Consider the following 56,246-nt stretch of genomic DNA (forward strand, 5'->3'; position numbering starts at 1 on the left):
GATCTGTATCGATCTGCAATTCTTTGAAAAAATTAACAAGGTTGGGGTAGTTTTTCGTATTATATACGATGAAACCAGTGTCGATATTATGTCCATCGGCAGAGACAGTGTTGCTATGACCCCCCAGGCGATCGTCTTTTTCCAACAGCGTCACATCATGTTTTTTTGCTAAAAGCCACGCAGCGGACAACCCTGAAATCCCGCTCCCTATCACTGCAATTTTTTTCATGCCGATGCTCTCATAAAGTTATTCTATCCTCCTTCTACGGGTTTCTATACACTTTAGATCACAATTTTAATTGCTCTGCTGATCCAGTTCTAATTCGCCTGCGTATACAGATTAATTAGAAGCGGTAAGGAAGAGCTGGTGGGACAACCTAATCGAACAGTATCGATTGACGACATGAAGCGAGGGACAATGGCAAATAACGCCACGCCAAACGATCTGAACGAAGATCTGACGGCAATCGCTCATTTTCAGGATCAAAAGGCCTATCACCGTCTTTTCCATTCCATCGCTCCTCGGCTCAAGTCTTTCTTGTTGTCGCAGGGCGTCATGGAAAATAATGCAGAAGAAATTCTGCAGGAGACAATGTTGAAGGTTTGGCAGAAAGCCCGACTTTTCGACAGTAGCAAAGCCTCCGCTTCTACATGGATTTATACGATTGCCCGGAATGTGAAGATCGATCGGATACGCAAGGATTTAAGACCTGAACCAGATCCCCATGATCCAAGTTACATTCCTGACAGCCCCGAAACAGGGGAACAATCGATAAGCCGCAAACAAGAGGGCAACGTTATTCGGAAGGCCGTTGCGAAACTGCCTCCGGAACAGATAAGGATCATTACTATGTCTTTTTACGAAGACAAATCCCACGCGGAAATCGCAGAGGCCTTGAATTTGCCTCTTGGGACAGTCAAATCGCGCATTCGACTGGCTTTTGGTAAAATACGGAACGAATTAGACGGTGTTTCATGAATACGATTAAACATCATATCGGCGATGATACGCTCATGGCCTATGTAAATGGCACATTGACAGAAACGATTTCTGTTGTTGTGGCCACTCATCTTGCGCTTTGCCCGGAATGCAGAAAAAATGTTCAGCTAATGGAAGATATTGCGGCGTTATATCTGGTGGATTCCGAACCGGGTGGCGTGATGAGCACTCCGCCCTCCGTGGATATGCTGGAACAGGATGACCCATCGGCAGATCTTTCGTTCACAACTGAATATGTGGATAAAGGGGTTCCTGCACCGCTGGCAAGTCAGTTGCCAATGCATCTGGAAGACATTCCGTGGAAAAAACTCATTCCCGGCGTGAGCCATTATCCCCTGTCTGTATCAAATGGCAGCCGCAAAAAAGGAGTTCTCAGGCTTCTGAAAATCTCACCGGGTACCCCAATACCGGAGCATAGCCATACAGGTCAGGAAATCACCATGATCCTGAAAGGGTCTTATATTGACGAACTTGGACGGTTTCAGTCCGGTGATATTGCGGATCTTGACAGTACGATAACCCATCAGCCGGTTGCAGACACAGACAAAGATTGTATCTGCCTGATTGCGACGGATGCACCGTTGAAATTCTCTGGTTTTTTCAGCAAGCTTCTACAACCGCTGGTCGGAATATAGACCACACTGACAATCAGAAAACCGTCTTTAGCCTGAACACGACCCAAAAAAATCACGCTCTGATCCAATTCTCTTGAATTCTGGTCATTGTCTGATTATATGTCGAAAAAAGGTTTATTGAGGTTTTCTGGGTTGGCTTTCACAAAGTTGAAAAAAAGCACGTTTAAAAAGGCAATGGCTTTGCTGTTGGCGACGCTGTTTGTGTTCGACTTATCAATGTCCGACGGTTTTGCATCAATGGATCACCATACAGATCCTGCCTCTGCGACACTCTCCCAGCAACAAGAAGATCCTTCTTCCCATCATGGATCAAAGGCACATTTTGATAATTGCGGGATGGTTGTTTGTACCAGTGTCCTGCTGCCCGTATCCTTGCAGATGACCTCCGTTCTTTCAACAAACCACACATTCTTCATCGTCGAGAGTAAACTCAGCTCTCGCGAGACAGGGCCGCTGCCCTACCCTCCACGATCATAAAACAGAATTGACTCTATCGGATTGAGCCCGCGCGTTTCCGCGCACGGTCTTCCATCCGTTCCATTTCTAATTTTTATATCGATAAACATATCTGAAACTGAGAGACAGAGTTGTCTGCTCAACTAAAGATATGTGTTTGAGGGATACCCTTATGAAAATCAAACACACATATTTGAACACCCTTTCAACAGCGACTCTTTTGGCCATGCTTACTTTTGGAAGCGGTCTGGCGGTGGCGTCCGGAACCCATGACGATGACCATCATGATGGCGGCAAGGCACCGAAAATCGGCAAGGCGGGATCTGCTGCGGATGTGACCCGCGAAATAACCGTGATCATGCGGGATAATTATTACGAGCCTGAAGAGATCAACATCAAAAAGGGGGAGACCGTTCGTTTTAAAGTCGTGAATACCGGTGACTTCGTTCATGAATTTAATATCGGAACGGCCGCAATGCATTCAAAGCATCAGAAAGAAATGATGACGATGATGGAACATGGTGCGTTGGAAGCGGACAAAATAAACCATGACATGATGAAAATGGACATGGGCAATGGCAAAACGATGGATCATAACGATCCAAACAGTGTGCTGCTGGAGCCTGGGAAATCTGATGAGGTTATCTGGACCTTTTCGGAAAAGACCAACCTTGAATTTGCGTGCAATATACCCGGTCACTACGAGTCCGGAATGCTTGGAAAAATGCAGATCAAATAAGGCCGTAGGCACTCCTCCTAACCGGGGAGTGCCCTCTTTTCCATAGTGAGGAAGTCCAATGAAATTTCATTTCGATAAAAGTGTGGCTCTGGCCGCGACGGCCCTGCTCTCTGCTGTTTTGGCAAGCCCGGCAGCCGCCGAAACCTATAACCTGAGCGTCGACCGGGTCACCATTGATACCGGCGAGTTTGTAAAAGAAGGCATTGGTTATAATGGGGCCTCTCCCGGTCCGGTTTTAACCTTCAAAGAAGGGGAAGACGTCACCATCAATGTGACAAATAATCTGACGGAAAAAACCTCCATTCACTGGCATGGTTTGATTTTGCCCTACCAGATGGATGGGGTTCCGGAAATCAGTTATCCGGGTATCGCCCCCGGGGAAACCTTCACCTATAAATTCCCGATCGTCCAATCCGGGACCTACTGGTTTCACAGTCATTCCGGTTTTCAGGAGCCCGATGGCGCCTATGGGGCAATTGTGATCACCCCCAAAGATCGGGAACCTTTCCGCTATGATCGGGATTATGTTGTTCAATTCACGGACAAACATCCCCATTCAGGCGATCGGATCATGCGCAATCTTAAAATGATGCCCGATTACTATAACCGCAAGCAACAGACCGTTGGGGATTTCTTCAAGGATGCCACAGAAAACGGTCTTGAAAATACACTTAAGGACCGCATGGCGTGGGGAAGCATGCGCATGATGCCAACAGATATTGAAGACCTGCAGGGCTTTACGCCGTTGATCAATGGAAAAGGGCCCGATCAGAACTGGACGGGATTGTTTAAACCAAAAGACAGGATCCGTCTGCGGTTGATCAATTCATCTGCCATGACCTATTTTGACGTGCGTATTCCAGGGCTCACCATGACAGTGGTCGCCGCCGATGGAAACCCTGTGCAACCTGTTAAAGTTGACGAACTTCGGATCGGTGTCGCGGAAACATATGACGTCATCGTCCGCCCGATGGACGACAAGGCCTATACCCTGTTTGCGGAAAGTATGGGGCGTACAGCCTATGCACGGGGCACCCTTGCCCCTCGGCCAGGCATGACCGCGCCAATTCCAGAAATGCGAGAAGATCCCTTGCTAACCATGGCCGATATGGGCATGGATCACAGCAATATGGCTGGCATGGATCATTCCAACATGAAGTCCATGGATCACAGCAATATGGCTGGCATGGACCATTCCAACATGAAACCTATGGATCACAGCAATATGGCTGGCATGGACCATTCCAACATGAAACCTATGGATCACAACAATATGGCTGGCATGGATCATTCCAACATGAAACCTATGGATCACAGCAATATGGCTGGCATGGATCATTCCAACATGAAGTCCAAGCCTGATAAGGAGGACCCGTTTTACGCGTCTGGCAGTGGATTGATGCCAAAAGCGGCAAATGGCGGGAAGTTCCTGTCATATGCGGACCTTAAAGCGCAAAAACCACTTTATGAGGATCGAGAAGCCACGCGTGAAATTGAACTCAGGTTAACCGGAAATATGGAGCGGTATATCTGGTCGATAAATGGCGTGAAATATGACGATGCTGAACCAATCCGCCTGCAATATGGCGAACGGGTGCGGTTTAAATTTGTCAATGAAACCATGATGACCCACCCAATGCACTTGCATGGGATGTGGAGCATATTGGATGTAGGCGCCGGTAAGTGGGATCCGGTCAAGCACACGATTAGTGTGGCACCCGGAACAACAGTTTATTCTGAAACTGAAGTCGATGCGGAAGGTCAGTGGGCATTTCACTGTCATCTTTCCTATCACGCAGCCAGTGGCATGTTTCGAAAAATTGAGGTGATCGGCGGTCCGGACAATGCAATGTCCTCCCCTTCCGATAAGGAGGCCGTTCAATGATCCGCTTTCTTTTAACCCCGGCGATAAGTGCTTTCTTCGTCTCACTATTCATTATCGGCTTGGCCCGCGCGGAAGAGCCCTATTATGGAATTCAATTGGAAATGCTTGAATTTCGGGCATCCGACAACGGCGATACTCTTCTGGTTTGGGATGGCGATGCCTTTTATGGGAACGATAGCCTGAAAATTCGATTGGAAAGTAATGGTGAATATGACCTTGAGAAAGACATTCTGGAGGCTGCGACCAACCAGGTAACGCTGCAAACACCCATTGCGGATTTCTGGGACCTGAAAGGCGGCGTTCGCCTTGACAGTCCTCAAGGCCCGGATCGCCTGTACGGCGTGATCGGCGTTGTCGGGCTTGCCCCGCAGTGGTTTGAGATTGATGCAGACCTGTATCTTAGTGAAAAAGGCGATGTTTCAATGAGTCTGGACATCGAGTATGAGCTGTTGCTGACCAACTCTCTGATCCTGACCCCGTCCGCCGAACTTTCAGGCGCATTTTCCAGTGACCGTGAAATAAATTCCGGATCTGGATTCAATCGCGCCGAACTGGGTCTTAGATTAAGTTACGACATCTGGGATCGCGCCCTCTCTCCTTATGTGGGTGTAGTTTACGAGCGAACCTTTGGCCAGACAGCAAACTGGGCCAAAGAAGAAGGGGAAAAAGCAGGAGCATGGCAATTTGTTCTTGGAACCAAGTTTATGTTCTAAGCCCCCGGCCAATAGCAGTTGAGGCAAGCAATAAGCCTCAACTGCCAAATCAAGTGGTACCCTTTCAGGCGATAATAACGCAAGTCAGGTATTTCATTTCGTGATACCAAAATCACGATTAGACATTATTCTTTTTGGTCAAACTTCAGTAGTCTCTGGTTGGATTTACTTCTGAACCAGCGAAATTTCAGAAGTTACTGGCCGCATTTCCCATAAAATTACAACCGGAAAATGCCCAGCAAATTAAATGGGAGAGATCAAACATGAAACAAACAGCAAAAAGAGCGTATGGCGTTGTCCTTGCCTCAGCCCTCGCTTTAGGAAGCCTTACCGCAGCGACAACAGCGACGGCAAAAGAATTTCGGTTGGGCCTGATCACGCCGCCCCCGCATACTTGGACAAAGGCGGCAAAAGCCTTCGGTGATGAGCTGAAAGAAGCGAGTGGCGGTAAGCATTCCGTCGCCGTTTTCCCATCACGGCAGCTCGGCAATGAAGCACAGATGATCCAGATGCTGCAATCTGGAAGCCTTGATATGGCGTTCCTGACGATTGCAGAAGTCTCCAACAGAGTGCCTGATTTCGGCGCTTTTTACGCCCCCTATCTTGCCAAAGACATTCAGAGCGCCGCCCGGATATTGCGCAGCGATGCCGCGAAAGATCTGTTGAAAACCCTGCCTAAAAAAGTGGGGGTTGTTGGCGTCGGTTACGGAATGGCGGGCCTTCGTCAAATCGTTTCGCGGGATGAAGTTTCCTCCGCTGATGACCTGAAAGGCAAAAAGCTGCGGATCACCCCGTTTGAGCCAATCAAGGATTTCTACAATGCTGTTGGGGTTGCCCCAACACCAATGCCATTACCCGCCGTGTATGATGCGCTTGCCAATGGTCAGGTCGATGCAATCGATATGGACGTAGAACTGATCATCAAGCTAAAATATTACGACCATGCCAAAACCATTGTGGAATCAAATCATATGATGTTCCCCATGGTGGGTCTGGTGTCAGCCAAAGTATGGAAAAACCTGTCAAAAGAAGAACGCGCCCAGATATCTGATCTGATGGGCAAACATCTGGATGGCGTGATCAATACATATACAGAACTGGAAGGTCCTTGGCTGGCCAAAATGAACGCACTGGATGTCAAGGTAATCAAAGCGGGTCCGGCATTTTTCACCAGTGCAATTGCAGACTGGGAAAAAATCTGGGGCGATAAGGCACCAGCGCTTAAAAAATTGAGGGAAGCGGCGCAATAAGCAGCATATTCTTCAAACTGTAACTGTGTTTATACTGGGAGAACTCGCTTCTCCCAGTTTGTTTTTGAGGGTCCGTTTATGTTCATCAGCCGCATGTCAGACAGTTTGCTTAAACTGGAAAGCGCTGCCCTGAAATTGTTGATGGCCGGTTTACTGGGCCTGATCCTTTTAAATGTTGTTACCCGATCCTTTTCCTATGCCCTTTACTGGGTCGATGAATCCGCGATCTATTGCATGATCTGGGTTGTTTTTACCGGCGCCTCGGTTGCCATTCGAAAACGGCATCGCATTGCCGTAACCCTGATCTTTGATACGGTCTCGCCCAAGACACGACATTTTCTAAACATTGTCATCGATGGCATCATCCTGTGTTTTTCGGCCTTTATGCTGTGGCTTATCTGGCGCTGGTATGATCCCATTGGATTGATGAATTCTGGCTTTGACTTCGAGGCTTTCTCGGCGGATAGCTTCAACTTCATATATGATGAACCAACCAATACAATCGGCCTTAAAAAATTCTGGATCTGGCTGATCCTGCCGCTCTCCTTCACCACAATTTTTATCCATGCCCTTGCCAACCTGACAGACTCGCTGGCCAACCGCGAAACAATGCCGGACCGCACGACAATAGGGGGAATTGACTAAATGATTTTAGCGCTCTTTATAATTCTTCTTCTGATCGGTCTGCCTATCGCCATTGTCGTCATGACAACGGCCATCGGGTATATCCTCAATTCCGGAAATTTCGGCCTGTTCGACTCATTACCCCAGCAACTGTTTGGCGGTATCGAAAGCTATGGCTTGCTGGCCATTCCGCTGTTCATGCTGGCTGGCGAATTCATGAACGAAGGGGGATTGACCAAACGGCTTGTCGCTATGGCATCCGTCTTTGTCAGTGGGTTCAAGGGCGGCCTTGCCTATGTAAATCTGATTGCCAATATGATGATGGCGTCCATCATGGGGTCAGCTGTTGCACAAATCGCCGTTATGTCCAACGTCATGGTCCCTGAAATGGAGAAAAAAGGCTATGACCGGGCCTATGCAGGAGCTTTGACCGCCGCAGGTGGCCTGATGTCCCCGATTATTCCACCTTCAATGCTGTTTGTAATTTATGGCGTTCTGGCCCAAATCCCAATCGGCGATATGTTTATTGCCGGTGTTGTGCCGGGCCTTATGATGGGTACCGGCTTCATCCTTGTGGTCGCCCTGCTCGGCCTTAAATATAACTATCCAAAATCCGCAAAGATTACGTTAAGCGAAGCCCGTTCAGACCTGTTAATGGGTTTGCCTTCTTTGATTATTCCGGTTGTCATTATCGGCGGCATTCTACTGGGCATCGCCACACCAACAGAGTCCGCCTCGATTGCCGTGGTGGCTGCCCTTGTGATCGGCAAATATGTCTATAAAGAGTTGCAGTTCAAAAATTTTGGATCGCTGCTGTTCAATACTGCTCTTAATTCGTCGGCGGTCATTTTCATGGTGGCCGGAGCAAACCTGCTGGGATGGGCGCTGATATTTGAACAGCTACCGCAAACAGTTGCCGCCTGGCTTGCCGCGCTAAGCGACGATCCGCTGGTCTTTCTTTTGTTGGTCAATCTGGCCCTGCTGCTGGTCGGTATGGTCATTGACGGTATCGCCGCGCTGGTCATGGTTGTCCCGATTTTGCTGCCCATTGCCGTCAATGTTTATGGGATCGACCCTTATCATTTTGGTGTGATTGTCTGTCTTAATCTGGTGCTCGGCCTGCTTACTCCACCGGTGGGAAGTGGCCTGTTTGTCGCGGCCTCCATGTCGCGGGTACCACCAACCGCGATTTTCAAAGCCCTGCTTCCCTTCCTCGCCATGTCCATGTTCATTCTATTGCTGTTGATCTGGCAACCCTGGCTGGTTACCGGGCTGCAAAAAGCGCTGTAAATGGCGCTGTAATTGGCAGGCGTCCGAACATTTTTGCTTGGCCCCTATTGTCCGCCATTAAAAAAGGCCATTCCGGAACCGGCAATGGCCTTTTTCTTATAGGATCAACGATCAAAGATCAGGTTGTAACCCACCCTTCCGGCGGGCTTCCCTTACCCGGATGAAGCGCCCCGCAATGAGGGCATGTTCTGGCGTCTATATCCTTGTGAAATGCGTCATAGATATCCGGTAGCTGCTCGACAATACCCGTCGGTGACGTCAAGGTTGCTTCAATCCGGTGAACAAGCCCCTCACATTCAAAGCAATACCACTGGAACGCTTCCTTCATGCCAAACATGCGCGGGCTTTCCACCACAATCCCGATTGAACCCGGTTCTGGCCGCTGCGGTGCATGAACCACATGGGACGGCAAAAAGAACACTTCCCCTTCGCGGATCGGCACATCATAGATTTTGCCGTTATCAGCAATTTTCAGCACCATATTGCCGCGATACTGGTAAAACCATTCTTCAACAGGATCATCATGAAAATCGACCCGTGTGTTTGGCCCTCCGACGACCATGACAATCATACCTGTGTCAGTGTGCAGCATTTTATTGGCAACAGGGGGTTTCAACAGATGTTCATTTTCTTCAACCCATTTTGCAAAGTTGAAGGCTTTTAAAGAAGGGTGGTCCACTTCTATCTCCCGGTTTCTTTGTCTGCCCTGCTCTTTTTCAATGATCAGGGACCAATTCCAGTAAAATTTAAAGCAGCGGGTGACCCCTCGGCAAGTGAATTAACTTGAACTGGATATTCCATTTTTATATAACAGGCCATGATGAAAACTGGCCGGCATTTTAATATCGTCGAACGCATTGCAACGCGTCTCAAACTCAAACAATTGCGGTTATTGGTCGCGATTGCCGAGAATGCGAGCATTTTACACGCGGCAACGTCCCTGAATATTTCCCAACCGGCCGCGACCAAGCTGCTGAAAGATCTTGAAGAAGATTTTGGGGTTAAATTATTCGAACGATCGAACCGCGGGGCTATTCCCACCAAATATGGGGAAGCCCTGACCCGGCATGGAAAGCTTATTTTATCGCAGATTTCCCAAGCCGCACAGGAATTGGATGACCTTGCAGAGGGAACTGGTGGCCGGGTTGTAGTGGGTACCCTGCTGGCGGCATCCGCCCATTTGCTTCCCGCCGCCGTTGAAATGTTACGCAAAGAGCGCCCCAATGTTTCCATCGTTATCAAAGAGGGCACAAACGATCTGCTTATTCCGGCGCTGTTGACCGGCGATATCGATATTGTGGTCGGCAGACTGCCGGAAATCAGATTTCGTAAAGATGTCCTGCAGGAACCACTGTTTGAAGAACAAGTGTCAATCATTGCACGAAAAGAACATCCACTGACCCAAATGCACAAGATCCGGCATGCAGATTTGCTGGATTGGGACTGGATCCTGCCCCCACGAGAGACAACCATGCGCCGCCAGCTGGAAGAAGAGTTTCTGAAAATGGAACTGTCGCCGCCTGTGGATGGCGTTGAGTCTGTCTCTTTGCTTACCAACAAACGGATCATCAGCCGGACGGATATGCTCACTGTGCTGCCGTATCATGTTATTGCAGAAGACGTGGAACGGGGCACCCTTGTCTCGCTGCCGTTCAAATTCAAGACCGTTCGCGGTCCTGTCGGGATTTCCTATCGGCGCAATGCAACCCTATCACCTGCGGCGGCGGCCTTTGCAGATAAACTGCGCGAGATCGCGCTGCTTATTCAGCAGGAAACCATCTGATTTACCCAATCTGGACAGGCGCTTCACGCTGTTCAATAAAGCGGACCACACTCATTGCCGTCAAGGCTGATGACTTGTCATTTTTTGGCAGTGGCTCTCCTTCAATGGAAAAGGTGAAGCGGCCAAATGCCCCTTCAGCCTCAACCTGATGGCAGTTTTTCTGGATCCCCGGATCTGCGATCAGTTTAACCTCCGTCTGATCAAGACCGATCCCCGCCAGTGCGATTGTCGCTGCCACATTTGCATTTTTTGGATATCGAAGCGCCGCTTCCCGAGCGGATCCTTCAAAATGAACGGCAGCTTCCGTTAAACTCTCCAGCGCGACAACGTCTTCGGCTGCTGTTCCGCGCCACCCCGCTGCGGGTTTGCGCCCAGTATAAACCACCCGCGTCAATCCCCCGGCAGACGCCGCCGCCAGCGCATCCATACCACCAACGGCCCCTGACAACAGATGAAGTTTCGAGCCCCCTCGCCGGGCGGAGGCTTCAAGCCGGTCTTTCATGGGCTGTTCTGCCAGAAGACCGTTGGAGACCGTGACCAAATCCAGACCGCGGGACAGAATATCAGGTCCAAACTGCCGGAGGGCACCATGCCCTGCGCAATCCACAACAAATGAAAGATCGTCTGATAACGCCTGAACATCCGTCACCGGGATTACCGTTGTTCCCAGCGCTTGACGGGCCGCGTCCTCCCGGCCTGACCGGCAAAGAACCTGCGAAATCTGAACCTCTGACCGATCCCGCAATTGATCCGCCACATATCCAGCGATTGTCCCGTAGCCAATGAGGGCAATTTTAAGCATGCGGTCTGTCCCCTTTTCCTGTTGTCATTTGGTCTTTGTTATAAGCAGCGACCCGGCCGGTTTTAGTATATAATTTTGTTATACCTAATTACACTATTTTGAATTGTTTTGATATCAAAGCCGTGTATTTTTTAACAGATACCGGTCCTTTATGATCGTGAATTATGATGTCAATACAACCCATTACTGTTTCGAGCCCCTTATGATCTTGCGCCAGCCTTCTCATGCCAACTCTACGCAAATAGAGCCCCAGAGAGTGTCTATCGGACAACCCGTCAAGCGGATCGAAGATGCACGGCTGGTGCGCGGGGAAGGCTGTTATGCCGATGATGTGACCCCTGAAAACTGCCTGCATGTTAAATTTCTGCGCAGTTCCTATCCCAGCGGCCGGATTACAGACCTTCAGATCGACGGCGCTTTAGCCGCCCCCGGTGTCAAAGCCGTTCTTACAGCCGATGATACCCGGCATATTGCTGGATTGTCGGTCAATCCGATCATCAAAAATGCCAAACAGACACACTATCCCCTGCTCGCGGACAAGCGGGTCATGGCGGTTGGCCAGCCGATTGTCGCGGTGATCGCACAAACTGCTATGCAGGCAACCGATGCCCTTGAACTGATCTATCTTGAAATCGAAGAAGAAGACACGGTTCTTGGTCACTCCGACGCAGAAAAAAGCCGACCTCTATTTTCAGAATTTACCGACAATATTGCCTTTGAAGAAAATTGGCGATCAGACAATTTGACTACGGTTGCCGTCCCGACCCGTCAATCTGTCAGCCTTGATATCCAGCATCCCAGAGTGGCCCCTTCTGCCTTGGAGCCCAGAAGCATCACGGTCAAATGGGAGACAGCATCTGACACTCTATCGGTGTGGATTGCGTCCCAAACGCCGCATCGCGCGCGAGCCGATCTTTCTGAAATTCTGGACCATGATCTGGACCGGATCCACGTGATATCACGGGATGTGGGCGGCGCGTTCGGGATGAAGGCGTCCCTGTATCCTGAAGAAGTCCTCACTGTTTGGGCCGCAAAAAAACTTGGGCAATCCACCAAATGGACATCAACCCGCGGCGAAGATCTTCAGTCTGCCAGCCATGGCAGGGGTATTCGGACACGCGCAACACTGGGCCTGCATTCTGACGGGACATTCGTGAGTTTAGAAGCCGAAGCCCTTGCCCCGCTAGGACATTGGCTGACTTACAGCGCAGCAGTACCCGCGTGGAATGCGGTACGGATATTACCTGGCCCCTATAACATTGGTCAGTTAAACCTAACGACAAAAGGAGCCCTATCCAACACGGCGCCCGTTGGGATTTACCGCGGGGCAGGCCGACCGGAAGCCGCAATGATCATGGAACGCCTGATCGATGAAGCGGCCTATAAACTGGGACGCGATCCGTTAGACTTGCGGCTTCAAAATCTGCTCGCGTCTGAAGACCTGCCCCATGTTTCGGCCAGCGGACGCAGGCTGGATACGGGGGATTACCCGGCCGCTCTCACCCATCTGTCAGAATTTGCAGACTATCCTGCCTTACGGGAACGGCAGAAAAAACGACGGGCAGAAGGCCGAATTTTTGGCATTGGTCTTGCCTGTTATGTGGAACCTTCCGGTGTTGGTTGGGAAACTGCCCATATCAAATTGACCAAAGACGGTCATTTGGTAGCGGCCACCGGGACCAGCAGTCAGGGTCATGGCCGCGAAACCGCTTTCAGTCAGATTGTCAGTGATGTTTTTGCTGCCCCGCTGGACAAAATTATCCTCGAACATGGTGACAGCCGCACCTGCCCGTCTGGCGTAGGCGCATTGGCCAGCCGCTCCACCGGTATCGGTGGCAGTGCGCTTCTGGGATGCGCCAAAAAACTGCTGGCGCAGCTTAAAGCCCTTCTTGCCCGATCCCTGCAAATGGACGATTGCAGTATTTTACTGGATGATTACGGTCACTTCGTCGCGGAAGGCACTGGTCAAAACTGGACGCTGGCGCAACTTGCCAATCTGGCAGAAGACCCTGCGCAACTGGAAGCCGATTACAGATTTGAATCCGACGGAGAAGCCTGGGGATACGGAAGTTACCTTGCAACCGTTGAGATTGTTGCCGAAACCGGCGAGATGACCATTGAAGATATTTTTTGTGTCGATGACGCGGGCAGGCTGGTTAATCCCATGCTGGTGCACGGACAAATCGTTGGCGGTATTGCCCAAGGGATTGGCGAAGCAACCCTTGAAGAAATCGTTTATGACGAAGATGGCCAGCTTCTGACCGGCTCCTTGATGGACTACGGGTTACCCCGTGCCGATCTCATGCCCAACATCCATATTTCAAACACCCAAACCCTGTCCACCTGCAATAGCCTGGGCGCAAAAGGGGTTGGAGAGGCTGGAACCATTGGTGCACCTGCCGCGATTATGAATGCCGCTTTGGATGCCTTGCGTCCGTTTGGTGTTACCGATCTGACAATGCCCCTGACCAGCGAAAAAATCTGGCGCGCCCTTACAAGCGCACAACACGGAGAAAAAATCCCATGAAATATACCAAAGCAGACGCGAAAGCCTATGCCCGCCAGAACATGAAGGGCATCTGGGCGGCGGCCCTGACCCCCTTTAAAGCCGATGGCAGCATCGACGAAGACGCTTTCCAGAACAATATTCGCCATTGGGTGGATGATCTGGGCATCGAAGGGTTGTTTATTGCGGGCAAGCAGGGTGAATTTTTCTCGATGACCCTGGAAGAAAGAAAGCGCACGTTTGATCTGGCTGTGGCCGCAACCAACGGACGGGCAGGAACCATCATGTCCTGCTCAGACCAGAATATGGATGTCGTGCTGGATTTGGCCCTTCATGCACAGGAAAATGGCGCGGACTATATTGTGGTTCATGCGCCGATCCTGCATTTCGTCAAGGATCAGGACGAAATCGTCTATAACTATTACAAATATATCAGCGACCGGGTCGATATTGGTATTGCCATGTGGAGTCACCCTGACAGTGGGTATCTGATGAGCCCGGAACTCTGCAACCGCATTGCTGATCTTCCTAATATCATTGCCATTAAATACAGTGTTCCGCGGGATATGTATGTTGAACTCAGCAAGCTTGCGGGCGATAAAATCCTTGTCAGCACGGCATCAGAAGAAGAATGGCTCGACAATATTATCGAATTGGGCTGGCAACTCTATCTTTGTTCCTCGCCGCCTTACCTTCTTCAGACGAAGAACGATCGCCGGATGCATGACTACACGCAGTTGGCTTTTGCCGGAAAGCATGAGGAAGCCCGCAAAGTCCGCGACAGTCTGAATCCGGTACGAGATGCGCTTAAAAATACCCGCCCCGGCGGTAAACCGCAGTCCCATCAGAAATACTGGCAGGATCTTCTGGGTCAGACAGGCGGCTTTGTTCGCCGGCCGATGATCGAACTGACTGAAGAAGAAAAAACAGCGACCCGAACCGCTTTCGAGCAGTGTGGATTAAAACGTTAAGGACCTTTTTCCAATGGAAATGTCAGAAGAATATCTGCTGCCAGCCCCTCGTGAACAGGTCTGGCAGGCGCTAAATGACGCGGAAATTCTTAAATCCTGTATACCCGGTTGTCAGGAACTTGAGAAACTTTCAGACACGGAATTCACCGCCGTTGTAACCGCCAAAATCGGCCCGGTAAAAGCAAAATTCAAGGGCGCCGTTGAACTTTGCGATCTACGCCCCCCAGAATCCTATCGGATCACCGGTCAGGGAAGTGGCGGGATAGCCGGATTTGCCAAAGGGGATGCAACGGTCACCCTCACCGACACCGAGAATGGAAAAACCCTTCTCAAATATCAGGTAAATGCGGCCATTGGCGGAAAGCTTGCGCAGCTGGGCCAGCGGCTTGTGGCCTCCACCTCCAAGAAAATGGCCGCCCAGTTTTTCAACAGCTTTGAAGAACAGTTTCACCAAGAGACTGCCTTGGAAAACGCCGATGGATGAGGATCCATCAAGCCCGATTTCCATGACCGTCAATACGGTAAGGGTCGAGGCAGAGATCAGCGATCGAATGCTTTTGTCGGACTTCATCCGTCAATATTTGAATCTCACCGGAACCCATGTGGGATGTGATACGTCGCAGTGCGGTGCCTGCGTTGTTCACTTGAACGGTCATGCAGTAAAATCCTGTTCCCTTTTAGCCCAGCAAGCCAATGGCGCAACACTCACCACCATCGAAGGCATTGGCTCAGAGGCAAACCCGCACCCCATGCAAAAAGCCTTTCAGGAAAAGCATGGACTTCAATGCGGGTTTTGTACCCCGGGCATGATCATGACGGCACTGGATATCTGCAACCGGCATCCCGGCCCGCTGGAAGAGGACATTATCAAAGAAGAACTGGAGGGGAATATCTGCAGATGCACCGGTTACCTTCCGATTATCGAAGCAATTAAATGCGGCGCGGATCAACAAGAAAACACAGATCGCGAAACCTGAAATGTATGCAACACATTACCATCGCCCCGCGACCTTAAACGACGCGGAAACATTGTTGGCACATCGGGATGATCCACAAATTCTGGCGGGCGGTCAGACCCTTATCCCAACGTTAAAACAACGGCTGGCCGCACCAACTGACCTTATTGATCTTCGGCATATCCCTGACCTTTCCTTTATTCGGGACATGAGCGATAGGATCGAAATTGGCGCCATGACGCTTCATCGGGAGGTTGCGGCTTCATCGATCGTTCGTCAATTTTTACCCGGCCTTGCCTTTCTGGCTGGTAAAATCGGGGACCCGCTCATCCGCAATATGGGAACCCTTGGCGGGTCAATCGCGAACAATGATCCTGCCGCGGATTACCCGGCGGGCCTGTTAGGGTTAGGTGCTACGGTTCACACCAATAAACGTGCCCTTCATGCAGACGACTTTTTTAAAGATCTGTTTGAAACGGCCCTGCAGGATACTGAAATTGTCACCTCTGTCAGTTTTCCAAAACCAGCCTTTTGCGGCTACCGAAAATTTGCCAACCCCATATCCCGATACGCTCTGGTCGGGGTTTTTCTTGCGAAATTTGGCGACGCCGGGGTCCGAATAGCTGTAACCGGGGCTGGTAGCAACGGTGTTTTCAGGCTTATCGAAGCGGAAGAAAGATTAACCGGAACCTTCAGCATTAAAGCGCTGGAAGATTTCGCACCCAGCCCGGATAATCTGATGAGCGACCTACACGGACAGGCCGATTACCGGGCACATCTGATTAAATCGCTCACACAGAAGCTTGTTTGCGCCGCCAGATAACAAAACCGCTATAAATGATACCGCATTGGTCATCCCGCGAAGGAGGCCGCCTTGATTGAAGCTTCAAAGGCCAGACTTCCAATGGTTTCCCATTCTTTGCGCAGCAATAATTCTTTTGGCGCAATCCAGGTTCCGCCAATCGCCATCACATTTGGCAATGTCAGATATTGTTCCATATTGTCATACCGGATGCCCCCTGTCGGGCAAAAGGACACATCCTGAACAGGCCCGCCCACGGATTTGAGAAATGATGTACCGCCAACCACTTCGGCAGGAAACAGCTTTTGTTCCGTAAATCCAGCGTCGCGCAAGGCCATCACCTCACTGGCCGTAGCGGCACCGGGCAGAAACGGCAGATCTGACTGCTTCAGACAGTCCAGCAATTCGTGGGTCATCCCAGGGGATACACCAAAAACAGCTCCTGCTTTTCGGGCCGCTGCCAGATCATCCGCACCGAGGATCGTTCCCGCACCAACAATGGCGCCTTCGACCTCATTACAGATCCGTTCTATCGCACCGAGCGCAGCCTGCGTGCGCAAGGTAATCTCCAAAACCGGCAACCCGTTCTCTACAAGACAGTGAGCAAGAGGCACAGCCGTATCCAGATCATCGATCACCAACACCGGTATGACTTTTGCGGCACCGATCAGTTTAGAAACTTGAATACGCATCCTTCTAGTCCATTTCTTTTTTCGTTGAAACCGGCGAGGCCTTCAGCCCGCCTGTTGCCGTCTAGTCCCTCATACCGAATTCTGACGGAAGACCCGCCAGAACGCTACCCTTTTTCTGACTACAGAAATATGGTCATCAGTGTAATGATCAGGACAAGAAAAAACCCGGCAAATTGCCGGGTTCATCTTCATCCTTGCGGGTCCGGCTATCCGGCTCGGACCTGCTTGAGGAAACGGTCGACTTCTTCCTGAAGGTTTCCTGCCTCCTGGGCCAATTTCTGGGCGACACCCTGAACTTCCGTCGCAGAGCTTCCCGTTTTACTGGCTGTCTCGTTCACCGTGTTGATATTTTCAGACACTTCATTCGCGCTATCCGCTGCTTTTTGAACACTGCGGCTGATTTCGTTGGTTGCCGCCCCTTGCTCTTCCACAGCAGCTGAAATTGTGGTGTTGATTTCACTGATCCGGCTGATCGTTGAGCTGATCCCGCCAATTGCCAGAACAGCGTTCCCAGTTTCCTGCTGAACGGATTTGATCTGACTGGTGATTTCTTCCGTTGCCTTTGCGGTCTGGGTTGCCAGATTTTTCACTTCACTCGCAACCACGGCAAAGCCTTTACCCGCATCTCCTGCGCGGGCCGCTTCGATCGTCGCGTTCAATGCCAGAAGGTTGGTTTGCTCGGCAATATCACTGATCAATTCGACAACATCCCCAATTTTGGCAGCCGCTTCATTCAGGCTTGTAATCATGACGTTGGAGCGCTCTGCTTCGGTTACCGCGTCCCCGGCAATTGACGCTGCCTGCCCAACCTGCTGACTGATTTCCGAAATCGACGAGGTCAATTCCTCGGCAGCCGAGGCAACAGCATTAATACTGCTGCTGGAAATCTGTGACGCAGACGCGACCGTCTGTGTCAGGGAGGACGTCTGTTCAGCGGACCCACTCATGGAACCGGAGATCGTGTTCATATCGGTTGTTGCGGCAGAGAAGCTTTCCACCAGATGTTTAACACTGCCTTCAAATTCGTCCGCCAATCGATTGAGCTCTTCAACCTTCTTGGCTTCCGCTTCTTCTGTCAGGCGTTCTTTTTCTTCGTTCAGGCGCCGATCATTTTCGATCTGCTCCTGACGTTGCTGTTCTTTCTCAGCCTCACGGCGCACGCGCTCCTGTTCTTCCTGAAGGCGGGCAGCTTTCGCTTCCCTCGCAGAATCCCGGAAGCCCACAATGGCAAAGCCAAGGCGCGCAATCTCGTCATTGCCCTCACGGTAGATACTGGATTCCAGATCCCCCTCGGACAACTTACGGGCTGAATCAACCATCATCAGAAGACGCTTCACAATATTGCGGGCGATATAGAACCAAGCAATGGCGATCGCGACCAAAACAGAGACAAGCGCGGCCACCGCCAACGAAACCTTGGTGTTTTCTGCAAGAACGTGATTTTGCTCGTTGACCTGTTGAATATCACTTTCAATGGACGCAACAAATGCATTTACATTCTTTGTCAACGTTTCAGCGAGAGCCCGGCTTTTCGCCAGAATTTCTTCCGCATTTTTTGCAGCACCCAATTCACTGGTCCGAATGGTAAAGATCACTTCCTGATCAGACCCACGGGAACCAATCGTCAAAAGATTTTCAAAAAGTTCATCAAACTTCGCGACAAATTTCTTGTTCTTCTCGGTACCAATTTTTGACAGCGGGGTTGCCATGCTGGAAATAGACGACAGGAATTGCGTCATCAGTTTCTCAACCGTTTCAGGATTTTCAGCCAAGGCTCCTTCTGCCAGCAAGCTGATCAGCAGATAACCGGATGACTGAACGCGGAAAACGGCTTCCTGACCGGTCATGGCTTCCGTGGCCGCCTGTTTTAAGGGCTCGGTATCATATTCGGGCTGTTTGCCGGTCAATGCCATTTCAATGGATTCTTCAAGCAACTCTTCCCATCCGTCGGCCGCATTGAATAATTTCATACGGGTTGGGAACAGCAGGGACCCAATACCTTTGTCCAGAATACTGCGAAATTCTTCCAGTTGCTTCAGTTTTTCTTTTCGAAGCTCTGCAAAGTAGAGGCGCCCTTTAACACTGCCATCCAGATTTTCCAGTAGCGGTTCCAATTGCAACAGATTTTGAGAAATGGCTTGCAGGGATTCGTTTTCTTCAATGAAACCGTTCAATTCCCCCAGCCGCGAATTTGCCTGCGCAATGGCGGCATTCAGCGTCACAACAACCTGTTGACGTTCCTGGTCCGTTGAAACCGAACCCAGTCGGGGTGCAATGGCAGAAATTTCTGTGGCGTCATTTGCCAGCTTCAAAGCCAGCGCTATCGACGGAATATCGTGTTTGGCAGTTTTATCTTGCGCGCTTGTCAGAACATCAAGGCTAAACCAGCCAAAAACACTAATCAGCACGGTTAGAAGCGTTACTGCAGAAAAGGCAGAGACCAACCGATATCCAATGCCAAATTTCGTATAAACCGGCTTACCAGCGGATGCCTGTTTCTTTTTCATTTTTGAATTTTGAAACAAGTTTTTTAATTTCGTAAGCATATTCGTTACCCATTTCCCCCACAGTCGTCACGACCGACTCTTATAATGATTTCGTGATATTAATGGGGGAGGGTTAAATTTCTCTAAAATTGTAGAAAGAGAGATTTTCGACTATTCTAGCGGCCAGTTCTCCGGCTATTTCAACTGATCCAGATAGTATCGAACGCAATCCTGAACGCGCCGAAAACGATCGCCGCCCAGCTTAACCCCACCGTACCAACGCGTGACTATGATCAGGTGATCCTTCAAGGCAGCCCCTTCCAGCATTTGCAGAATAATCCGGCCCGCGCCGCCTTCCCCATCATCATTTTTAACAGGACCCCCGTCAGACAGAAGAACGGCCCAGCTATTATGGGTTGCCTTGGCAAATTTTTTGTCTTTCTTTAAAGACTTTAACATCTGCTGAGCTTCTTTTCGGCTTTTTACAGCCGCACCAGAGACGGCGTATTTAGAGCCTCTATCGGAAATGACATTGTTAAAGATGTTCATATACTCTGCCTGGTAAAATGAGTGTCAGTTCATTTTTTAACGGAAAAGCCCTTAGGAAAGAACCTCTCACGGGTTTATTTTCGCCTTCCTGTGCGCTCCGCTTCTGTCTCAGGCATTGAAATTTATGCCGGTTACGGCTAAGGATCAGTCTAAAGGCCCCGCTTGAAGGCCAACATTGATACCACTATTACCAACTGGATACAGAATGACCATTTACCTCCACCACGGTGACTTACCGGCGAATATTGATCTTGGAAACGAGATTGCGGTTGATTCAGAGACCATGGGCCTTCTGCCGCATCGCGACCGCCTCTGTCTGGTACAGCTCTCGGCCGGAGATGGAGATGCTCATCTGGTCAAATTTGATGGCAAGACCTATGACGCGCCCAATCTTGCCAAACAACTGGCAGATCCGGAACGGACCAAACTCTTTCATTTTGGCCGTTTTGATATTGCGGTTATTCAAAAGTATCTGGGGGTTACCTGTCGCCCGGTTTACTGCACTAAGATCGCATCACGTCTGGTCCGGACCTATACTGACCGCCATGGCCTTAAAAATCTGTGCCAGGAACTGATCAATGTTGATATTTCCAAGCAGCAGCAAAGTTCTGACTGGGGTGCAGCAGAACTGACTCAAGCACAGCAGGAATATGCCGCATCAGACGTTTTATACCTTCATCAGTTGCGCGATCAATTAAACATCATGCTGGAACGTGAAGGCCGGACAGAATTGGCTCAGAAATGCTTTGACTTTTTGCCGGTGCGGGCCGAACTGGATCTGGTGGGCTGGGATGAGACAGATATCTTCGCCCATTCATGAACCCAGCCGGTTCATGTAACCGCCATTCGGAAATAGGAGCCTGAAAATATTGAATTATTTGCGGGCGTCCCCGCCTCTTGTTAAGGACAGGAAACTCTCCTATATTCGGAGGGAATGACCGTCATGGCGCCAGCTCATTGATAGTTTGATATTCCAAAATGGATTGAAGATCAGTATGACACTTCCAGAGGATACAAAAACGGCACGTCTGGATGACCAACGAGATCTGGTCTCTGCCCGGCGGGTTCTGCAAATTGAAGCCGATGCCATCCTGCAAATGCAGCAGGCGCTGGACGGTGAGTTTATCAAGGCCCTTGATATCATTGCCAATGCCACAGGCCGTGTAATCATTTCCGGCATGGGAAAAAGCGGTCACATCGGTAAAAAAATTGCTGCCACGTTTGCGTCTACTGGAACTCCCTCACAGTTTGTCCATCCTGGCGAAGCCAGCCATGGCGATCTGGGGATGATTACCCGCGAAGACGTTGTTTTATGCCTGTCCAATTCCGGCGGCACAAAAGAACTGGGCGATATTATTGCCTATACAAGACGGTTTAATATCCCGCTGATTGCCATTGTTGGCAAAGCGGACAGCACACTGGGCCGACGAAGCGATGTTGCCTTGCTGCTGCCCGATGCCCCCGAAGCCTGTTCTATTGGTCTGGCCCCCACTACATCAACAACACTCACGCTTGCCATGGGCGATGCTTTAGCGATCGCCCTGCTGGAACGCAAAGGTTTCTCTCCGGATGAGTTTCATGTTTTCCATCCGGGCGGCAAACTGGGCAGTTCTCTCATCAAGGTTGGAGATCTTATGCATCGCGGCGATGAAATGCCGTTAATTGATCAAGACACGCTCATGGATCAGGCCTTGCTGCAAATGTCTGCCAAAGGGTTTGGTTGTGTCGGTATTCTTGATCCGCAAGGGGCGCTTGCCGGTATCATTACAGACGGCGATTTACGCCGCCATATGGGAGCGGGCTTACTCACCAAGAAAGCCCGTGAGGTCATGACCACCCAGCCACAAACAACGAAACCCGGTGCCTTGGCGGCCGAAGCTTTGGCGCAAATGAACCAGACCGGTTTTAACGGGATCACCTGCCTGTTTGTGCTCGAAGGGGCGGTCCCGGTCGGTGTCCTGAGTGTCCATGACTGCCTGCGCAACGGCGTTATGTAAAAATGGAAAAAATGTCTTCCCTAAATAATCAATCCGGCGGAGGCCTTGCCCCCGAGACGGTTACACCGGTCGTTATGGAGGACATACCGGAACTTGCAAAATCTCTTCAGCATCAGGCAAAGCGATATACAAGTTTTGTGTCTGTGATGAAATTTGCGCTGCCCGCACTGGCTCTTATCCTTATTGCGGTGGTGTTTCTATTGCCCAGCCTTGAAAAGGAAGAAGATGCCATCACCCTTGAATATAAAAAAGTGACCACAAGCCCGACCGAGACCCGGATGTCAAACCCTCGGTTTTTGTCCAGCGATGATGGAAACCAGCAATATGTTGTCACCGCAGACAGTGCGATACAGCCGGATATTAATTCAAAAGAGGTCGATCTGACCAATCTTCAGGCAGATATTACGCTGAAGACCGGGCAATGGTTGTCCATGACTGCGCCAAGCGGGCGACTAAACCCGGATACCGGCTATCTGGATTTACACGGTGGTATCGAGATTTTCTCTGACAACGGGAACCAGATCTATGCTGAAAGCGCCCATGTTAAGCTGCGCGAGCGGGTCATTGAAAGCAAGGAAGGCATGAAAGGGCATGGCCCTTTAGGCGAATTTGAAGCTGACAGGCTTGTGGCCAAGCAATTAAATGGTACCATTCGCTTCGAAGGCAATGTAAAAATGATTTTGTATCCGTAAGAACTGGCAACGCCGGACGAATAGATGAAACTTATGATCAGTAGAACCCTTGTAGCTTTTTTCCTGCTTTTTAATCTGGCAGGCATCCAGAACGTCTCAGCCCAATCAGCATTGGGCGGCGGGTTTGATACCGATCAACCAATTGAAATTCTTGCAGATTCTTTGGAAGTTCAACAGGAAAAGCAGATCGCAACCTTTGAAGGGAATGTTCAGGTCATTCAAGGGGATATCCGCTTAAAAGCTGCAAAATTACTGGTATATTATTCACAGAACGGCAAAAAAAGCTCTGCTTCTGATACAGAAAACCCACCCAACATTCGTAAAATCGATGCGCTTGGCGATGTGTTTTTATCCAGCCCCCGTGAAACGGCAAAGGGCGATAAAGGCTTTTATGATGTTGTTGAAAAGAAAATTCAATTGACCGGCAATGTCGTTCTCACTCAGGGGCAAAGCGTCCTGCGCGGTCAAAAAATGACACTGGATCTTGTTTCGGGGAAAAGCCGAATTGATGGAACTGGCGGTCGTGTGCGCGGTATTTTTGTACCGCAAAAGAAACAATAACAGACCACCGGATGACATATGACCGATAACATATACATAAATCCAGAAGAAAGCGGTCCTCGTCTCGTCGCAGAAAATAGTGGGCTAACAGCCCAGAATATTGGAAAATCTTTCAAGAAACGGCCTGTTCTGCGCGGCGTAGACATCACTGTAAGGCGCGGCGAAGCCGTAGGCCTTCTGGGGCCAAACGGGGCCGGTAAAACAACCTGCTTTTATATCATTTCTGGTCTTATGAGTGCCGACTACGGCACCGTCACGCTGGACGGGATTGATGTAACCCACATGCCCATGTACCGTCGTTCACGGCTGGGGATCGGTTATCTGCCGCAGGAAGCCTCCATTTTTCGCGGCATGACTGTCGAGCAGAATATCCGCTCAGTTCTGGAATTGATCGAACCCATCCGGGCCAAACGGGAAAATATGCTGGAAGAACTGTTAGCAGAATTTTCCATCTCCCACTTGCGCCGGACGCCCGCGATTGCCCTTTCAGGCGGGGAACGGCGGCGGGTCGAAATTGCCCGGGCACTTGCCGGCAAACCAAACTACGTCATGCTCGATGAGCCCTTTGCCGGCATTGATCCCATTGCTGTTGGCGATATCCGAGATTTGATTTCTCATTTGAAAGATCGGGGCATTGGTGTTCTTATTACAGAGCATAATGTGCGAGAAACGCTTGAAATCATTGATCGAGCATACATTCTTAACGATGGTCATGTCATAAAGGAAGGCAACCCGTCGGAAATTGTCGCCGACGAAAGTGTAAGACGCGTATATTTAGGGGATCGCTTCAATCTCTGATCAATACACCAATGATCAGAAAATTGGAGATCGGGAGAAAAAATGGCCTTAACGCCAAGACTGGATATTCGGCAGGGTCAACAGCTTGTGATGACTCCGCAATTGCAACAAGCGATCAAGCTTTTGCAGTTGTCCAACTTGGACCTTGCCAATTTCATCGAACAGGAACTTGAAAAAAACCCGCTGCTAGAGCGCGGGGATGCGGATCTAGATGTCAACCAACCCGCAGAAGTCGTCTCAGACAATGATGCGGGATTTGGTGAAGAAGGGGCCGACAGTGCTGCACTGACCGATTTATCCCTCGGCGACGCAACGGCGCTACCCGAAACATCTGACAGCCCCCTGGATACTGATTACGATAACCTGTACAACAATGACAGCGCGTCGGATGGTGCAAATGAAAGTCCTGCAGCAAACGCGACCGATTCCGGATATCTGGCAGCCACAACAAGCAGTAGCGGCTATTCCGGGTCAGAATTCAGTCTGGAAAATACACTGGCCGAAGACCTGTCTTTACAGGATCATCTGACAGGCCAGCTGAGCCTGCTGCCCTTACCCGCACCGACGAAATTCATAGCAACCTACCTTATTGATCTGGTTTCAGACGCCGGGTATTTCACCGGGGATACGAGCGAAATATCAGAAACCCTTGGCTGCACGGAACAGCTGGTTGTGGAAACACTGGACATTCTCAAAGGGTTCGAGCCTTCCGGGGTTTTCGCTCAGGATCTTGCCGAATGCCTTGCCTTACAGTTAAAAGATAAAAATCGATATGATCCGGCGATGGCTGCCCTGCTTGATAATCTGGAACTTCTAGCGCGCGGAGACTTGAAAACTCTGATGTCCCTTTGTGGGGTAGATCGCGAAGATATCACAGAAATGGTCAGTGAAATCCGCGAACTGGATCCGAAACCCGGGTTAAAGTTTGGACATGATGTTTCAAACACAGTTATTCCGGATGTTTTTGTCTCCCGAAACCCGGATGGAAGCTGGCATATTGAACTAAATACAGAAACCCTGCCGAAAGTTCTTGTAAACAATCGATATCATGCACAAATCAGTAATAAGCCCCTGAAAAAACAGGAAAAGGAGTTTATTTCGGAATGTATGAATACAGCGAACTGGCTTGTAAAATCCTTGGATCAACGGGCAAACACAATCCTCAAAGTCGCGACTGAACTGGTCGCCCAACAGGAAATGTTTTTCACGCAGGGAATTGAATATCTGAAACCCATGAACCTCAAGGCAATCGCCGATGCCATTCAAATGCATGAAAGCACGGTGAGTCGCGTTACAGCGAATAAATATCTTGCGACGGCACGTGGCGTGTTCGAACTTAAGTATTTCTTTACCTCTGCCATCAATTCTACATCAGGAGGAGGAATATCTCATTCAGCAGAATCTGTTAAATACAAACTCAAGCAGCTTGTGGACGATGAAAAGCCCAACGCTATCCTCTCTGACGACAAGATTGTTGAGCTTATGAAACGCGAAGGGATTGATATTGCACGGCGCACCGTGGCAAAATACAGGGACGCCTTGAATATCCCGTCGTCTGTTGAACGCAGACGACAGAAAAAGCTTCTCACCACCTAAAAACGGGAGCTAGAAAAATGGAACCACCTGTACAAATATAATACTGAAATCAATAACTTAAGTAACCTATCCAGATACTAATTTTTGATCTGTGATAGATAAGAGATTTACTAGAAGAATTGGATCAGCACATGCATGTGATTGTTAAAGGTAAGCAAGTCGACGTTGGAGATTCCTTAAGAGAATACATTGATTCCACCCTAAACGAGCGGGTCTCAAAATATTTTAACAACGCGATAGATGCCCAGGTTACCCTTAGCCGAAAAAACCATAATTTCCATATTGAGTGCAGTGTCCATATAGGGTCCGGGATAGATATTACCGCATCCTCAGACCACACAGATGCCCATTCTTGTTTTGATCTGGCAGCCGAACGCATTGACAAACAACTCAGAAGATATAAAAGACGCCTCAAAGATCACCACGGCAAGGAACGTGCGAAGGCCAAAAGAGCAATGGCCGCGCAATCCTATGTGATCGCCCCTGAAACAGAAGAACCAGAGGTCGAGGTCGAAGTTAGCGACGAGTGGCAACCGATTATCATCGCCGAACAAAGCGAGGATATTCCGGATTGTTCAGTCGGAGAGGCTGTAATGAGGATGGATTTAGCCAACCTGCCTGCCATGATGTTCCAAAATTCCGGGACAAAAGGCCTGAACGTCGTGTATCGGCGTCCGGATGGCAATATTGGCTGGATTGATCCTAAAATGGAAAAGGCTGGCTGAAACAGTAAAGACGCTGTATCCAGTCAGCAAATTTAGTAACAAGACAAGAGACCATGGAAATAGCTGATCTTATCAGCCCGGAAACAGTTTTCGCCGATATCAAGGCAAGCAGTAAAAAACAAACACTGCAGGAACTGTCTCGCAGGGCCGCAGCCGTCACAGGGTGCGACGAAAGAGAGATATTGAACGTATTGATCGAGAGAGAGCGGCTAGGCACAACTGGTGTCGGTCAGGGTATTGCCATTCCGCATGGCAAACTCTCCTCGATTGATCGCATTCAAGGTTTCTTTGCACGCCTGGTATCGGGCGTGGATTTTGACGCCATGGACGACATGCCTGTCGACCTGGTCTTTGTCTTGCTCGCACCTGAAGAGGGTGGCGCAGACCATCTGAAGGCACTCGCCAGAGTGTCCCGGACTCTGCGCGACTCCGGCCGGTGCGAGAAATTGAGGGGTACGGAAAGTGCGGATGCCCTTTTTGCCGTTCTGACAGACGATAGTATTGCTGCCTGAAAAAACTGAGGATAATTGTGCGGCATCGCACAGAAATTTCACACAGGCCTGATACTGTCCCGTCCATGGATCTGCCCTTAAACCCGCAGACAGACAGGGAATAATAATGCGCTTTGTGTCGATACCGGCCGTCCTGCCAATTCTTCTGATTTTGCCCCTCACGGTTCTGGCGCAACAAAAATCTCCTCCTCCTGAACTCGGCCTTCCTGTGAAGTGTAGCTTGGGCGAAGATTGTTTCGTGCAGCATTATATTGACACTGACCCGACCAAAAACGCCGCAGATTATCAATGTGGATCGCTCACCTATGATAATCACCGGGGCACAGATATCCGCATCCGCACACTGGCCGACATGGCAAAGGGTGTACCTGTTATTGCCTCTGCCGATGGGGTTGTTACAGGGTTACGGGATAATATTCGAGATCAGTATTTTAGCGATTACTCAAAACCACAACGAAGAAGCGTCTTTGAAAAAGGATTGGGCAACGTTGTTGTTCTGGGTCACGGGAACGGCTGGACAACATTTTACGCCCATTTGAAAAAGAACTCGATCACCGTAAAGAAAAATCAGCGTGTTAAAAAAGGAACTGTGATTGGCTATGTGGGAATGTCCGGGGTCACGGATTTTCCGCATGTTCATTTTGAACTTCGCCATAACAACAAACGCATTGATCCGTTTACCGGGAACGCCATCAAATCCGGATGCGGTCCTTCTGAACAAAATTATTGGGATGACCTGACACGGGTTTCCCTGGCCTATCAACAAACCGGGTTTTTATATACCGGTCTTTCAGAAACTCGGCCGAACGGGCGAAAGGATCTGGAAAAAGGTGTGCGAAAACAAGAGAGCCTGAACAGCGCTGCCCCCACTTTATTTTTCTGGAGTTATTATTTCGGCAGCCGCAAAGATGATATTGTTACGTTGGTTCTGAAAGGGCCGGATGGCCAGATACTGGCGAACTACAGATCGGATCCAATGCCGAAAAATCAAATCAGCCGAAATTTTTACATTGGAAAGAAAAAACCCGCGGGCGGATGGCCAGCGGGTCTGTATCAGGGTGAAATTTCCATCACCAGAAATGGTAAGCATCTCACGGATCGAGCCGTCATTTCTGTTAAATGAGGGTCATATCGTAAAGCGGTTTTTAACTGACCATATAGGCGTCGAAATCATTTTGGCGTGCAATTACCAACGCCACATCTTCACTTTGTTCTTCACCGAGTTTCTGGCCGTCCGCGGAAAAAATGCCATATACCACGTTGCCGTCTTCTTCAATTTTGCGAATATAAGCCATTTCCATGGAACCCAACACTGCGAGGGCAGCAGGACTCAACTGACGAAGGGTCGCTTCTTGATACTGCATTACACTACTCCTGTTTCACCAATTTCAGACAGATCCGAGTGGATCTAAGAGGCGTCAATTGTTTTAAGATCCTTGCGAGACCCTTTGGTATTGATTTTGATCTGCGTCACATCTCGTTTTTGCTCTGGAAGAAGCAGGTTGATATGCAGCAAACCATTATCCATTTCAGCACCGGTAATCTCTATTCCTTCCGCAAGGACGAATTTCTTTTGAAATTGTCTGGCGGCGATTCCGCGATGCAAATAAATGCGACCGTTATCCTCTTTTTGTTTACCATGGATGATAAGCTGGTTTTGTTCCAGTGTTATCTGTAAATCTTCTTCAAAAAAACCGGCAACAGCGAGTGATATTTTGATGTGGTAATCGGAAATTTGCTCAATATTATAGGGCGGATAACCTTCTCCGCCGGACTTGGCAAGTTGTTCAAGCATATGCTCGAAGTGATCAAAGCCCAATAATAATGGGCTATTAAACATGGATACACGCGACACGGTACTGTCTCCTCTGTTGAGCGAGTGTGACCTAAGGTCCAAATTTGGCACCTTTGGAACAGCCCGGTATGGCGCTGCCCTCACATTTAATGTAGGTTGCCCGGGCGTCGTCATCAAGATGCAGTTTTAAAATTGCAGATTTTGAATTTCAAATTTTATCCATGCGGTTAAAACCCAAAGAAAAGCAAAAATAGAACGGGAGTCGTTTTAATGAGTATCGATCCAAATAAAAATGGTCTGACAGTCGGCATCATTGGTGCTGGTGCCATGGGGCGCGGTATCGCACAGGTTTCAGCAACAGGCGGCATGAACGCCATAATCTTTGATACTGCCGACGGCGCCGCTCAGGCTGCAAAAGACTTTATTTCCGGCATGATCCAGCGATCTGTGGATAAAGGGCGAATGTCAGCAGAAGACGGCGCCTCAGCCGCAGACCGTGTAAAGGTTGCCAGCGCTTTGACCGACCTGAAGGACTGTGACCTTGTGGTCGAAGCCATTGTTGAAAACCTCGAAATCAAGCAGAGTGTTTTTAAACAGCTGGAAGAGGTTGTCAGTGACGCCTGCATTATCGCGTCTAACACCTCCAGCATTCGGATTTCCAGTATTGCCTCTGCCTGCCGACTTAAAGGCCGGATTGCAGGCCTGCATTTCTTCAACCCGGTTCCTTTGATGAAACTGGTAGAAGTGATTAACGGGACCGATACAGCGGCCGAGACCACCAGCGCCCTGGAAGTCATCGGAAAACGCATGGGACGGGTTCCTGTTGTGGTGAAGGATGCTCCCGGATTCCTGGTCAATCTTGGCGGCCGCGCCTATACGACCGAGGCATTGCGGATCGTATCAGAAGGCGTAGCCAAACCTCATGAAGTTGACGCGATCATGCGCGATTGCTGCGGTTTCAGAATGGGACCGTTCGAATTGATGGATTTGACCGGGATCGATGTCAACTTTCCGGTCAGCCAAATCATTTATCACGGATATTTTCAGGATAAACGCCTGTCGACCGCGCCCTTGCACGAAAGTATGATGGAAGCGGGCCGTTTGGGCCGGAAAACAAAAGCCGGTTTCTACGACTATGAGGCAGACGGCACCCTTATTCAGCCAGAGAACACTCAGCAGGTAACAGCCGCACCGGCAGGCCGTGTCGTTCTTGCAGAACCCTCCCCGTCCTTGGAGCCTTTACTTCGCGATCTGGGGATCAGTGTTTTGAAAGAAGATGACGGTGTCAGCCCGATATTGGCGGCCCCTGTCGGCGAAGACTGTACCTCGCTGGCGGTCCGTTTGCGGTTGGACGCGAAAAGGCTGGTTGCCATTGATACCCTGACCGGTACCCACGCCCATACAACAGTGATGGCCGCGCCGGGTGCCGACGACGAGATTGTCGATAGTGTGATCTCAGCTTTATATCGTCACACAAGTACCGTTACCCGCATCAAGGATTGCCCCGGCTTCATTGCCCAGCGCATCCGGGCAATGGTTGCCAATCTAGGGTGTGAAATGGCGCAAATCGGCATTGCAAGCCCCGAAGATATTGATAAGGGCATGAAGCTCGGTCTGAATTATCCATTGGGATCTGTTGAAATGGCAGACTATATGGGCAGCCGAAACACCCTGAAAATTCTGGAGAAACTTCAGTCCATCACCGGTGAAGAACGATATCGCCCCAGTCAATGGCTGCGGCGCCGGGCTTTGTTGGGTCTGCCAATTCATACACCAGACTGAAAAACAAAAGGCGCCCGATGGGCGCCTTTTTATTAGTTTGCGTTTTGAGCCTCGCGCTCAGCTGACTCGGCGGCCATTCTTGCCATTTCCTGCAAGGCGCCGGCGACTTGGGCGCTGCCACCAAGGCTGGTTTCCATCGCCTGCATCAAGGTTGCAACAACGCCCGCATTGAAAAACTCGCGTTCCAGTCCTTCTTCCAGACATTTCTGCAAGGCGCCATCCAGACTCTCCGTAATAATCTGTGCCGCTTTATCCAGTTTTTCTTTGGTTTCCATATCCGGCATACCGAACGAAGGGGTGTCCTGCACAATAAATTCCTACTCTTGTCTATTCCTGTTGCCCAACACTTAATCCCAATCTACCAAAATCGCAAATTATATGCGCTCCGGATCCAAAGTGATGGGCTTACCGTGATCCGTATGAGCGTTAGCCTGCCGCCATTCCTCTTTGCGAACCGATAACTGATCCAGACTGACCAGTTTCTTCTGATCGACAAGGATTTCCAGCGCCGCAAGCCAACACAGATAGTAATTTTCATTCCCGCAGCCGCGTCCCTGCTGTGTCGCTTCGGCAATTTGGGCGCCAAAAATATCCGCCCATTCTGACCAGCTGAACAACCCTTTCTCATGCAGCCCAACCGTCATTGCAAACGCCTGTGCCTGCCAGGGTTCATCAAAGACCGGTCCGTCTTCATTTCGCGGGATATCCATATCTTTCAGAACCGGCTCCAGATCACTCATGTTGCCGCCTCCAGATGGTCGTCCCAAAGATCGACATACACATAATCGCCCGGCGTTCCATCTGCCCCCCATAGCGCTTCCGACGAAAAACGAACACTGTATAAATGCTGCGGATCTTCGTTCCCATGGGCACTGCTATCCGCAAAAACATGAAGTCCGTAATCTGTCACGATTTCCCCTGTATGGCCTCGGGCATATCGGGGAAGGCGGGTGTGGCCCGCAGGGTGAATATTGCGGGCACGAACAACATCTTTCACCTTAAAACGCGCGGGCTTGCCTGTTTTTCGGATATAATTCGCCCCCTTCTCCATCATCGCAGGAATGTCTTCACCGGAAATAGCCGGTTTATGGGGGGTCGTAACCGGCTTTGGCGCCACAGCACCGGACAGCTCATCTTCGCTGATCAGCCCTTTTTCAGACAAAATTCGAATTAATCCGTCCAGCCAGATTTCATAATAACTGCTGGTTAAATATTTACCGGGATCCATCCGTTCGCGGGCATGACGGGATTCATCGATATTTCGAACGCCAAGGGCACTAACGGCATTGTTCAGGGCAAACATCCGTTTTTCCCAGTCTCCATGAAATACCGGCTCATTCTCTTCCGGATCGATGGGGCCCATCCCGTGCATACCGCCCATATCATGTACACCATCCATCAGGCAGCCTCCCCAATAGAAGGCGGATCCGCCTTTTTCACACCGATCATGCTATCCCGGCTGACCAACGCCGCCAGTTGCGTTTCAGTAAGCCCTTCAGTTCCGTCGGGCCGCTTTGGAATAACCAGATACCGTGTTTCAGCCGTGCTGTCCCACACCCGCACTTGGGTTTCTGCCGGTAAAACGGTTCCAAATTCTTCCAGAACTTTTCGCGGCTCGCGCACCACGCGGGATCGGTAAGGCGCTGATTTATACCAGACCGGCGGTAAGCCCAGAACCGGCCACGGATAACAGGAGCACAGGGTGCAAACGACCACATTATGAACATCGTCCGTATTTTCTACGGCGATGATCTCTTCCCCCTGAGCGCCGGTATAGCCTAATTCGGCAATCGCCTCCGAGGCGTTTTGCATCAATCGTTTCTTGTATTCTGGATCGCACCAGGCTTTTGCAACAACAGCCGCGCCGTTTTTTGGGCCAACCTGATGTTCATACCGCTCGACCAATGCATCAAGAGCAGATGTTTGGACCAATCCTTTTTCTACAAGCAACGATTCCAGGCTTTTTACCCGAAGCACGGTTTCTGGTAATGGCGCACTATGTTTGTGATTGTGTCCCATGGCATCCTCTTTGAACGGAAATTGCGGTACAGGATATCATGAAACAAAATGGGTCAGAAAGACAATAACCTTTGTTTGAAGAGGAACCGCGCGTTCAAGAAAAAAGGCCCGGACTTTACAATCCGGGCCTTTCTTGAATTCTGGTGGAGCCAGACGGGATCGAACCGACGACCTCTACAATGCCATTGTAGCGCTCTCCCAACTGAGCTATGGCCCCAAAAACGATGTTTCCATCGCAAGCGCAACGGAACCTATTCCGAAGCGCAGAGCATTTCAAGTCAAAAAATAAAGGATAACCAGAAAAGCGATCTTTTCTGGTATTTTTCCTAAATCAGAGATCTTCTTCCTTGGCAGGTGCACTTACGACACCCGACAGATCATCATCATCTTCGTCATCAGGAAGATCAATATCCTCATCGCCATCAAGAATTGCATCATCATCCAGCAAAACACTTCCCTCTTCATCTGAAGAAGGTTTTTCTGGTGCCTTTACTGGTTTTGCAGGTTCAGCCGTTTTCCTTGATTTTAGAAGTTTCTCAGGCACGTGCTTTGCACCACATGCCGGGCAGATAATTGGATCCTTCTGCATATCGTAAAACGGTTTACTACAGGATGTACAACGATGCTTTTCGCCCCATTCCGGTTTTGCCATTTCATACCCTCAGCTGTTTCACAGACGGTTACTAGAATCAGTTTGCGCTCAAGTGCCAGAATATGGTGGTTCTGTCAAAAGTTTCTTTTACCCTACACACAGGAATATGTGACAAACGTTAAAAAGACTGATAGAAATATCGCATTGTTTCAAACCCTTTGATCCTGTCAGCGTTAATTGGACAGGGATCCATTTGATCATATGACCACAAAAAATAGCACTCAAAGACCAGTGACATCCAGTCGCTGCGGGCCTTTGCGCGGTGAAATCACTGTGCCAGGCGATAAATCAATGTCTCATCGTTCCTTGATTCTGGGAGGGCTGGCGGTTGGCAAAACCACTGTCTCGGGCCTTCTGGAAGGCGAAGATGTTCTGTGCACAGCAGAAGCCATGCGCAAACTGGGAGCATCCATCGAACGGTGTGAGGATGGCACATGGGAAATTCACGGTGTCGGCGTTGGCGGCCTGCAAGAGCCCGATACCGTTCTGGATATGGGAAATTCCGGTACGGCCGCCCGCCTGTTGATGGGCGTTGTCGCAAGCGCCCCCTTCACCACGTTTTTTTCCGGGGATGCGTCCCTTCATAAACGGCCCATGCGCAGGGTTGCTGTCCCCTTGGAAGAAATGGGCGCGCAGATTACATCGCGAAGCAACGCCCGTTTCCCCTTGGCGATTACCGGTCAGGACCTGATACCAATTGATTATCATCCGCCCGTCGCATCGGCACAGGTGAAATCCTGCGTTATGCTGGCTGCCTTGGACACGCCGGGTATAACCACCGTGACCGAAAGCAAACCAACCCGTGATCACACAGAAAATATGCTCAGTCATTTTGGCGTCACTGTTGATGTGACCCAGAACGAGGATGGAAGCAGGGTAATTGCGGTTGCCGGTCAACAGGAAATGCAAGGGGCCGACATTCTAGTGCCCGGCGATCCCTCGTCCGCCGCTTTTCCTGTCGTTGCCGCCGCCATCCATGATGGATCAGATGTAACGCTAACCAATGTTGGACTTAATCCACTTCGCGATGGTATTTTTGAAACCCTGTCCGACATGGGCGCCGATATTCAAATCAGCAATGTACGCCTGCAGGCAGGCGAACAGGTAGGCGATATTCGGATCCGGGGCGGCATGCTGAAAGGCGTGACCGTTCCGCCTGAGCGGGCTGTCTCCATGATCGATGAATATCCCGTATTATTTGTTGCCGCGGCCTTTGCCCATGGCACAACCACCATGCGGGGGCTTGAAGAACTCAGGGTCAAGGAAAGTGATCGCATTTCCGTAATGGCCGAAGGTCTGAAAGCCTGTGGTGTCTCCCTTGAAGAAGTGGAAGACGGCCTTATTATTCATGGCCGGGCGGTTCCGCCAAAAGGCGGCGCGACTGTTAACACAGAACTGGATCACCGGATTGCCATGTCCTTTCTTGTTTTGGGCAGCGGCTCGGAAGAGCCTGTAACCGTGGATGACGGGGCTGTTATGGAAACAAGTTTCCCCGGCTTTACAACATTGATGAACAGTTTGGGCGCTAAAATCGGACCCAAGGCCGCATCATGATTATTGCCGTAGACGGACCGGTTGCCGCCGGAAAAGGAACATTAGCAAAACGAATCGCTGCTAAATATGGCTATAAATATCTGGATACCGGGGCGTTATATCGCGCTGTTGGCCTGTTCATGCTTCGCCATGAACAGGATCCATCCGATCACGCCCTGGCGGCGGCGGCGGCGCGAAATGTTCACGAAATATCGTTGGATGATCCGGATCTTCGCAAAGAAGAAACCGGTAACGCAGCCTCTGTTGTGGCCGTCAACAACGATGTCCGCGCAGCCTTGCTGGACTATCAAAGATCCGTTGCGAAACATAGGGATGGTGCGGTTTTGGATGGTCGAGACATTGGAACTGTGGTCTGCCCGGATGCCGATGTTAAACTGTTCGTCACCGCCAGCAGCGAAGAGCGCGCACACCGCCGACTTGCCGAGCTGGTGGCCAAAGGAGAAACAACCTCATATGAGGCCGTTCTAAAAGATCTGGAAGAACGGGATGCCCGTGACCGATCTCGAACTTCTGCTCCCTTGGCAAAAGCTGACGATGCACACTTGCTTGATACAACAAAATTGGATATAGAGGCAGCACTTGAAGCGGCTTGCCGGATTATTGATGCCTCTAAAGGGTAACAATTTTGACAACCAACTCAATAAATCGTTCCGCCACGTAGGAACAAATGAATAGCGTTTTCCATACGTGCGACAGAAAACTGGAAAACAAGTGGCCGTGGATCCACCGGAAAACCGGTATGGCCTGATAGGGATCCCAAGGATATCAAAATATGTCTAATACTACTTTAGCTGAAGGTCGTGCAGTAGAAGATTTTGCTGCCATGCTCGACGCGTCCTATGGGACAAGTGAGAGCCTTGAAGGTACTGTTATCAAAGGAACGGTTGTCAGCATCGAAAAAGATCTGGCCATCATCGACGTTGGACTTAAGTCTGAAGGTCGTATTCCTCTTAAAGAATTTGCAGCTCCTGGTCAGGACGCTGATTTAAAGCCGGGTGACACTGTAGAAGTGTTCCTGGAACGCATTGAAAATTCCGCTGGTGAAGCTGTCCTGTCTCGTGACAAAGCGCGCCGTGAAGAAGCTTGGGGCAAACTCGAAGTTGCTTTCGCTGCTAATGAACGGGTTGACGGTGTCATTTTCGGTCGTGTTAAAGGTGGCTTCACTGTTGACCTTTCAGGCGCCGTTGCCTTCCTTCCAGGATCACAGGTAGACGTTCGTCCGGTTCGCGACATTGCGCCACTCCGTGGTATTCCACAACCATTCCAGATCCTGAAAATGGATCGTCGTCGCGGAAATATTGTTGTTTCCCGTCGTGCAGTTCTGGAAGAGAGCCGTGCGGAAGCCCGTGCAGAGCTTATCGGAACACTGGAAGAAGGTCAGACACTTGAGGGTGTTGTTAAAAATATCACCGATTACGGCGCGTTCGTTGATCTGGGTGGTGTTGACGGCCTGCTGCACGTTACTGACGTTGCATGGCGCCGTGTTAATCACCCATCTGAAGCCCTCACCATCGGTGAAACTGTTAAAGTACAGGTTATCCGCCTGAACAAAGAAACTCAGCGCATCAGCCTGGGCATGAAACAGCTTCAGACAGATCCTTGGGATAGCCTCGAAGCGAAATATCCGCTGAACGCTAAATTCACAGGTCGCGTCACCAATATCACTGATTATGGTGCATTCGTTGAGCTGGAACCAGGTGTTGAAGGTCTTGTCCACGTTTCAGAAATGAGCTGGACCAAGAAAAACGTTCATCCAGGTAAAATCGTTTCTACCTCTCAGGAAGTAGAAGTGATGGTTCTGGAAGTTGACGAATCCCGTCGCCGTATCAGCCTTGGTCTGAAACAGTGCCTGGACAACCCTTGGGAACAGTTTGCTGAAACAATTCCTGTCGGAACAACCATTAAAGGTGAAGTCAAGAACATCACTGAATTTGGTTTGTTCATCGGTCTCGAAAACGACGTAGACGGCATGGTCCACATGTCAGATATCGACTGGAACGAGCCTGGTGAAAAAGCGATCCAGGAATACAAAAAAGGCGACGAAGTTACAGCCAAGGTTCTTGATATCGACATCGAGAAAGAACGGATCAGCCTCGGCATCAAGCAGATGAGTGAAGATCCATTTGCCGGTGCAACTGAACTGAAAAAAGGCTCGGTTGTTACTTGTACTGTTACTGCAATCCAGGAAGCTGGCGTTGAAGTAGAAGTCTCCGAAGGTGTTGTCGGCTTCATCCGTAAGGGTGATCTGAGCCGTGATCGTGCCGAACAGCGTCCTGACCGCTTTGCAGTTGGCGACAAAATCGATGCGAAAATCACTTCTATCGACAACAAAACCCGCAAAGTTACTCTTTCCATCAAGGCGAAAGAAGTTGCTGAAGAAAAAGAAGCCGTTGCACAGTATGGTTCATCCGATGCTGGCGCGTCTCTTGGCGACATCTTGGGTGCAGCAATGCGCAAAGCCAACGAAGGCGACGAAGAGTAAGGATCAGGTATTTAATGGCCATGTTTAACTTGAACGAGGGACAGCATGTCCATTGATACTGATGCAATTATTGACAGGCGCCGTTTAAAGCGGCGCCTGTTTTTTTGGCGCGCAGCCACGGTTATCGTTGTGCTGGCCGCCCTTATCACATTTACCGTTAATATCACCCAATCTGACAGTGGACCCTATGTGGCCAAACTGGATGTTTTCGGGGTCATTATTGAAGATGAGCTTCGTCAGGAAGCCATTGAACAAATTCTTTCCGATGATGACGCGACCGCCCTTGTGGTCTATATCAACAGCCCCGGCGGCTCCACCTATGGCAGCGAACGATTGTATAAATCACTGCGCCGGGTTGCCGAGAAAAAGCCTGTTGTCACGGTTATCGGAACCATTGGTGCCTCTGGCGGCTATATGACAGCCCTTGCCGGAGACCATATTTTTGCAGGCGAAAGCTCCATCACCGGATCGATCGGTGTGATCGTCCAGACAACCGAGTTTTCCGCGTTGATGGATAAACTTGGGGTAACTGCCAATTCCATCACCTCTGGTAAATTAAAAGGGGAACCCTCTCCATTTAAACCTATGAGCGAAGAGGGCCGGAAGAACTTGCAGGAAATGGTCAATCAGACCCACAACTGGTTCGTTGATATGGTAGCGGCACGGCGGCCAATGGATCGGGCCCAGGCCGAAAAACTTGCGGATGGCGGGATCCAAATCGGCCTCTCAGCTGTCAAATCGGGGCTGATCGACTCGCTTGGCGATGTTCGTGAGGCGCGTCGCTGGCTGGAATCAGAGCGGGATATTTCTTTGGACTTGCCCCTTGTTACAGTCGATTATAGTGCGCCGAAAGGGGCTTTAGAGCACCTTTTGGAAGGGATGTTAGGGAAAAGCGTTATATCTGAAAGACTTACACTTGACGGACTGATCTCCCTTTGGCACCCTAATTAGGAACAATTTGATCTAAAAAATTTAGACAACAAAAAGCAAGGGCGTCTCAGAATGATAAAATCGGAGCTTATTGCAATTCTTGCAGAGAAAAACCCGCACCTCTATCTGCGGGATGTAGAACGCATCGTAACGACAATATTTAGTGAAATTTCAGAAGCAATGGCCCGGGGGGATCGGGTCGAGCTTCGCGGATTTGGGGCATTTTCTACAAAAGAACGTTCTGCAAGGATCGGTCGCAACCCACGAACAGGGGATGCTGTTCAGGTTGAAAAGAAATATGTACCTTATTTTAAATGCGGTAAAGAATTGCGTGAAAGATTGAACGACAGTAAAGCTTAACTGTTCTCATCTTTGCGAAGGCCATTCTATGAAACTGATTTCCTGGATCTTTTTGATCTTTCTTGGCATTTTTGTCATAACGCTGAGTATTGGGAATAGAGAATCCGTTAGTTTCTCTTTATTCCCACTGCCCTTTGTCATGGACGTGCCTCTTTTCATGTTAATCCTGGCGGGTGGATTTCTGGGAGTACTGCTGGGCGCCTTCAGAACGTGGATTTCTGACGGAAAACTTCGGCGGGAAAACCGACAGCTGAAACAGGAAGTTGGCAAACTGAAGGGTGACCTCTCTCGATTAGCCGCAGAAAAAACACCCGAGTCCGATAAAACAACTCAGCAGGCGCTGGCCAGCCCGGATAAGTGATCCGCAAAACGGACCCAACATCCAATCCTTCAAAACCGATGAGCGGGGATCAGGCTTTTGTCCTCCGCTCATGGTTTCCTTCCCTCACTTCAAATGCTTAAATCTCAGGATGCGAGTTGCTGGTCAATAGCATGCCTGTATAACGCTTCATCCCCGCCTCCACGTAACGATTGAGGCCAGAACTCGCCCTTCATCCGCTTCACATAAGCCACCAGATTGTCATGCTTTTTAAGCGCATCCGTTACGGCGTTATTGACCGGTGAGTAATACAGATTGGCGAGCAACCCATAAGCACTTGCATCTGTAAGAGTTGGGGCATTCCCATGGAAATAGAGGTTATCGTTCAATAATGCACTGAGCGCCCGTAGATCCATATCCGCCTTTTTATATATTTCTTCCATCGTGTGACGGGCGATCCCTTGTGCCACAAGGTTGGCTTGAACTTTTTTGCGGACCTTTTTTGAAATAAAGCCTCTGAGAAAAGCAGGCGCGGGCGCAAAGAAAATCTCCTTAAACCCGGGCCAGTTTTTTTCATCCGACCAGCGCGAATAAACCATAATGAAATAAAGATGTTCTTCAATCAGCCGACGGATCATGACCCCTCTGGCTTTTTCGACATCCGACATCAGAAAAGCCGGGGGCACGGGAACTGAAAACTGATCGGTAATATAATCAATAATGCATTCAGAATCGCCCAGAACATGCCCGTTGACCGTTGCATACGGAACTTTTCCCTTGGGTCCCATTTCCTGCGCGGTCCAATGCACATCATAGTCCAGACCCATCATTTTCAACCAGGTTTCCAGTTTTAATCCGAAAGGGCTGAGTTGTAGGCCCGGTGTTGCCGGAAATTCGTGAACAGTAATGGATAATGACATCTTTCTTTCCTTCTTCGATATGCAGATATCACTTGATAGCAGGCCCCTACTGACAGCATATTGTCAGGAGTGTGTCAGCAGGAAGGAAAAGTCAGCAGATGAGAAGAGCCGATCGACTGTTTCAGGTGATCCAGATCCTGCAAAGCACCGGAAATGTCATTACGGCAGCCATGATCGCCGATGAACTGGAAGTGTCCACACGGACCATATACCGGGACATTCAGGACCTGATGGCCAATCGGGTCCCCATACGCGGTGAGGCGGGAACCGGTTATATTCTGGACAAGGGATATGACCTGCCGCCCCTGATGTTTAATGAAGAAGAAATTGATGCGGTTATGTTGGGGGTGCATTGGGTCCTTTCCAATGGGGATCCGGATATTCAGCGGGCTGCCCGGGATGTGCTTGGGAAAATTCGCTCTGTACTGCCAAAAGACCGACAGGAATTGATGCAGTCTGCCCGGCAGGTTGTTCCCCAGCCGCCCCAACAGGCCCCCATCCAGATTTCTATGCCCATGATCCGCCGTTCAATTCGCGAACGACGAAAATTGGAGGTTGTCTATCGGTCCTTGTCTGGCGACATATCCCAGCGGGTGATTTGCCCGATGATTGTTGTTTTTTTTCAAAATATCCAACTTCTGGTGGGCTGGTGTGAACTCAGACGGGATTACCGTAATTTTCGGATGGATTGTTTTCAACAGGCTGTGCCGCTGGACCGATTTTTCTCCCGTTCTGACTTTGAAAGTTTGGACAGTTATCTCAAACGCTCAAAAGAAAGCCAGCAGTCTGAAAAATCCGGATAATCTGGCTTCTATCCCTTTTCTTCTGAACAAAATCGGCTATTATCGCTTGATTTTCGCGATATACACTCCTTTTCATCATAAAAGGTTCAAATGAGAAAACTTCCCTCAAATCCGGTTTTTACCGCGATTGACAAATATGACCTTCTAGAGGCCAAAAAGGTCGGCCAAGAGGTGGCCAGCATTACCGGTGGCATCAAGCTGGGAAAAGAATTTTTCACGGCCAATGGTCCGCAAGGCATTCTGGAAGTTGTCGGCACGGATATCCCTCTTTTTCTCGATCTGAAATTTCATGATATCCCGAATACGGTTGCTGGCGCGGTCCGATCCGCCGCCAAAGCCTTTCAGCCAAACATGCTGACCATTCATGCTGGCGGTGGGCCCGCGATGATCCGCGCGGCAGCAGACGCATCGGCCGAATTTGCCGAAGCCCGGCCATGGATACTGGCAGTCACCGTCCTGACCAGCATGGATCAGGATGATCTGGCGGCGACCGGTGTCGCGGGCCAAACAACGGATCAGGTGATACGACTGGCGCATCTGGCGCAGCAAAATGGCGCCGATGGGGTTATTTGCAGTCCACTGGAGATTTCGGCGTTACGTGCGGAATGCGGCCCGGACTTTAAATTGGTCGTTCCGGGTATTCGACCGGCTGGCAGTGATCATGGCGATCAGAAACGGGTGAAAACACCGGTGGAAGCCCTTCGGGAAGGCGCCGACTATCTGGTCATTGGCCGGCCGATTTCAAATGCCGCGGATCCTGCTGCAGCTGTTACAAAAATTGTTCAGGAACTGGCGTAAGATGACACGGGTAAAAGCGAAAATATGTGGCTTGAACGACCCCCAAGCCGTCGACGCTGCCGTCACCGGTGGGGCATCCCATATTGGTTTGGTATTTTACCCGCCCAGCCCCAGAAATGTGAGCATTGAACAGGCTGCGGATCTTGTGGGCCCGGTTCCAAAAGAGATTACGATTGTCGGATTGTTTGTTGATCCGGACGACGCGTTCCTCGAACAGGTCCTCAAAGCCGTTCCTCTTGATCTGTTGCAACTGCATGGATCGGAAACCCCGGCCCGTGTCGGTGACATTCGCGCCCGCTTTTCACTTCCGGTAATGAAGGCCCTGAAAATTGCAGATAAAGAAGATCTGGCCTCTGCAAATCAGTATAAAGATGTCGCTGATATGCTTTTATTTGATGCAAAGGCACCAAAAGACATGAAAAATGCCCTGCCGGGTGGAAATGGGCTTGTGTTTGACTGGCGAATGCTGACAAATACTCCCCTTTCCCTGCCATGGATGCTGGCCGGTGGATTAAACAAAGAGAATGTTGCTCAGGCTGTTACAATCAGCGGAGCAGATTTCGTTGATACCTCTTCAGGAGTGGAAGAAAAGCCCGGGAAAAAAGACCCCGCGGCAATCCATGAGTTCCTGAAAGTCGTATACGAAATACGGAATTAAAAAACAGGTAAGTCATGACGCAATTAAATACATACCGGGCAGGCCCGGACGAGACTGGTCATTTTGGACAATTCGGTGGTCGTTTCGTAGCCGAAACTTTAATGCCCCTCATTCTCGAGCTGGATGACGCATATGAAGCCTCCAAAAAGGATCCTGAATTTGCCAAGCAGCTGGCAGGCCTTTTAAAGCATTATGTGGGGCGCGAAAGCCCGTTGTATTTTGCCGAAAGACTGACCGACCATTTTGGCGGCGCGAAAATCTATTTGAAGCGCGAAGATCTCAATCATACGGGCGCGCATAAAATCAACAACTGCATGGGTCAGATCCTACTGGCCCTGCGGATGGGCAAAAAGCGGATTATTGCCGAAACCGGCGCCGGTCAGCACGGGGTTGCAACGGCAACAGTTGCTGCCCGCTTTGGTTTGCCCTGCGCCATTTATATGGGTGAGACCGATATCGAACGGCAGAAACCCAATGTGTTCCGCATGAAATTGATGGGCGCGGAAGTTGTACCGGTGAAATCCGGCTCCCGTACGCTGAAAGATGCGATGAACGAAGCCCTTCGGGACTGGGTCACCAACGTGTCGGATACCTTCTACATTATCGGAACCGTTGCAGGACCGCATCCGTATCCTGCCTTGGTCCGCGATTTCCAGAACGTCATTGGTGAGGAAGTACGCCGCCAGATAATGGAAGCAGAAGGCCGCTTGCCTGATACCCTGTTGGCTTGCATCGGTGGTGGCTCTAATGCCATGGGTCTTTTCCATCCCTTCCTCGACGATGAAGGCATTGAAATCATTGGCGTCGAAGCCGCTGGACATGGGATCGAAACCGGACAGCATGCGGCCTCGTTGAAAGGCGGACGTCCAGGTGTCCTGCATGGAAACCGCACCTATCTGTTGCAGGATGACGACGGACAGATTATCGAAGCCCATTCAATCTCGGCGGGCCTGGATTATCCCGGCATTGGGCCTGAACATAGCTGGTTGAACGATATGGGCCGTGTAAATTATGTCAATGCGACCGATGACGAGGCGATGGAAGCCTTTCAGCTTTGCTGCAAGCTTGAAGGGATTATCCCGGCGCTTGAAACCAGCCACGCCTTGGCGCATTTGAAAAAAATTGCACCAGACCTACCAAAAGATCATGTGATTGTTGTCAACCTCTCCGGTCGCGGGGACAAAGATATCTTCACTGTTGCCGACGCACTAGGAGTTGAACTGTGATTGAGACCCGTATTGACCGCCGCTTTGCTGCCCTGAAGGAACAAGGCCGTTCGGCTTTTGTGACTTTCGTTATGGCCGGTGATCCGGACCTGGAAACTTCTCTGGAAATTATCAGGGGATTACCTAAAGCCGGTGCGGATATCATTGAAATCGGAATGCCGTTCACCGATCCCATGGCAGATGGCGTCGCCATTCAGCAAGCCGGCCTCCGGGCGCTGGCATCGGGGACAACCCTGAAAGCCACACTGGACCTTATTCGGGCGTTTCGAAAAGATGATAACGACACACCAATTGTTTTGATGGGCTATTACAACCCAATTTTCTCCTATGGGGTTGATGCATTCCTCAAAGACGGCAAAGAAGCAGGGATCGACGGTCTTATCATTGTTGATCTTCCGTCAGAAGAAGACGAAGAACTTTGCGTCCCTGCATTGGATGCCGGGCTAAACTTCATTCGTTTGACGACACCAACCACAGATGATGTTAGATTGCCAACCGTGTTGAAAAATACATCTGGTTTTTTATATTACGTTTCTATTGCAGGAACGACCGGCGCTGCGGCACCAGAACCGGCTGATGTTGCAAAATCACTTGAACGGATCCGCAAGGCAACCGATATGCCCATTGCAGTAGGGTTTGGCATCAGAGCACCAGAGCAGGCCGCGGCAATTGCCGAAATCGCAGAGGGTGTCGTTGTTGGCTCTGCACTCGTTGAATGTGTTGCTAATGCAGCGACAAAACAGGATGCCGTCAAAGCGACCTTGGCTCTTGCATCGGACCTCTCTACCGGCATTCGTGCCGTGAAAAAGAATTGACAGGAACACCTAGATGAACTGGTTGACCAATAAAGTCCTCCCGAAAATCCGTCAGCTTACAACAACGAAGGATACCCCGGACAATCTGTGGGTGAAATGTTCTTCCTGTGGTCAAATGCTGTATCACGCCGATCTGATGGCAGACATGAACGTTTGTAGCCATTGTGATCATCATATGCGCATCGGACCAAAAGACCGTTTCAAGATGCTGTTTGACGACGATTCCTACGATGTCATCGAATTGCCGGAAGTGCAGGTTGATCCGCTGAAATTCAGGGATTCTCGCAAATATACAGACCGCCTGCGGGATGCGCGCAACAAAACATCTGACAAAGATGCGATGATTGTTGCCCATGGCAAACTTGGCGGAAATAAAGCCGTCATCGGGGTTCAGAATTTTAACTTCATGGGCGGCTCTCTTGGTATGGCTGTTGGTGAAGCCATCGTGGCGGCGTCCAAACTGGCCATCTTGCAAAAAGCACCGCTTATTCTGTTCACATCAGCCGGTGGTGCACGCATGCAGGAAGGCATTTTGTCTTTGATGCAGATGCCGCGGACAACGGTTGCTGTCCAGCGCCTGAAAGAAGCCCGCCTCCCGTTTATTGTTGTGCTGACTGATCCGACAACTGGCGGCGTTACAGCGTCTTACGCCATGCTGGGCGATATCCAGATTGCAGAGCCCGGTGCGCTGATCTGTTTTGCAGGCCCCCGTGTTATCGAGGAAACCATTCGCGAAAAATTGCCCGAAGGCTTTCAGCGCTCTGAATTCCTATTGGAAAAAGGCATGCTGGACATGGTTATTCATCGGAAAGAGATGAAAAGCACTCTGGCCTCTATCATTGACCTGATCGCCAACCAGAAACAAAGCATGTTACCGGCTGAGGATGTGGTTGACGAAAGCCCGGAAGTCATCGAAGAGGCTGTTACCGAGGAAGTTGAAGGGTCTGAGCTCCCCAAGTAAGATAAAAGGCTACATAATGCCGGATCAACATAGCGACACCATCCTGTCGCGCCTGATGGCCCTTCACCCCAAGATTATTGATCTTAATCTGGACAGAATGGCCTATATCCTGGAAAAACTGAACCATCCCGAGCGGCATTTGCCGCCGGTGGTTCATGTTGCCGGAACCAATGGCAAGGGATCGTTGATTGCCACCTTACGGTCTATTCTGGAGGCGGCGGGCTACTCAGTCCATGTTTATACATCCCCTCATCTCGTCCGATTTGCTGAAAGGATCGTCCTGAACGGTGATATTATTCCGGAGCCGGAACTAACCGATCTTCTGTTGAAATGTGAAGAAGCCAATGGCACGGATCCCATTACCTATTTCGAGATCACAACCGCAGCTGCCTTCAAGGCCTTTGCAGAAAATCCTGCCGATATTCTTTTGCTTGAAACCGGATTGGGAGGTCGACTGGATGCCACCAATATGGTGGATAAACCAGCCCTGACCGCCATTACACCCGTTTCCCATGATCATGAACAGTTTTTAGGGTCGGATCTTGCCGGTATTGCCCGTGAAAAAGCCGGGATTATGAAAAACGGCGTTCCAGTGGTCATTGGCCCGCAAGACGCGCTGGTAAAAGACACCCTGCAGGAACATGCGGCCGATGTGGGTGCCCCGGTCGTGCCTCATGAAGATAGCTGGTCGTTTGAAATACAGGCGGATCACTGGATCTACAAGGGGGGCGATCTGTCGGGTGCCTGGCCCAACCCAGCTCTGAAAGGTGCCCATCAAGTGGCAAATGCGGCAACTGCCCTTGCCTGTCTTGAGCAGCTTAAAGGTTTTCATATTTCGCCGGACGCCGTAAAAACCGGACTTGAAACTATTGTGTGGCCCGCGCGGCTTCAGCCGCTAACCAAAGGCGTCCTTCCCAGTCAGGTACCGGATGGGGTCGAGATTTGGCTGGATGGCGGCCATAATGAAGCCGCAGGTGCCCGCATTGCAGAGAGTTTTAAGGAATGGAACGGAGCGGAACCTGTCCCCGTTTACCTGATCTCAGGAATGCTGAACACCAAAGACCAAATTTCATTTTTCAGAAAATTGCAGCCGATTGTTGAAAAAGCCGTTGCGGTGCCCATCGATGGGGAAACGGCGGCGACACCGGCGGCTGAACTGGCAACGCTGGGACAGGCGGCAGGTCTGGATATGACAACAGCCCCCTCGGTTGAAGAGGCTGTCGATATTCTTATTCCTCATCTGGCCAAGCGGCCCTGCCGTCTATTGATCTGTGGAAGCCTGTATCTAGCGGGCCGGATCCTGAGAGAAAACAGCTAAGCTATGGGGCCAGACGGTATCCACCGGTTTCTGTAATCAGGATCGAAGCCGACGACGGATCTGTTTCGATTTTCTGGCGCAGACGATAAATGTGGGTTTCCAGCGTATGGGTGGTCACTTCCGCATTATAGCCCCACACCTCATTCAGCAGAATATCCCGGGAAACGACCTTTTGCCCTGCACGGAACAGATATTTCAGGATAGAGGTCTCTTTTTCAGTCAGACGAATTTTCTGCTCGTTATCTTTTTGAACCAACAACTTTTTTGACGGCTGAAAACTGTAGGGACCGATCGTGAAAATGGCATCTTCGCTTTGTTCGTGCTGGCGAAGCTGAGCCCGAATACGAGCCAACAGAACGCCGATCCGAAACGGTTTTGCCACATAATCATTGGCCCCGGACTCCAGACCTAAAATCTGATCACTGTCACTATCCTGTGCGGTGAGCATGATGATCGGTGCCCGTGATCCGTTTTTACGCATGATTTTACAGGCTTCCCGCCCGTCCATGTCTGGCAGGCCCACATCCAGCAGAACCAGATCAAAATGACCATTTTTAATCATTTCCAGTCCATCGGCCGCACAGGCGGCCTGCTGGGTTACAAATTCTTCATGCAGATCCAGCTGTTCCGCCAGTGTTTCTCTAAGACTGTCATCATCATCCACCAGAAGAATCTTTTTAACGCCTGACATGGATATCTCCCCAAACTGAGTTCTATTCAACGGTCTGTCGAGACATCTCGGTACCAGTCCGCTGCCTCTATGTTATCCTATTTTTGCGCCGTTCAAGGGGCAAACACAGCATAACCCGACGGTTCTCACGTAACTGTGATAACCCTGTTCTACCACGACACAATCCTGTTACCACTTATAATACTGTTCCAGTGGGACAGTGAAAGTTTTCAGTTAAAGATTGTACAATGTTATACTATAACGAAATATGTTGGCTTAACTGCAATGCAGCTGATACAACAGGACAAAAATAACCTACTCGGCGACACTCCATGACAGCAGATATAAAAACAGACCCCGACACTAAAAGCTTGCGACGCGTGGATCGAGCCATTGCAGATTTACGGCGCGGGCTTCCGGTCGTTATTCATTCTGAAAATGGGGCCGTTGTCGCTTTATCAACTGAAATGGCGTTCGATGCAGAGCTCGAAAAACTAACCGCGATGGGCGAAACCCCTTTTCTTGCCCTGACGGCGCACCGGGCCAATGTTTTGCATATCAAACCAACCGGCGAAAATACGATCCGTGTGAAGATTGAAGACTGGATGGATGTTCCTCTGATGCGCGCCCTTGCAGATGCAACCCACGATCTGGACCATCCCTTCAGGGGACCGTTTTCGCGGTTAAAAGGGGCTGTTTCAAAAGCGTGTGAGAGCTCTATTAAATTGGCGAAGCTGGCCCGCCTGCTTCCTTCAACACTGGTCAGTGAAATTGACGCTGATACCGCTGAAGACCTGGCCGCAAGTGAAGATTTAGGCATCCTCCACGCGTCGGAAATTTTTCAATATGACGAACGGGCCGCCTTTCAGCTTCATCCTGTTGCGGGCGCGTGGGTTCCCCTGCAAGGGTCTGAAAATACCCATATCCAATCCTTTCGTCCCATTGACGGCGGTATCGAACATCTGGCGATCCTGATCGGCGATCCAAACCGGCATGAACCTGTTCTAGCCCGCCTTCATTCAGAATGTTTTACCGGGGATCTCATCGGATCTTTAAAATGTGATTGTGGGGAACAGCTTCGCGGCGCCATCAAAGCCATTGCGGATCAAGGATCTGGTGTATTGCTTTATCTGGCGCAGGAAGGGCGTGGTATTGGCCTGATCAACAAGTTACGGGCCTACAAACTGCAAAAAGATGGATTTGATACCATTGATGCGAACGAACGTCTGGGTTTTGATGCCGACGAACGGGTGTTTAGGCCCGCAGCGGAAATGCTGAAACATCTGGGGTTCAACAAGGTTCGCCTTATGACGAACAACCCGGAAAAAGTAGAAGGACTGGATCGCTGCGGCATCGACGTTGTCGAACGGGTGGTTCACAAATTTCCCTCCAACAGCCATAACGAACTGTATCTGGCGACCAAACGGAAAAAAAGTGGCCATTACCTCTAGGCGGTAGGCTTTTCCCGGAAAAATCTGCCCATCACGAAGCCTGCCGGTTTACACGCCGCAGTTTTCTGCCTCTCTTCTCTGGCACAGACTTTGCTTATAAAAGGTCAGAGGAGAAAATAATGAGTGTTGCTAGCGTTCAAAACGATCCATTTGCCTATCTTGATCAAGCGTATCAGGGTGCCAATAATGAGGTTCGTTATACGTCTGTTGAAAAAACCACCGCCGAAGCGCCGTCAGATGCTGCGGCGGGAACGGAAGAAGATTCAACAGCACTCTTTGGCGAAGACGGATTTGGGTTCGACGATTTTCTCGATATCATCAATCCGCTACAGCATATTCCCGTTATTTCCAACCTATATCGAGAATTCACAGGGGACGAACTGAGCCCGGGCGCACGAATGATCGGCGGCGGAATCTTTGGCGGCGGGGTTGGTTTGGCTTCTTCGGTGATTAACTCTGCCATCGAAATGCAAACGGGCAAGGATATCGGCGGTCATGTTATCGGCCTTTTCACCTCGGATGACGAAACAAGCCCCGCGCCGCAGGCTGTGGCAGAAGTAACCGGTCTATCAAGCGCCTCAGTCGCTGATACACAAGCCCCCTCACCCGTTCTACAGGCTGCCAGTGTCGCTGCCGTAAATAACGCTCCCGTAGCGGCAACAGGGCCTGCAAACAAGGTCTTGCCTGTCATCAATGAAGGGGTCCGTTCGTCCGCGCCGAATGACGCGAGCAACGTTCCTGAGCCAAAATTGTTTATGGGTCTGGAATGGAAGGGCGGCGCTCCGAATATAGGCGACAATATTAAACAACTGGAGACACTACAGAAGAAGAACCTGTCAGAATCCCAAATGAACGAGATTTTTAAAGCCTTTGGTTCTGCTGCCCCTGTTCAGCCGCAAACTGAGGTAAAACCGGTTTCACTAACGACAAAACCCGCTGATCCTCTTGCAGCAAAACAGGAACCTTCGCCTCAGCCACATACCAACCTGTATGCCGCACCGGCGGATGCAGCGGTTCGCACCCCTGTCGATCTGGGACAGTCGTTTCAGTATCTGGATACGGCCGTTTAAGACACCGTAATTGATTTTCGGCGTTTAAGCTGGGTGACAATAAGACCCGCTGTAATAAGAGCCAACCCGCCCCAGGTTTGGCTGACAGGCTCTTCCCCAAAAAACAGATATCCCCAGGCAACACCCAGTACCGGGTTAATATAGTTGTTCAAAGACACAAAGGTCGCCCCAGCGCGCATTATAACAAAAAATAGCAGCAACGTTGCAATCGCTGTTGGAAATATTCCCAAAACAAGGACGGCCGTCAACGAAGACAGATCCGGTGTTTGGCGCCATGGCGCGTCCAGAACAAGGCAGATCGGAACCGACACCAGACTTGCGGTGATCAAAACACCTGCTGCCCTTGAAACAGGTTCCATGGGCGGCATTTTACGGGCAATGAAACTGGCCGACACATAACAGAACCCACCCGCAACAATCGCCAGCTGACTAAAGGCGTTCAGTCCCAACTCAGCAAGGGCGCCGGGCCCAATCATCACAATAATCCCGGCAAATCCGATCAACACACCCATTAATCTGGGCGCTGTCAGTTTTTCATCCTTCGTCGCGAAATGCCCGATCAGAAAACTGGAAAGAGGCACAGACCCGATTAAAATGGCAGCGACAGAACTGTCGACCTCCAACTCGGCCCAACTGATCAAATAAAAGGGGACCGCATTCCCGATCACGCCAATTAGGGCAAAAAAGGTCCAGCTTTGTCGATCCGTAGGCAGCGAGACCCCCCTGATTTTCATGATCAAATATAAAAACAACGCTGCTGTCAGCATCCGACCCGACGATACGGTTAGCGGACTTAAGGTTTGAACTGCAATCTTGATAAATAGAAAGCTTGAGCTCCACATAAGGGCGAGGGCTCCCAACGCCACATAATCAAGGGTTTGTGCTTTATTTATCATGAAATTCTCTTTGGAGATGTCGCAAGGCGTTCTACAGTATCCCAATGAATATACGGGTCAAACAAAATAAAATACCGTTTGGGACAATCTCGTTTGAGGGGCAGTCATGGCCTTGTGCCGTCGGGAAAACCGGGGTCACAGGCGATAAGAAAGAAGGCGATCATGCGTCGCCCGCTGGCGTATTTCCCATCCGCGCTGTATATTTCAGGGCTGACAGGATAGACCGGCCCCGCACATCTGTACCCGTTTTTGAAATTTCGGAAAAAGACGGATGGTGCGACGACCCTTCGTCCGCAGCCTATAATCGAAAAATTACGCTGCCCTTTGAGGATCGTCACGAATGCCTGATGCGGGAAGATCATTTATATGATCTGGTTGTTGTTCTTGGACATAACGACAACCCACCCATACCGGGAAAGGGCAGTTGCATCTTCATGCATGTGGCAAAGGAAGATTATTCAGGGACAGAAGGTTGCGTTGCACTGCGTTTAGACCATCTACAATCTTTGTTAGGCCAGATATCTGCCGAAACCTGTTTGGAAATCATGCTTCCTTAGGCGGTAATGCGTCTTTGTTTAAGAATCCGATGGCCAGGATATTTTCCATATCTACCTTAACACGATCATAGGCACCCTCTTCCGATAAATGGCCCGCCCATCTCATAGACAGCAAACCATGCATACAAACCCAAAGAACCGGATTCAATCGGTCTGGTGGAATAAGAAACAGTCCCTGATTATAGGCCTCTTCCATAGGTTGGTAAGCCATCATCCTGAAGCGTTCTGCCGCTTCCAGTACTTCCGGGGCCACATAATCCTCAGGATTCTCAGGAGCAAATGAAAGACGATAGAGAGTTGGTTTTTCCTCTCCAAATTTCATATAGGTCCGACCCATAACCGTCAGCTTATCGAGAATCCCGCTTTGCTGATCCATCGCCGCTTTACACTCGTCGTATAAGTATCGATAGGTTTCCACACAGATTTTCTGCAAAAGATCCGCTTTATCTTCGAAATACAGATATGGCGTCGTCCGGCTGATTCCGGCCTCTGTTGCCAAGCGACGCAGTGTTAGCGCCTGAAAGCCTTCTTCTTCCAGGATGCGAACTGCGACCTCGATTAATTCCTTACGTTTTGCCGCAATTTGTTCTTCTGTCAGTGTTCTGGCCAAAAAATATACCTTCAACTTTTGAATTGACAATGTCAATTGACTGTGTCAATAAATCATCAATACCAATATTTGTTCTTCTGTACAAGAGTATTCTCAGCAGATGAAAGAGACAAGAGAGCGCCATGCAAAAAAATCCAGAATTCGCGGAAAACATGTATCTCAGTACCCCGTTGGCAAAACTTTTTGTCAAAACGGCGCTACCGATCATCCTGATTATGTTTACCAACGGCCTTTATACGGTGGTCGATGGCTGGTTCGTTGGACGGTTTGTTGGCGCAGAGGCGCTCTCAGCCGTCACAATGGTGTTTCCATTATACATGATTGTTATTGCACTGGGGACGCTGGTTTCATCCGGTTTTTCCAGTGTCCTTGCACGAATGCTGGGTGCAGGGGAATATGACCGCGGGGCCCATGCAATGAGCAGCGCGCTTATTTTATCTGCATTTGTTTGTGCCTTTCTGGTGGCTTTGTATGAACTTTTTGGATCAGACCTGATTATTGCGATTGCCAATGGATCGCCATCGCTTGCCGGGATGGGGGATCTTTATATTTCCCTCACAATTTTCCTGTCCCCGGTTTTCTTCCTGGTCGCCATGCTGTCTGACAGCTTTCGCTGTCAGGGAAAACTGGGATTAATGACGTTAATTACGGTTCTGTCCGTTCTTTTCAACATGTTCTTTAATTATCTGCTCATCGTTGAATTTAATATGGGGGTTGCAGGTTCTGCCTACGGCACGGCCCTCGCCCAGACCGCCGCCAGCATTATTGCCCTTGGCTACATGTATTCCAACGATGGGGTTTTGCGATTCAAAATAAGCCGGTTTGCGGATCTTTTTCGCCATTGGTTTGACTATATCGCCTTGGGTGCCCCAACGAGCCTGTCCTATATCGGTGTTTCGGCAATGTCAGCCAGCATCATCTATCAGATTCAGATCTGGAATGCAGATACTTACGAAACCACCGTTGCCGCTTACGGCATTGTAACCCGGCTTTTAACTTTCGGTTACATGCCCCTGTTGGGTCTAACCCTTGCGCAACAGGCGATTATCGGGAACAATTTTGGAGCCAGAAACTGGGATCGCGTGGTCAGCAGCCTCAAAATTACCATTGTCACATCACTTATTTATTGTGCGGCGTTGCAGATCATTTTCATTACCCTTGCCGGGCCGATCAGTTCGATCTTTGTTGATGATCCCCGTGTAATTGCGGAAACAGCACGCATCCTGCCACCGCAAATCCTTCTGTATTTGCTCTTTGGCCCCCTGCTGATGTTGCCGAGTTTTTTCCAGTCAATTGGCGATGCTAAACGCGCCGGGATTTTGGGTCTTACCAAAATTTATGTCTTCGGAATTCCGTTTATTCTGTTTCTGCCAACCTTGATCGGCGAAATGGGGATCTGGTATGCCGGGGTGGTGACTGAAGTTGCCGCGCTTTCTCTATCAAGTCTCGTATTGTGGCAGGTTTTCAGCAAAGGGAAGCGCGGAAAAGCCTTTTTGGAAACCCGCGCCGCCAATGCATCCGCAGACTAGGACGTACGGGTGCCAAAAACACCGGTCCCCACTCTGACCGATGTTGCTCCAAACTGAACAGCTGTTTCAAAATCGCCGCTCATGCCCATACTCAATTTTTCAAGACCGTTTCGGGCGGCGATTTTGCCAAGCAGAGCGAAATACGGGGCCACCTGTTCCACATTGGGCGGAATGCACATAAGCCCTTCTACGGTCAAACCATGGGTTTCCCGGCATTCCTGAATGAACGCATCCGCCTCATCAATCGGAATACCGGACTTTTGCTCCTCTTCCCCAATATTCACCTGGATATAAACAGGTAGATCCTTTTCCGCCGCTTTTATCTCTGCTGCTAGTATTTTTGCAAGTTTGGGGCGGTCAACCGTCTGAATAACATCAAACAGGGCGACGGCTTCCTTTGCTTTGTTGGTTTGCAAAGGACCAATAAGATGAAGTTTTATGTCCGCAAATTCTGACTTGAAACCAGGCCATTTGCCTTGCGCCTCCTGAACCCTGTTTTCCCCGAACTCCCGGTGCCCCGCCTGTAACGCATCGCGTACCCGCTCATCAGGCTGCTTTTTCGAAACGGCGATTAGGGCCACGTCCTCAGGATTACGTTGCCATTTAACGGCAATTTTGGCGATTTTCTTTTTTAAGGATGCCAGATTTTCAGCAACTTCACTCATCATTCACTCAATTCCGATTGCGGACCTGTTTCCATAGCAAATAGCAGAGGCTGCGTTTAAAAAAAACCTTTAAGCCTCTTCCATGACAATGATAGCCTGTATCCATGACTGACCCCAACCTCTTTTACTTTACTGATGACCAACGCGGAGCCGATCCCGTCAAAATGGCCGAAAAACTTCCCACCAATACGGGAATTATCTTTCGCCATTACCAAACGGAGTATCGGGCATCCTTAGCGCATGAATTGTCTATTTTATGCAAAAAACGGAAATTAAAGCTGATTATCGCGCAAAATCCGGCGTTATCTAAAAAGATCAGGGCCTTTGGATGTCATTTACCGGAATATATGGTCCAGCGATTACCCCTCTTGAAACATCAATATCCGGATCTGTATTTCAGTGTTGCCTGCCATTCTATCCGGCAGGTCCTGCAGGCACAGAAATACGGGGCCAACGGGGCCTTTTTATCCCCGCTTTTTCCAACCAAAAGTCATCCCGGCAGCCGGGTGTTTAGCCCCTATTCTCTTTGCAGCGCCCGGCAAAAGCTGACCATGCCTGTTTACGGGCTTGGTGGCGTAACAAATCAAAAGGGCCAGTTTTTAAAAGGTCTGGGATATTCAGGATATGGGGCAATCAGCGAGCTGGAAAACAGATATCTGTAAGGGTCTGCCATTAATATCCGTCCGGTAGATATCCGAACCGTTTCATCTGGGCATAATTGGGCCGAACAATCCGTTCAATTTGATCCACCGTCAGTTTGGATTTCCACTGACCGGTTTTCCCAACCCGGAAGAAGCTTTTGCTATGCTGGGATTTTTCAGTAAAACCATCCCGTTTTTCCATTTGCCGCAAGGCCTTGAACGAACATTGTTTAGCGGCTTTTTGAACCTGTTTCAAATCCGGTTGCGTGCCTAAAAAAGTCAGTATTTCACTGAACATGTCAATCGGCGTTGCATGAAGATCTTCATACCGCACCACAAAGACAGGAAAAGGGGGCGTTTCCGACCAACTTTTCACATTTTCCGTCCACGAACAGAATATCTGCCGGACCATTGTCTCGGTCGGAGCCGTGCTGCCATTGGGATTGCTGATAAAATCGATGGCTTTGTCCACTGTCAGCCCAAAATGATCGGCGACGGATAGGACCAAATCCAGCGGATTTCGGATGATATACAAACCCGATGCCGTAACGGTGGGCGTAATCAGCGGAATATCATAATAGGTGGACAGCAAATTATGGGTCTTTACAAAAACCTCGTTCGGTTTTTGCGCGGCAATGTGAGAATGTGCCAAGGGCGTTAGCGCCATGATTTCTGCGTCTGACAGGCTATCGACATTTTTGCTGGTCACCGCGCGGTAGGATGTTTTGCTGGATCCGCCAAAGGTGGACAGATCAAGGGTGTTGAGATCCTGTTTCTCTTCCGGTCCTTTGAAATAGCTGTTCAGAAACATCCGAACCCAGGTGTTTCCAGACTTCGGATAGGAGGCCAGCCAAACGATTTTGCCCATAAGACCCTCTATAGATAGCCGTGCTGCGCCATCATCTGTGAATGAACGTCAGTTATACGCTTCACCTGATCATCTGTCAGGGTTGTTTTCCACTGGCCTGCTTTACCGGATCTGAAAAAGGTTTCCGTCTTATCGGACCGTTCGGTAAATCCGTCTTTTTGTTCCTGTTTTTGCAATACCTTGAACGAAGACTGCTTGATCGCTTTATTCAAGGAGTTTTTGGTCGTTGGTATCTGCAGAAATTTTGCGACGCCGCCAAAGGTTTTTGATGGTTTAAACAGCATATCTTCATACCGGACCACATGCATGAAATCTGGATTGAACTTCTCCCAGCTTTTACAATGATCCGTCCAGGTGCCATAAATCTGCGGAAGTTTATAGTCATCTTCCGGGGTCTGCGCCTGTGGATCGTTCATAAAGTCGATAGCTTCATCGATGGAAAAGTCAAAATGATGGGCCAGACTGATCACCACATCCAAAGGATTACGAACAATAAAAAGAGCACCGGCCGTCTGTTCAGGGGTAATAAACGGAACATTCCAGTTTTTGATCAGGGCATTGTGCGTTTTGACAAAAACGGATTCCGGTTTAGAGCGCACCATGGCTTCCTGTGCTTTGGGGGTAAGCTGCATTACCTCTTCAGGGGTAAGGCCCGTCAGCGGTTTCCCATAGGCCTTTTCATACCAATATTTCTGACTATCCCCATAGGTGAAGTTTGCCAGTTCATTGATGTGAACAGATTGTGTCCGGTTTTGAATCAAATTGTGAAGGAAGGACCGCATCCATGTATTTCCCGATTTGGGATAGGATGCCAACCAAATAATGCCGCCCATTAAGTCAGTACCTCTTATTTACGTCAGGGCATTGTAGCGGGCAG

The 56,246-nt window shown here is 49.9% G+C and carries 63 protein-coding genes and 1 tRNA gene; 43 read left to right on the forward strand and 21 right to left on the reverse strand.

Annotated elements, in window-relative coordinates; genetic code table 11:
• Positions 1-229: FAD-dependent oxidoreductase (locus ACJAYR_RS09845; protein WP_415236448.1), on the reverse strand; the 229-nt coding region annotated here is incomplete at its 3' end.
• A 138-nt stretch (positions 230-367) separates the two neighbouring features.
• Between ACJAYR_RS09845 and ACJAYR_RS09850 the strand changes: the two genes are divergently transcribed.
• The 9 genes from ACJAYR_RS09850 to ACJAYR_RS09890 all read left to right on the forward strand — a co-directional run bounded on the left by ACJAYR_RS09850 (position 368) and on the right by ACJAYR_RS09890 (position 8,592).
• On the forward strand, positions 368-979 hold the full coding sequence (locus tag ACJAYR_RS09850; RefSeq protein ID WP_415236449.1) for a sigma-70 family RNA polymerase sigma factor: 612 nt from the start codon (positions 368-370) through the stop codon (positions 977-979).
• Entirely contained in the window at positions 976-1,635 is a 660-nt protein-coding gene (locus ACJAYR_RS09855) for a ChrR family anti-sigma-E factor (protein ID WP_415236450.1), read from the forward strand. The genes ACJAYR_RS09850 and ACJAYR_RS09855 overlap by 4 nt, the downstream gene beginning before the upstream one ends.
• A gap of 132 nt (positions 1,636-1,767) precedes the next feature.
• Positions 1,768-2,112, forward strand: a complete 345-nt coding sequence (locus tag ACJAYR_RS09860) for a hypothetical protein (RefSeq protein ID WP_415236451.1) — start codon at positions 1,768-1,770, stop codon at positions 2,110-2,112.
• Positions 2,113-2,263: 151 nt separating this feature from the next.
• Entirely contained in the window at positions 2,264-2,830 is a 567-nt protein-coding gene (locus tag ACJAYR_RS09865; RefSeq protein WP_415236452.1) for a cupredoxin domain-containing protein, read from the forward strand.
• Positions 2,831-2,888: 58 nt separating this feature from the next.
• Positions 2,889-4,715 carry a copper resistance system multicopper oxidase gene (locus tag ACJAYR_RS09870; RefSeq protein ID WP_415236453.1) on the forward strand — a complete coding sequence of 609 codons (1,827 nt, stop codon included), beginning with the start codon at positions 2,889-2,891 and terminating at the stop codon, positions 4,713-4,715.
• Positions 4,712-5,428: a copper resistance protein B gene (locus ACJAYR_RS09875; RefSeq protein ID WP_415236454.1), complete on the forward strand. Its 717-nt coding sequence runs from the start codon at positions 4,712-4,714 to the stop codon at positions 5,426-5,428. The genes ACJAYR_RS09870 and ACJAYR_RS09875 overlap by 4 nt, the downstream gene beginning before the upstream one ends.
• Before the next feature lie 263 nt (positions 5,429-5,691).
• Positions 5,692-6,678: a TRAP transporter substrate-binding protein gene (locus tag ACJAYR_RS09880; protein WP_415236455.1), complete on the forward strand. Its 987-nt coding sequence runs from the start codon at positions 5,692-5,694 to the stop codon at positions 6,676-6,678.
• Positions 6,679-6,756: 78 nt separating this feature from the next.
• Entirely contained in the window at positions 6,757-7,323 is a 567-nt protein-coding gene (locus ACJAYR_RS09885) for a TRAP transporter small permease (RefSeq protein WP_415236456.1), read from the forward strand.
• On the forward strand, positions 7,324-8,592 hold the full coding sequence (locus ACJAYR_RS09890) for a TRAP transporter large permease (RefSeq protein WP_415236457.1): 1,269 nt from the start codon (positions 7,324-7,326) through the stop codon (positions 8,590-8,592).
• A 118-nt stretch (positions 8,593-8,710) separates the two neighbouring features.
• Here ACJAYR_RS09890 and ACJAYR_RS09895 read toward each other — a convergent pair whose 3' ends face one another.
• On the reverse strand, positions 8,711-9,271 hold the full coding sequence (locus tag ACJAYR_RS09895; protein WP_415236458.1) for a 3-hydroxyanthranilate 3,4-dioxygenase: 561 nt from the start codon (positions 9,269-9,271) through the stop codon (positions 8,711-8,713).
• Positions 9,272-9,409: 138 nt separating this feature from the next.
• On the opposite strand from ACJAYR_RS09895, the gene ACJAYR_RS09900 reads away from it, so the two are divergent.
• Complete coding sequence (locus ACJAYR_RS09900) at positions 9,410-10,375, forward strand: LysR substrate-binding domain-containing protein (protein WP_415236459.1); 966 nt, start codon at positions 9,410-9,412, stop codon at positions 10,373-10,375.
• A 1-nt stretch (position 10,376) separates the two neighbouring features.
• Here the strand turns inward: ACJAYR_RS09900 and ACJAYR_RS09905 are convergent, their stop codons facing one another.
• Positions 10,377-11,177 (reverse strand): aspartate dehydrogenase, encoded by an 801-nt coding sequence (locus ACJAYR_RS09905; RefSeq protein ID WP_415236460.1) that lies wholly within the window; start codon positions 11,175-11,177, stop codon positions 10,377-10,379.
• Between the two features lie 256 nt (positions 11,178-11,433).
• Here ACJAYR_RS09905 and ACJAYR_RS09910 point away from each other — a divergent pair, with 256 nt between their 5' ends.
• From ACJAYR_RS09910 to ACJAYR_RS09930, 5 genes are read left to right on the forward strand one after another with little or no spacing between them, the layout of a single operon-like run.
• Positions 11,434-13,704 (forward strand): xanthine dehydrogenase family protein molybdopterin-binding subunit, encoded by a 2,271-nt coding sequence (locus tag ACJAYR_RS09910; RefSeq protein ID WP_415236461.1) that lies wholly within the window; start codon positions 11,434-11,436, stop codon positions 13,702-13,704.
• On the forward strand, positions 13,701-14,654 hold the full coding sequence (locus ACJAYR_RS09915; RefSeq protein WP_415236462.1) for a dihydrodipicolinate synthase family protein: 954 nt from the start codon (positions 13,701-13,703) through the stop codon (positions 14,652-14,654). Before ACJAYR_RS09910 ends, ACJAYR_RS09915 begins: the two co-directional genes overlap by 4 nt.
• Positions 14,655-14,667: 13 nt before the next feature.
• Positions 14,668-15,138: a CoxG family protein gene (locus ACJAYR_RS09920; RefSeq protein ID WP_415236463.1), complete on the forward strand. Its 471-nt coding sequence runs from the start codon at positions 14,668-14,670 to the stop codon at positions 15,136-15,138.
• The gene (locus ACJAYR_RS09925) at positions 15,131-15,631 is read left to right on the forward strand and encodes a (2Fe-2S)-binding protein (RefSeq protein WP_415236464.1); all 501 of its coding nucleotides are present in this window, start codon (positions 15,131-15,133) and stop codon (positions 15,629-15,631) included. Before ACJAYR_RS09920 ends, ACJAYR_RS09925 begins: the two co-directional genes overlap by 8 nt.
• A gap of 1 nt (position 15,632) precedes the next feature.
• Complete coding sequence (locus ACJAYR_RS09930; RefSeq protein WP_415236465.1) at positions 15,633-16,433, forward strand: FAD binding domain-containing protein; 801 nt, start codon at positions 15,633-15,635, stop codon at positions 16,431-16,433.
• Positions 16,434-16,462: 29 nt separating this feature from the next.
• On the opposite strand, the gene eda is transcribed toward ACJAYR_RS09930, so the two are convergent.
• The 3 genes from eda to ACJAYR_RS09945 form a co-directional block, all read right to left on the reverse strand.
• Entirely contained in the window at positions 16,463-17,104 is a 642-nt protein-coding gene (gene eda / locus ACJAYR_RS09935; RefSeq protein ID WP_415236466.1) for a bifunctional 4-hydroxy-2-oxoglutarate aldolase/2-dehydro-3-deoxy-phosphogluconate aldolase, read from the reverse strand.
• A gap of 206 nt (positions 17,105-17,310) precedes the next feature.
• Entirely contained in the window at positions 17,311-19,611 is a 2,301-nt protein-coding gene (locus ACJAYR_RS09940; RefSeq protein ID WP_415236467.1) for a methyl-accepting chemotaxis protein, read from the reverse strand.
• A gap of 174 nt (positions 19,612-19,785) precedes the next feature.
• On the reverse strand, positions 19,786-20,139 hold the full coding sequence (locus tag ACJAYR_RS09945) for a YigZ family protein (RefSeq protein WP_415236468.1): 354 nt from the start codon (positions 20,137-20,139) through the stop codon (positions 19,786-19,788).
• A gap of 205 nt (positions 20,140-20,344) precedes the next feature.
• Between ACJAYR_RS09945 and ACJAYR_RS09950 the strand changes: the two genes are divergently transcribed.
• The 9 genes from ACJAYR_RS09950 (at position 20,345) to ACJAYR_RS09990 (ending at position 28,143) form a co-directional block, all read left to right on the forward strand.
• Entirely contained in the window at positions 20,345-20,959 is a 615-nt protein-coding gene (locus ACJAYR_RS09950; RefSeq protein WP_415236469.1) for a ribonuclease D, read from the forward strand.
• Between the two features lie 175 nt (positions 20,960-21,134).
• Positions 21,135-22,136, forward strand: coding sequence for a KpsF/GutQ family sugar-phosphate isomerase (locus ACJAYR_RS09955; RefSeq protein WP_415236470.1), 1,002 nt, complete (start codon positions 21,135-21,137; stop codon positions 22,134-22,136).
• An 11-nt stretch (positions 22,137-22,147) separates the two neighbouring features.
• Entirely contained in the window at positions 22,148-22,828 is a 681-nt protein-coding gene (gene lptC / locus ACJAYR_RS09960) for an LPS export ABC transporter periplasmic protein LptC (RefSeq protein WP_415236471.1), read from the forward strand.
• Positions 22,829-22,852: 24 nt separating this feature from the next.
• On the forward strand, positions 22,853-23,389 hold the full coding sequence (gene lptA / locus ACJAYR_RS09965; RefSeq protein ID WP_415236472.1) for a lipopolysaccharide transport periplasmic protein LptA: 537 nt from the start codon (positions 22,853-22,855) through the stop codon (positions 23,387-23,389).
• A gap of 18 nt (positions 23,390-23,407) precedes the next feature.
• Positions 23,408-24,187, forward strand: a complete 780-nt coding sequence (gene lptB, locus ACJAYR_RS09970; protein WP_415236473.1) for an LPS export ABC transporter ATP-binding protein — start codon at positions 23,408-23,410, stop codon at positions 24,185-24,187.
• Between the two features lie 42 nt (positions 24,188-24,229).
• Positions 24,230-25,783: an RNA polymerase factor sigma-54 gene (gene rpoN, locus ACJAYR_RS09975; protein ID WP_415236474.1), complete on the forward strand. Its 1,554-nt coding sequence runs from the start codon at positions 24,230-24,232 to the stop codon at positions 25,781-25,783.
• A 131-nt stretch (positions 25,784-25,914) separates the two neighbouring features.
• Positions 25,915-26,508 carry a ribosome hibernation-promoting factor, HPF/YfiA family gene (hpf, locus tag ACJAYR_RS09980; RefSeq protein WP_169543798.1) on the forward strand — a complete coding sequence of 198 codons (594 nt, stop codon included), beginning with the start codon at positions 25,915-25,917 and terminating at the stop codon, positions 26,506-26,508.
• A gap of 53 nt (positions 26,509-26,561) precedes the next feature.
• The gene (gene ptsN, locus ACJAYR_RS09985) at positions 26,562-27,020 is read left to right on the forward strand and encodes a PTS IIA-like nitrogen regulatory protein PtsN (RefSeq protein ID WP_169543797.1); all 459 of its coding nucleotides are present in this window, start codon (positions 26,562-26,564) and stop codon (positions 27,018-27,020) included.
• Between the two features lie 106 nt (positions 27,021-27,126).
• Complete coding sequence (locus ACJAYR_RS09990) at positions 27,127-28,143, forward strand: M23 family metallopeptidase (RefSeq protein WP_415236475.1); 1,017 nt, start codon at positions 27,127-27,129, stop codon at positions 28,141-28,143.
• A gap of 22 nt (positions 28,144-28,165) precedes the next feature.
• On the opposite strand, the gene ACJAYR_RS09995 is transcribed toward ACJAYR_RS09990, so the two are convergent.
• A complete protein-coding gene (locus ACJAYR_RS09995; RefSeq protein WP_169543795.1) occupies positions 28,166-28,384 on the reverse strand; it encodes a hypothetical protein in 219 nt (72 codons plus the stop codon).
• Positions 28,385-28,428: 44 nt separating this feature from the next.
• Positions 28,429-28,875, reverse strand: a complete 447-nt coding sequence (locus ACJAYR_RS10000; protein WP_267177747.1) for an Hsp20 family protein — start codon at positions 28,873-28,875, stop codon at positions 28,429-28,431.
• A gap of 210 nt (positions 28,876-29,085) precedes the next feature.
• On the opposite strand from ACJAYR_RS10000, the gene ACJAYR_RS10005 reads away from it, so the two are divergent.
• Positions 29,086-30,597, forward strand: a complete 1,512-nt coding sequence (locus ACJAYR_RS10005) for a 3-hydroxyacyl-CoA dehydrogenase (protein ID WP_415236476.1) — start codon at positions 29,086-29,088, stop codon at positions 30,595-30,597.
• 32 nt (positions 30,598-30,629) lie between these two features.
• On the opposite strand, the gene ACJAYR_RS10010 is transcribed toward ACJAYR_RS10005, so the two are convergent.
• The 6 genes from ACJAYR_RS10010 to ACJAYR_RS10035 all read right to left on the reverse strand — a co-directional run bounded on the left by ACJAYR_RS10010 (position 30,630) and on the right by ACJAYR_RS10035 (position 33,268).
• Positions 30,630-30,905, reverse strand: a complete 276-nt coding sequence (locus ACJAYR_RS10010) for a hypothetical protein (RefSeq protein ID WP_169543792.1) — start codon at positions 30,903-30,905, stop codon at positions 30,630-30,632.
• Positions 30,906-30,971: 66 nt separating this feature from the next.
• The gene (locus ACJAYR_RS10015) at positions 30,972-31,337 is read right to left on the reverse strand and encodes a nitrile hydratase accessory protein (RefSeq protein ID WP_415236477.1); all 366 of its coding nucleotides are present in this window, start codon (positions 31,335-31,337) and stop codon (positions 30,972-30,974) included.
• Entirely contained in the window at positions 31,334-31,996 is a 663-nt protein-coding gene (gene nthB / locus ACJAYR_RS10020) for a nitrile hydratase subunit beta (protein WP_415236478.1), read from the reverse strand. The genes ACJAYR_RS10015 and nthB overlap by 4 nt, the downstream gene beginning before the upstream one ends.
• Positions 31,996-32,616, reverse strand: coding sequence for a nitrile hydratase subunit alpha (nthA, locus tag ACJAYR_RS10025; protein ID WP_415236479.1), 621 nt, complete (start codon positions 32,614-32,616; stop codon positions 31,996-31,998). The genes nthB and nthA overlap by 1 nt, the downstream gene beginning before the upstream one ends.
• A gap of 141 nt (positions 32,617-32,757) precedes the next feature.
• A tRNA-Ala gene (locus ACJAYR_RS10030) sits at positions 32,758-32,833 on the reverse strand.
• Between the two features lie 114 nt (positions 32,834-32,947).
• Positions 32,948-33,268 carry a TIGR02300 family protein gene (locus tag ACJAYR_RS10035; protein WP_169543788.1) on the reverse strand — a complete coding sequence of 107 codons (321 nt, stop codon included), beginning with the start codon at positions 33,266-33,268 and terminating at the stop codon, positions 32,948-32,950.
• Between the two features lie 201 nt (positions 33,269-33,469).
• Between ACJAYR_RS10035 and aroA the strand changes: the two genes are divergently transcribed.
• From aroA to ACJAYR_RS10065, 6 genes are all read left to right on the forward strand, one after another.
• On the forward strand, positions 33,470-34,822 hold the full coding sequence (aroA, locus tag ACJAYR_RS10040) for a 3-phosphoshikimate 1-carboxyvinyltransferase (protein ID WP_415236480.1): 1,353 nt from the start codon (positions 33,470-33,472) through the stop codon (positions 34,820-34,822).
• Positions 34,819-35,442 (forward strand): (d)CMP kinase, encoded by a 624-nt coding sequence (gene cmk / locus ACJAYR_RS10045; protein WP_415236481.1) that lies wholly within the window; start codon positions 34,819-34,821, stop codon positions 35,440-35,442. The genes aroA and cmk overlap by 4 nt, the downstream gene beginning before the upstream one ends.
• A gap of 152 nt (positions 35,443-35,594) precedes the next feature.
• Positions 35,595-37,304: a 30S ribosomal protein S1 gene (gene rpsA, locus ACJAYR_RS10050; protein WP_169543785.1), complete on the forward strand. Its 1,710-nt coding sequence runs from the start codon at positions 35,595-35,597 to the stop codon at positions 37,302-37,304.
• 45 nt (positions 37,305-37,349) lie between these two features.
• The gene (gene sppA, locus ACJAYR_RS10055; RefSeq protein ID WP_415236482.1) at positions 37,350-38,255 is read left to right on the forward strand and encodes a signal peptide peptidase SppA; all 906 of its coding nucleotides are present in this window, start codon (positions 37,350-37,352) and stop codon (positions 38,253-38,255) included.
• A gap of 51 nt (positions 38,256-38,306) precedes the next feature.
• A complete protein-coding gene (gene ihfB / locus ACJAYR_RS10060) occupies positions 38,307-38,594 on the forward strand; it encodes an integration host factor subunit beta (protein WP_169543783.1) in 288 nt (95 codons plus the stop codon).
• Between the two features lie 28 nt (positions 38,595-38,622).
• Positions 38,623-38,955, forward strand: coding sequence for a LapA family protein (locus tag ACJAYR_RS10065; protein WP_415236483.1), 333 nt, complete (start codon positions 38,623-38,625; stop codon positions 38,953-38,955).
• Between the two features lie 104 nt (positions 38,956-39,059).
• On the opposite strand, the gene ACJAYR_RS10070 is transcribed toward ACJAYR_RS10065, so the two are convergent.
• Positions 39,060-39,833 carry a glutathione S-transferase family protein gene (locus ACJAYR_RS10070; protein WP_415236484.1) on the reverse strand — a complete coding sequence of 258 codons (774 nt, stop codon included), beginning with the start codon at positions 39,831-39,833 and terminating at the stop codon, positions 39,060-39,062.
• 98 nt (positions 39,834-39,931) lie between these two features.
• Between ACJAYR_RS10070 and ACJAYR_RS10075 the strand changes: the two genes are divergently transcribed.
• From ACJAYR_RS10075 to ACJAYR_RS10105, 7 genes are all read left to right on the forward strand, one after another.
• On the forward strand, positions 39,932-40,636 hold the full coding sequence (locus ACJAYR_RS10075; RefSeq protein WP_415236485.1) for a helix-turn-helix transcriptional regulator: 705 nt from the start codon (positions 39,932-39,934) through the stop codon (positions 40,634-40,636).
• Positions 40,637-40,726: 90 nt separating this feature from the next.
• A complete protein-coding gene (pyrF, locus tag ACJAYR_RS10080; protein WP_415236486.1) occupies positions 40,727-41,434 on the forward strand; it encodes an orotidine-5'-phosphate decarboxylase in 708 nt (235 codons plus the stop codon).
• A gap of 1 nt (position 41,435) precedes the next feature.
• Entirely contained in the window at positions 41,436-42,092 is a 657-nt protein-coding gene (locus ACJAYR_RS10085) for a phosphoribosylanthranilate isomerase (RefSeq protein ID WP_415236487.1), read from the forward strand.
• A gap of 14 nt (positions 42,093-42,106) precedes the next feature.
• On the forward strand, positions 42,107-43,318 hold the full coding sequence (gene trpB, locus ACJAYR_RS10090; RefSeq protein ID WP_415236488.1) for a tryptophan synthase subunit beta: 1,212 nt from the start codon (positions 42,107-42,109) through the stop codon (positions 43,316-43,318).
• A complete protein-coding gene (trpA, locus tag ACJAYR_RS10095; RefSeq protein WP_415236505.1) occupies positions 43,318-44,133 on the forward strand; it encodes a tryptophan synthase subunit alpha in 816 nt (271 codons plus the stop codon). Before trpB ends, trpA begins: the two co-directional genes overlap by 1 nt.
• A 13-nt stretch (positions 44,134-44,146) precedes the next feature.
• Complete coding sequence (accD, locus tag ACJAYR_RS10100) at positions 44,147-45,094, forward strand: acetyl-CoA carboxylase, carboxyltransferase subunit beta (protein ID WP_415236489.1); 948 nt, start codon at positions 44,147-44,149, stop codon at positions 45,092-45,094.
• A 16-nt stretch (positions 45,095-45,110) separates the two neighbouring features.
• Complete coding sequence (locus ACJAYR_RS10105) at positions 45,111-46,412, forward strand: bifunctional folylpolyglutamate synthase/dihydrofolate synthase (protein WP_415236490.1); 1,302 nt, start codon at positions 45,111-45,113, stop codon at positions 46,410-46,412.
• A gap of 1 nt (position 46,413) precedes the next feature.
• On the opposite strand, the gene ACJAYR_RS10110 is transcribed toward ACJAYR_RS10105, so the two are convergent.
• Positions 46,414-47,103, reverse strand: a complete 690-nt coding sequence (locus tag ACJAYR_RS10110) for a response regulator transcription factor (RefSeq protein ID WP_415236491.1) — start codon at positions 47,101-47,103, stop codon at positions 46,414-46,416.
• A gap of 311 nt (positions 47,104-47,414) precedes the next feature.
• Here ACJAYR_RS10110 and ribA point away from each other — a divergent pair, with 311 nt between their 5' ends.
• Both ribA and ACJAYR_RS10120 read left to right on the forward strand, forming a co-directional pair.
• Entirely contained in the window at positions 47,415-48,533 is a 1,119-nt protein-coding gene (gene ribA, locus ACJAYR_RS10115) for a GTP cyclohydrolase II (protein ID WP_415236492.1), read from the forward strand.
• Between the two features lie 119 nt (positions 48,534-48,652).
• Positions 48,653-49,603 (forward strand): hypothetical protein, encoded by a 951-nt coding sequence (locus ACJAYR_RS10120; RefSeq protein WP_415236493.1) that lies wholly within the window; start codon positions 48,653-48,655, stop codon positions 49,601-49,603.
• Here ACJAYR_RS10120 and ACJAYR_RS10125 read toward each other — a convergent pair.
• A complete protein-coding gene (locus ACJAYR_RS10125) occupies positions 49,600-50,499 on the reverse strand; it encodes a DMT family transporter (protein ID WP_415236494.1) in 900 nt (299 codons plus the stop codon). The genes ACJAYR_RS10120 and ACJAYR_RS10125 overlap by 4 nt on opposite strands.
• Positions 50,500-50,543: 44 nt before the next feature.
• On the opposite strand from ACJAYR_RS10125, the gene ACJAYR_RS10130 reads away from it, so the two are divergent.
• The gene (locus tag ACJAYR_RS10130) at positions 50,544-51,056 is read left to right on the forward strand and encodes a L,D-transpeptidase family protein (RefSeq protein WP_415236495.1); all 513 of its coding nucleotides are present in this window, start codon (positions 50,544-50,546) and stop codon (positions 51,054-51,056) included.
• Here ACJAYR_RS10130 and ACJAYR_RS10135 read toward each other — a convergent pair.
• Positions 51,043-51,666 (reverse strand): TetR/AcrR family transcriptional regulator, encoded by a 624-nt coding sequence (locus ACJAYR_RS10135; protein WP_415236496.1) that lies wholly within the window; start codon positions 51,664-51,666, stop codon positions 51,043-51,045. The genes ACJAYR_RS10130 and ACJAYR_RS10135 overlap by 14 nt on opposite strands.
• 122 nt (positions 51,667-51,788) lie before the next feature.
• On the opposite strand from ACJAYR_RS10135, the gene ACJAYR_RS10140 reads away from it, so the two are divergent.
• Positions 51,789-53,195, forward strand: coding sequence for an MATE family efflux transporter (locus tag ACJAYR_RS10140; RefSeq protein WP_415236497.1), 1,407 nt, complete (start codon positions 51,789-51,791; stop codon positions 53,193-53,195).
• On the opposite strand, the gene ACJAYR_RS10145 is transcribed toward ACJAYR_RS10140, so the two are convergent.
• Positions 53,192-53,863, reverse strand: coding sequence for a YggS family pyridoxal phosphate-dependent enzyme (locus ACJAYR_RS10145; RefSeq protein WP_415236498.1), 672 nt, complete (start codon positions 53,861-53,863; stop codon positions 53,192-53,194). The two genes, ACJAYR_RS10140 and ACJAYR_RS10145, sit on opposite strands and share 4 nt — an antisense overlap.
• Positions 53,864-53,964: 101 nt before the next feature.
• On the opposite strand from ACJAYR_RS10145, the gene ACJAYR_RS10150 reads away from it, so the two are divergent.
• A complete protein-coding gene (locus tag ACJAYR_RS10150) occupies positions 53,965-54,522 on the forward strand; it encodes a thiamine phosphate synthase (protein ID WP_415236499.1) in 558 nt (185 codons plus the stop codon).
• A gap of 10 nt (positions 54,523-54,532) precedes the next feature.
• Here the strand turns inward: ACJAYR_RS10150 and ACJAYR_RS10155 are convergent, their stop codons facing one another.
• Positions 54,533-55,369, reverse strand: coding sequence for a sulfotransferase domain-containing protein (locus tag ACJAYR_RS10155; protein ID WP_415236500.1), 837 nt, complete (start codon positions 55,367-55,369; stop codon positions 54,533-54,535).
• 8 nt (positions 55,370-55,377) lie between these two features.
• On the reverse strand, positions 55,378-56,202 hold the full coding sequence (locus ACJAYR_RS10160) for a sulfotransferase domain-containing protein (RefSeq protein WP_415236501.1): 825 nt from the start codon (positions 56,200-56,202) through the stop codon (positions 55,378-55,380).
• Between the last annotated feature and the right edge of the window lie 44 nt (positions 56,203-56,246).

This window comes from Sneathiella sp. (genome assembly GCF_047631475.1).
Lineage (GTDB): Bacteria > Pseudomonadota > Alphaproteobacteria > Sneathiellales > Sneathiellaceae > Sneathiella.

Coding starts and splice junctions, on each gene's coding strand:
- ACJAYR_RS09855 (WP_415236450.1), top strand. CDS start 976: ATGAATACGATTAAACATCATATCGGCGATGATACGCTCATGGCCTAT.
- ACJAYR_RS09865 (WP_415236452.1), top strand. CDS start 2,264: ATGAAAATCAAACACACATATTTGAACACCCTTTCAACAGCGACTCTT.
- ACJAYR_RS09870 (WP_415236453.1), top strand. CDS start 2,889: ATGAAATTTCATTTCGATAAAAGTGTGGCTCTGGCCGCGACGGCCCTG.
- ACJAYR_RS09875 (WP_415236454.1), top strand. CDS start 4,712: ATGATCCGCTTTCTTTTAACCCCGGCGATAAGTGCTTTCTTCGTCTCA.
- ACJAYR_RS09880 (WP_415236455.1), top strand. CDS start 5,692: ATGAAACAAACAGCAAAAAGAGCGTATGGCGTTGTCCTTGCCTCAGCC.
- ACJAYR_RS09885 (WP_415236456.1), top strand. CDS start 6,757: ATGTTCATCAGCCGCATGTCAGACAGTTTGCTTAAACTGGAAAGCGCT.
- ACJAYR_RS09890 (WP_415236457.1), top strand. CDS start 7,324: ATGATTTTAGCGCTCTTTATAATTCTTCTTCTGATCGGTCTGCCTATC.
- ACJAYR_RS09900 (WP_415236459.1), top strand. CDS start 9,410: ATGATGAAAACTGGCCGGCATTTTAATATCGTCGAACGCATTGCAACG.
- ACJAYR_RS09905 (WP_415236460.1), bottom strand. CDS start 11,177: ATGCTTAAAATTGCCCTCATTGGCTACGGGACAATCGCTGGATATGTG.
- ACJAYR_RS09915 (WP_415236462.1), top strand. CDS start 13,701: ATGAAATATACCAAAGCAGACGCGAAAGCCTATGCCCGCCAGAACATG.
- ACJAYR_RS09920 (WP_415236463.1), top strand. CDS start 14,668: ATGGAAATGTCAGAAGAATATCTGCTGCCAGCCCCTCGTGAACAGGTC.
- ACJAYR_RS09925 (WP_415236464.1), top strand. CDS start 15,131: ATGGATGAGGATCCATCAAGCCCGATTTCCATGACCGTCAATACGGTA.
- ACJAYR_RS09930 (WP_415236465.1), top strand. CDS start 15,633: ATGTATGCAACACATTACCATCGCCCCGCGACCTTAAACGACGCGGAA.
- eda (WP_415236466.1), bottom strand. CDS start 17,104: ATGCGTATTCAAGTTTCTAAACTGATCGGTGCCGCAAAAGTCATACCG.
- ACJAYR_RS09940 (WP_415236467.1), bottom strand. CDS start 19,611: ATGAAAAAGAAACAGGCATCCGCTGGTAAGCCGGTTTATACGAAATTT.
- ACJAYR_RS09945 (WP_415236468.1), bottom strand. CDS start 20,139: ATGAACATCTTTAACAATGTCATTTCCGATAGAGGCTCTAAATACGCC.
- ACJAYR_RS09950 (WP_415236469.1), top strand. CDS start 20,345: ATGACCATTTACCTCCACCACGGTGACTTACCGGCGAATATTGATCTT.
- ACJAYR_RS09955 (WP_415236470.1), top strand. CDS start 21,135: ATGACACTTCCAGAGGATACAAAAACGGCACGTCTGGATGACCAACGA.
- lptC (WP_415236471.1), top strand. CDS start 22,148: ATGTCTTCCCTAAATAATCAATCCGGCGGAGGCCTTGCCCCCGAGACG.
- lptA (WP_415236472.1), top strand. CDS start 22,853: ATGAAACTTATGATCAGTAGAACCCTTGTAGCTTTTTTCCTGCTTTTT.
- lptB (WP_415236473.1), top strand. CDS start 23,408: ATGACCGATAACATATACATAAATCCAGAAGAAAGCGGTCCTCGTCTC.
- rpoN (WP_415236474.1), top strand. CDS start 24,230: ATGGCCTTAACGCCAAGACTGGATATTCGGCAGGGTCAACAGCTTGTG.
- hpf (WP_169543798.1), top strand. CDS start 25,915: ATGCATGTGATTGTTAAAGGTAAGCAAGTCGACGTTGGAGATTCCTTA.
- ptsN (WP_169543797.1), top strand. CDS start 26,562: ATGGAAATAGCTGATCTTATCAGCCCGGAAACAGTTTTCGCCGATATC.
- ACJAYR_RS09990 (WP_415236475.1), top strand. CDS start 27,127: ATGCGCTTTGTGTCGATACCGGCCGTCCTGCCAATTCTTCTGATTTTG.
- ACJAYR_RS09995 (WP_169543795.1), bottom strand. CDS start 28,384: ATGCAGTATCAAGAAGCGACCCTTCGTCAGTTGAGTCCTGCTGCCCTC.
- ACJAYR_RS10005 (WP_415236476.1), top strand. CDS start 29,086: ATGAGTATCGATCCAAATAAAAATGGTCTGACAGTCGGCATCATTGGT.
- ACJAYR_RS10015 (WP_415236477.1), bottom strand. CDS start 31,337: ATGAGTGATCTGGAGCCGGTTCTGAAAGATATGGATATCCCGCGAAAT.
- nthB (WP_415236478.1), bottom strand. CDS start 31,996: ATGGATGGTGTACATGATATGGGCGGTATGCACGGGATGGGCCCCATC.
- nthA (WP_415236479.1), bottom strand. CDS start 32,616: ATGGGACACAATCACAAACATAGTGCGCCATTACCAGAAACCGTGCTT.
- ACJAYR_RS10035 (WP_169543788.1), bottom strand. CDS start 33,268: ATGGCAAAACCGGAATGGGGCGAAAAGCATCGTTGTACATCCTGTAGT.
- aroA (WP_415236480.1), top strand. CDS start 33,470: ATGACCACAAAAAATAGCACTCAAAGACCAGTGACATCCAGTCGCTGC.
- cmk (WP_415236481.1), top strand. CDS start 34,819: ATGATTATTGCCGTAGACGGACCGGTTGCCGCCGGAAAAGGAACATTA.
- rpsA (WP_169543785.1), top strand. CDS start 35,595: ATGTCTAATACTACTTTAGCTGAAGGTCGTGCAGTAGAAGATTTTGCT.
- sppA (WP_415236482.1), top strand. CDS start 37,350: ATGTCCATTGATACTGATGCAATTATTGACAGGCGCCGTTTAAAGCGG.
- ihfB (WP_169543783.1), top strand. CDS start 38,307: ATGATAAAATCGGAGCTTATTGCAATTCTTGCAGAGAAAAACCCGCAC.
- ACJAYR_RS10065 (WP_415236483.1), top strand. CDS start 38,623: ATGAAACTGATTTCCTGGATCTTTTTGATCTTTCTTGGCATTTTTGTC.
- ACJAYR_RS10070 (WP_415236484.1), bottom strand. CDS start 39,833: ATGTCATTATCCATTACTGTTCACGAATTTCCGGCAACACCGGGCCTA.
- ACJAYR_RS10075 (WP_415236485.1), top strand. CDS start 39,932: ATGAGAAGAGCCGATCGACTGTTTCAGGTGATCCAGATCCTGCAAAGC.
- pyrF (WP_415236486.1), top strand. CDS start 40,727: ATGAGAAAACTTCCCTCAAATCCGGTTTTTACCGCGATTGACAAATAT.
- ACJAYR_RS10085 (WP_415236487.1), top strand. CDS start 41,436: ATGACACGGGTAAAAGCGAAAATATGTGGCTTGAACGACCCCCAAGCC.
- trpB (WP_415236488.1), top strand. CDS start 42,107: ATGACGCAATTAAATACATACCGGGCAGGCCCGGACGAGACTGGTCAT.
- accD (WP_415236489.1), top strand. CDS start 44,147: ATGAACTGGTTGACCAATAAAGTCCTCCCGAAAATCCGTCAGCTTACA.
- ACJAYR_RS10105 (WP_415236490.1), top strand. CDS start 45,111: ATGCCGGATCAACATAGCGACACCATCCTGTCGCGCCTGATGGCCCTT.
- ACJAYR_RS10110 (WP_415236491.1), bottom strand. CDS start 47,103: ATGTCAGGCGTTAAAAAGATTCTTCTGGTGGATGATGATGACAGTCTT.
- ribA (WP_415236492.1), top strand. CDS start 47,415: ATGACAGCAGATATAAAAACAGACCCCGACACTAAAAGCTTGCGACGC.
- ACJAYR_RS10120 (WP_415236493.1), top strand. CDS start 48,653: ATGAGTGTTGCTAGCGTTCAAAACGATCCATTTGCCTATCTTGATCAA.
- ACJAYR_RS10125 (WP_415236494.1), bottom strand. CDS start 50,499: ATGATAAATAAAGCACAAACCCTTGATTATGTGGCGTTGGGAGCCCTC.
- ACJAYR_RS10130 (WP_415236495.1), top strand. CDS start 50,544: ATGAATATACGGGTCAAACAAAATAAAATACCGTTTGGGACAATCTCG.
- ACJAYR_RS10140 (WP_415236497.1), top strand. CDS start 51,789: ATGCAAAAAAATCCAGAATTCGCGGAAAACATGTATCTCAGTACCCCG.
- ACJAYR_RS10145 (WP_415236498.1), bottom strand. CDS start 53,863: ATGATGAGTGAAGTTGCTGAAAATCTGGCATCCTTAAAAAAGAAAATC.
- ACJAYR_RS10150 (WP_415236499.1), top strand. CDS start 53,965: ATGACTGACCCCAACCTCTTTTACTTTACTGATGACCAACGCGGAGCC.
- ACJAYR_RS10155 (WP_415236500.1), bottom strand. CDS start 55,369: ATGGGCAAAATCGTTTGGCTGGCCTCCTATCCGAAGTCTGGAAACACC.
- ACJAYR_RS10160 (WP_415236501.1), bottom strand. CDS start 56,202: ATGGGCGGCATTATTTGGTTGGCATCCTATCCCAAATCGGGAAATACA.